We start from the raw sequence: 45,171 nt of genomic DNA, 5'->3' as shown, positions 1-45,171 counted from the left end.
CAACTATATCTTATTTTTTTTTTTCTTTGTGGTTTTGTGGGGCGGGATTGCGGCGTGGCGCCCCCCGGCCCCGGCGCGCCCGGCGGGGGGGGGGGCCGCGCCGCGCCGTTCCGGACGGCTCTGAGGTGAGGTGAGGGATCGCGGCTACTCGGCGTAGGGCTGGTCGGTTCCCTGGGCGCTGTAGCCGAGGCTCCAGATGTAGCCCTCCGGGTCGGCGAAGGTGCCGCCGTAGCCGCCCCAGGGCAGGGCGCCGGCAGGGTTGAGGATCGTGGCGCCGGCCTTGCGGGCCTCGGCCATGATCTCGTCGACTCGTGCCTCGCTGCGGACGACGTAGGTCAGGACCAGGCCGCTGAAGCCGCTGCCTTCGGGGTCGGTGCCCACCTGGCCGGCCAGACCCTCGCGGGCGTAGAAGCCGACCGGCGAGGCGCCGTCGGATGCGAAGAACACCGAGATGCCGAAGTCGTTCTCGATCTTCCAGCCGAGCCCCTCGGTGTAGAACTCCTTGGCCCGGTCCATGTCACGGACACCGAGGAGGATCGAGCTGACGTGCGCCTTCATGCCTTGCCCCTTGCATTGTGGATGTGTCGTACCCGCCGGGCGTCCGGATCCCGGCCCGGATGCCCTGCGGTTGCCATGACCATCACGCTAGGGGCCGCGCGGCGGCCGGGGCTTCTCGAATCCTGCTCGGTGTCGCGACGCCGCGCCGACGAGAAGCCAGGTCCCAGGTGTCCCGGGCCGGGCAGCTGCTTCGACCTGGTACCCGACCGCGTGGGTGGCGTGGTGCCGCAGCGTCCCGACCACCATCGGCAGTCGGTGATCTCTGGTCCAAGATCCGATCATGCCAATGTCCGTCGGTCTCGTCTCGCGCTCCCCTGGCGTGAGGGCCCAGCCTTATTCGGACGAGGGGAACCGGCCGCCGAAGGGTGCGATCAGCCCGCGGGTTTCGTCGCTCGCTCGGACGGGGCCCGGGATCGGGTGAGCACGGCGGCCGGGACGAGTCGGAGCAGGGAGTTGCGTACCGGTTTGGCGCCACCCGCCACCCGCCACCCGCCACCGAGGTCGGCACCGAAGCGGGCGATGAGCTCTGCCTGCCGGGCGATCGGGTGACACCGGGACCGGCTGGCGGCATCGAACGCCGCCATGCCCGAAGCGAGTTCCGCGGGACCGGCGACGGGGCCGCCGACGATGCGCCCCACGCACACGCCGTCGTCCAGGGTGGTCGCGGCCCCCTGGCCGTTCGTGGGCAACGCGGCGTGGGCCCCGTCCCCGATGTCCGGTGACGGTTGCGGATGCGTCCGTGTCCGCTCGCCGGCCGCTGCGCTTCCGGCCCCCGGGCGGGCCGACCGCCGTATCGAGCCGCCGACGGCGAGTGTCAGCCGCCCTGGCCGGCGCTGCCGATCGGGCCGACCTTGATCGGGGCGCCACCACTCTTGACGGGGAGCCTGCCGACGCCGGGCCAGTTCAGGGTCACGGACTTCGTCTCGTCCGGCGGGGTCACCACCAGGCCGGTGATGCGCAGGCCGGAGGCCTCGCCCATCGTCTCCAGCGGGTAGTTGATGCCGAAGGACACCGACTTGCCGCTCTCGAGAACGAACGAGACGGGCTGCGCGCCGGTGCGCTGCGCGGATATCTCGCCCGCGTCGGTCTTCAGGTTGACGCCCGCGTAGCCGGACATCGAACAGTCCGGGCCGTTGTTCTTGAATGTGACCGCGACAGTGCCGTCGGAGTCGCCGCCGATGGTGCCGTCGATCGCGGTGGCCTTCAGGTTGTCGGTCCGGCACTTGGCGGTCTTGCCGTTCCCGCCGCCGCCCGAGGTGGTTCCGGAGCCGGCGCTCGTGCCCTGGCCGCCGCCGCTGCTCTGGCCGCCGGAGGTATTCGCTCCGCCCTGGGTGCCGCTGCTCTGGGTTCCGCCCTGACTGCCTTGACCGCCCTGGCTGTTGGTGCCCTGACTACCGCCCGGGTTCGCCGTGTTGGGCGCGGCGGGCGCCTGACCGCCCGGAGTGTTGGACGAAGTGCCTTTCGCGGCGCCGGAGTCCGAGTCCTGGCAGGCGGTCATCGACAGGACACCGGCGACGAGGGTCGCGGCGGCGAGGACGGTCCGGCGGCGGGTGGCGGACATGAAAAACCCCTTGGTATCGCGTAGTTGAAGCCTCGATGGCGCATGGCTTCCCGGTGCTTGCGTGATCACCATGCCGGGGCGGCGACCCCCCTGGGAACCGACGTCGGCGTTCCACGACAGCGCTGTCACCAACCGGTGACATGGTCACAGAACGCAACAAGAGCGAGGACGGCGCCGATCGCGGAGCACCGTCTCCGCGCCCGGGTGGCTCAAGTCGTCGGCGGTGCGGGTCGCGCGGAAGAACCACGCGGCAGTGCCCGCGCTTACGACACGGCAATTGCCAGGAGCCCCCGAACGGCCTCCCGCAGATCGTCCCTGCTCTCCGGTGTCCCGGGTGCCGGGACGGTGCCGGGCGGGGCCGTCAGCCGATCGAAGATCAGCCCATCCACGCAGGCCAGATGCCGACGGGCCCGCTCCTCGGCCCGGGCCCGGGGTATGCCGGCGGCCGCCAGCAGCGCGCACATCTGCGCCCTGGCCGCGTCCCCGTGCCGAAGGATCTCCCGCAACTCCGGTTCGTGGACGGTCTCCAGGATGCAGTGGTAGCGCGCGAGGGTACGTACGCGTCCGGGCCCGAGCATGTGGTCGACGAAGGCCGCGGTGGCGTCCGCGAGTCGGTCCAGGTGCTCGGGGCCGAGCAGTCCGGCTCGCGGCGGGGCGAGCAGTGGTCCGTCGGCGGCCAGTGCGACCTGCCGCAGGTCCTCGGCATCCAACTCGACGAGGCGCTGGACCGCTTTGGTGATCAGCGCTTTCCGGGTCCGGAAGTACGCCGAGGTGGTGCCGACGGGCAGTTCGGCCCGGGCATCGACGCCGCGATGGGTGAGGGCTCGCATGCCGCCGGAGGCCAGCAGTTCGATCGCCGTGTCCGCGAGAACCGTCCGACGATCGGGTACCGCACGCACGCCTGCTCCTTCCGGCCCCCATGTCGCTTTCTACATCCGTAGTATACGGTCTTCTACAGAAGTAGAAGCGAGGGGGCGTGAACAATGCCGGAAAAGAACGCAACGAACACGGACGCGAACAGCCACGCGCACACACACGCGAACAACCACCCGACCGCCCGGTCGGCGGTGGTCGTCGGCGGTGGCATCGGCGGCCTGGCGGTCGCCGTAGGGCTACGTCGGATCGGTTGGCGGGTGACCGTCCTCGAACGCAAGGCGGTCGGCGGCGAGGTCGGGGCGGGGATCGCCCTGATGAGCAACGCGATGCGCGCGCTGGAGAGCCTGGGCCTCGGCCCCGCGGTCAAGGCCGGCGGCCGACCACAACTGTCCACCGGAGTGCGCGACGGCGACGGCCGGTGGTTGTCCCAGGTCGACGGCACGGCACTGGAGGCCAAGCTCGGTACCGGGATCTATTCACTGCACCGGGCCGAACTCCACGACATCCTGCGAGAGGCCCTCCCCGCGGACTGCGGCGTTGTCACCGGGGCCGAGGTCACCGACATCACGCAGGACCCGAACCGGGCTCTCGTCCACTACACCGGCCCGGGCGGGACGGCGACCATCGGGGCCGATCTGGCCGTCGTCGCCGACGGCGTCAACAGCCGCGTCCGCGCCCGACTGTGGCCGGACGCCCCGGTCCCCGTCTACAGCGGCTCGACCGTCTGGCGCGGAGTAACGACCGAGGCGTTCGTGCCCACGCCCGACATCGCGCAGACCCTGCACGACGGCGCCGAGATCGGCGTCATGCCCATCCGCGACGGCCGGGTGTGCTGGCACATGGTCACCAAGGCGAAGGCCGGAGTGCGCCACGACAACGAGTGGGCCGAGGTGTGGCGACGCCTCGACGGCCTGCACGACCCGATTCCGGCCCTGCTGAAGGCCACCGCCCCGGAAGCCGTCCTCCACCACGACATCCACATCCTGGGCACCCCCCTGGACACGTACGTGGCGGGCCGCGTCGCCCTGCTCGGCGACGCCGCCCACGCGATGCCCCCACACCTGGGCCAAGGCGCGTGCATGGCCATCGAGGACGCGGTCGTCCTGGCCGCGTGCCTGCACACCCACCAAAACCAGGCCACCGCGCTGGCCACATACGACAAGACCCGCCGCCCCAGAGTCGCGGCCGTAACCAAGGCCTCACACCGCATGGGCCGCATCCAAAAGGCGGAAGGCCGCCTGGCGGTGGCCATGCGCAACACCGCGATGCGCCTGACCCCACCGGCAGTGGCAATGAAGGCAATCCTCAAATTCGCCGACTGGACACCCCCGAGAATCCCACTATCCGACACCGGCACGACGGCGTAGCCACAGACGGGCGTGGGCCTCGTCGCCGGCGGGGGAGGCGTGACCGAACATCAAGGCACGTGCGTCCGCGAGGACTTCGGTCGTGCACGCCCGGCTGTTCGCCGACTCGGTGACCGGGGCGATGGAGAACCCTGTCAGTGCCGGGCGCCGGTCCGGAAGATTCCGTCGCGGGCGAGCCAGACCAGGGTCGGGGTGCCCAACTCGTCGAACCAGGCCGGGGGTCGCGCCGAGGCGAAGGCTGCGGCCATCGCCTCGAACCAGGCCGTAAATGAAGGGAAGTCGGGTACGGCGTCAGTCTGTTCGTCCCATGTGCCGTCGGCGAGGCAGCGTGCCCGCGGCTCGTCTTGATGGTGGTAGTAGACCGGGTACTCGCCGTCTGCGACGGGTTGCGCGACGTCGAAACACCACACCGCCTCGTAACCGGCTTCGGCGAACCCGACCAGGTGATTGGTCGACAGGTGCCGTCCCGGCTCGCGACCGACCCCCTCGGGCATGTGCACCAGATCGGCGTTCAATTCGATGAGCTCGTCCTCGTCCACGAGAACGAACTCACGCTCGCGATCATCCTCTTCGCGAAGGCAGCGCAGCCGATTGTGCTCCGCCAGCAGCGCACGGTAGCTCGGCGGCGCCGACCAGGCGACGGTACCGAAGTGCGGCGCCAGGAGGGTCTCCCGCGCCCGCACCGCCTCGCGCGAAGCGGGGCCGGAGCCGTCGAGTTCGAGCAGACCCGCCGTGGCGGCCCGGCGCAGGTCCAGGAGGGTGTCGAGAGGTTTGGCCATGGTGGTCCGACTCCTGAAGTCCTCGGGCGCTGCCTGCCCCCGCCGGCGGTGCCGCACCGTGGGAACCGGCGACGCCGGGCGCCCAAGGGCGCTCCGGCGTCGCGGAGTTACGGTGTTGCGGCGCTGCGATGGAGAGGAAAGCGAGAGGACTAAACAATACCCAAGTGGGTTGAGAAGGAAGCCCCCTCATGGCCTCGCCGCCGCCGACGCTACCAGTCACGCGGGGATCAGGTCGCGCAGATTTTCCGTGGTGACCACCCGCGACTCCGGGTGCAGGCCCTCGGGCCGCTCCAGGCCGATGAACGTGACCGGACCCTGCGGCAGCGGCCCTCCGTCCCATCGGGTGACCGCCTCGGCGCGCTCCGCCAGCAGATCGGTCAGGTACCGCACCGTCGACTGGTCGCGCTCGACGATGCCGCGGACCAGCGTCGCGACCGTCACCCGGTTGTCCTCGACCCGGTTCGCGGCCGGCTTGCCGCGCAGGTACAGATGCAACCACTTGGCACGCCACTTCCCATCCTTGCCGCGCAGGAATACCAGCGGCAGCGCGACCCGCCCCTGCCCGCGCAGTTCCGACTTCATGCGCACCGTCCGCGGCTCGAACGGCTGCCCCCGCTGCTCGTCCTCACGCAGCATGAACCCGAAGAACGACTCGGCGACCTCCTCGAACCCCTCGCCCGCGTAGATGTTGACCTGCGGCACGATGAAGCCCCCGCGGACGGTGCCCAACCGCAGGTTGATGAACTCCGAAGCCCCCTCGGGCGCATCGACGATGTCGCCGGAGTGCTCGCCGTCGACCGAGGACAGTGCGGTGTACGAAAGCCACGACACCGTCCGGTAGTCGACGTCCAGCATCAGCGCCGACAGGTCGAAGTCCGTCGTATGCCGGGTCTGCTTCCAGTACACGAAGAATCGCAGCAGGTCCCCGCGGATCCGCGAGACCGAGCCGCGCGGGAGCACGCCGAGACCGGCCGCGGACGCCTTGCCGCTCAGCGGCAGCGCGACGTCGAGCACGTCCGGACCGAGGACCAGGTGTCCCGGGTCCGGCAGGCGGCCGCGTATCTCCGCATCCACGGCGGCGACGACGCGGTCGCGATGCGCGGCGGACACCGGCGCACGCCGCTCGGGCGTCACCCACGCACCGCCGAGTCGGTTCACGAACACCCGGCTCTGGTCGCGCGGTTGATCCCCGGGAGCCGAATCGGGGCCCACCACCCGGCGGTTGAGGAAATGTTCGCGGACCGACAGCAGCACCCGCCCGGACACCTGCGGTGCGGCCTCGACGGCCGCGGTCATCACCATGTCCCGCACCTGCTCGGTCCGGGCGGCGCGCAGCAGCCGGTCCAGCGAGCGGAACAGTTTCCCCGGCGCGGCGGACGCCAGCAGCAGTGCCGCTCCCGCGACGTCCTCCGCAGCGAGGAGCGTGTCGACGCGGCTGTCCACCGACGGGACCACCGACTCGCCGCGGGCCACCGCGAACACCTGGGCGGCGTGCGGCCACTGCGGGTATTCGTGCGGGTGGAGCCGCTCACCGAGCCGCTTGAACGCCTCCCGGTGCACGCGCACGTCGGCGAGCTTGGCCGGCGACGCCGCGACCACCGCGTCGAGCGCGGCGAGCAGTCCCCGGCGCATCGGCCGCGGCACCGACCGGAAGCGGGTCGACTCGACCAGCGTCACATCGCCGTCCGACAGCGCGCAGGCGAGCCGCAGTACGTCGGTGACGGTGTCCACCAGCGGGCCCATCCCGGAGGTCAGCCGCGCGCGGTTCACCACGGCACGGTTCTCCCGTACCGGGATCACGTCGGGCTGCGGCCCGGCGGCGCATGCCTCGGCCAGCAACTCCAGGTCGAACAAAGCCTCTTCCCCGAGCGGCGTGGTGCTGCCGGCCAGCGCGAGGTACAGCGCCACGACCTCGTCGTCCGGGTCGCCGCCGGAGTGCAGCACGGTCATGCGGTCGCCTGCCGCGTGGATCAACTCGTCGTGCGCGAGCAGCATTTCCTCGTAGGTGTGCCGATAGCTGCCGTACGAGGGCAGGGTCAACAGGTCGATCACACCCGTGACCGGTTGCGCGAGCGTGCCGGTCCGCGAGGACGTGTCGGCGAGCGCGTCCGCGATGCACCCCATCCAGAAATCGAGCGTATCGGGCACGTTGGCCGGGAAGTCCACGAAGTACGCGTTGTGCGCCACGTGGTCGCCGACCATCTCCCGCACGGTCGCCAGCGTCCGTGCGCCGATCCCGACCACCGTCGCCTCGTCCAATCCGGACAGGCGCTCCAGCAACTCGGCCGACGCCTTGAACCCGGCCGACATCAACGCCGCGTCGAACTGCCGTGCCGCCGCGGCACCTTGCCTCGCTGCTCCGGCCCTCGTCGCTTCGGCCGTTGCCACTTCGGCCCTTGCCGCAGTGGGGACGGGAACACGGTGACGGTGCCGGACGACCAGGTATTCGAAGTCGCTGTGGGTCATTCGCGCATGCTCGCAGACCCACATTCGCACCCGCACGCGAGTTTCCGGCACCGTGCGTCACCCCCTCACGCCGAGAACCCCCACCGTCGCGCACGGTGTGGTCGGGCGTGGTCAGCCGGCGGGGAAGCGGCGTTCATCGCCGGCGTGCTCCCGTTCGGTATCCCCAGGTGGTAGAAGGTCGTTTGTCCGGGCCGGGTGAAGCCCCACCCGTAAAGGTTGGTGTCCTGCATGTACCAGTCGAGCAGGTGCCTGCCGTCGCCGTCGACGAGGCGGACGAAGAACATGCTCGCGGCACTGCTCTCCGTGTGCTCCTGGAGTCCCATCGACCACATGCCGACCCGTTGGCCGCTCCTTCCGGTGATCGAGGACACGTCGACCGTGCCCGCTTCCCGGGCGGCGACATGGTCTCGGATCGCGTTGATGAACGTGGCGTAGTTTTCGGGGGTCAGGTCGTCGACGTTCAGATCGGCCACCGGCGGCATGCGGATCTCCTGTCTCGGAACGGGGCGGGGCGGGGCGGGATCACACACGATCGATGTCACGACGGGTGGCGCGCGAGGGGCCACAAGGCGCCACGAACCGGCCCCCAAGTCCACATCCCCGACGGCCACGAACAAAAGACCGGATCCGGCCCGCCCGACACACCCGCCCCCGGCATCGACCGGCACGGGTCCACCGTCTCCGCACACGACCCTCACCTGCGACCGACGACCGGACGGGCCGTTTCGCCCGGCCCGCACGAGCAGCCCCGCGACGGTGGCCGGGAAGCGCGGTCGCCGAGCACACGACCCGATACGGGGGCGGCAGGGCGCGGTCCGGACTTCGTGAACGCCACGCGCCCCCGTCAGGAGACGAGCCCTGGTACCCGCCCTGTGGGCAACTCCTCGATGTGACATGCGGACCAGGTGCGAGCCCGTCCGGCCGGTGAGGGTGTTGGGTTCGCCGGGCGGACGGGCTTTGCCTTGTGGGAGGGGTCAGGAAGCTGCTGGGCGTAGTAGTGGGCGTTGGGTGGTTTTCGCTTGTTCGTAGTCCCGGCGGGCCTTGGTGGTTGTGGGGGTTGTGGCTACCTCGGCTACGGGGACGTCCCACCATGCTTGTGAGGTTGGGGCGCCGATCAAGGGGTCGGTGTCGATGTGTATGACCGTCGTGTGCGTGGAGGCGCGGGCGGTGGTCAGGGCGGTGCGGAAATCGGCGAGTCCGGTTGCTCGGAGTACGTCTGCGCCGAGGCTGGCTGCGTTCGCTGCCAGGTCGATCGGCAGTACATCGCCGTCGAACGTGCCGGATTGGCGGTTTCGGAAGCGGTATTGCGTGCCGAATCGTTCGGCGCCCACCGCCTCGGACAGTGCCCCGATCGAGGCGTAGCCGTGGTTTTGTACGAGCACGATGACGAGTTTGACGTCCTCGGCGACGGCCGTGACGATCTCCTGCGCCATCATCAGGTAGGAGCCGTCCCCGACCAGGACGAACACCTCGCGCTCGGGCGCTGCCATCTTCACGCCCAGGCCGCCGGCGATCTCGTAGCCCATGCAGGAGAACCCGTACTCGACGTGGTAGCCCAGCGGATCGGTCGGCCGCCACAGTTTGTGCAGGTCGCCGGGGATGGAGCCGGCCGCGGAGACCACCACGTCGTGCGGCGCCATCGCCTCGCGGACCGCGCCGATGATCTCGCTCTGGGCGGGCAGCGGGGTGTGGGCCCGGGCGAACGCGGCGTCGACCTCGGCGTCCCAGCGGCGCACCGCCTCGGCGGCGCGGCTGCGGTGTTCGGCCGGGGCGCTCCAGCCGGTCAGCGCCGCCGTCAATGCCTCCAGGCCCGCCCGCGCGTCCGCGACCATCGCGACGCCCGCGTGCTTGGCCGCGTCGAACGCGGCAATGTTGAGGTTGACGAAGCGCACGTCGGGGTCGGCGAACAGGGTCCGCGACGCGGTCGTGAAGTCCTGCCACCGGGTGCCGACGCCGAGTACCACGTCGGCGTCGTGGGCCAGCGCGTTCGCCGCGACGGAGCCCGTGTGGCCGATCCCGCCGACGGCGGCCGGGTGTTCGTGCGGCAGCGCGGCCTTGCCCGCCTGGGTGACCGCGACCGGGATGCCGGTGGCCGCGGCGAAGGCGGCGAGCGCGGCACTCGCGTCGGCGTGCACCACACCGCCGCCGGCCACGATCAGCGGCCGGCGCGCGCTCCGCAGCACCGCGACGGCGGCGGCCAGCGAGTCGGGGTCGGGCACCGGCCGGCGCACGTGCCACACCCGCTTGGCGAACAACTCCTCGGGGAAGTCCCACGCCTCGGCCTGGACGTCCTGCGGCAGCGCGAGGGTGACCGCGCCCGTCTCGGCCTGGTCGGTGAGCACCCGCATGGCCTGGATCGCGGCGTGCGCGAGCTGCTCCGGACGCTGGACGCGGTCGAAGAAACGGGACACCGGCCGGAAGGCGTCGTTGACGCTGATGTCGGCGGCGTAAGGCAGTTCCAGTTCCTGCAGGACCGGCGAGGCCACTCGGGTGGCGAAGGTGTCGCCCGGCAGCAGCAGTACCGGCAGCCGGTTGATCGTGGCCAACGCCGCGCCGGTGACCATGTTGGTCGCCCCGGGTCCCACCGATGTCGTGCACGCCAGCGTCGACAGCCTGCGCCGGGTACGGGCGTAGGCCACCGCCGCGTGCACCATCGCCTGCTCGTTGCGGGCCTGATGGTAGGTCAGGTCGCCGGGCCGCTCCAGGAGCGCCTGTCCGATCCCGGCCACGTTGCCGTGTCCGAAGATCCCGAAGCAGCCCTCGATCAGCCGGTGTTCGACCCCGTCGCGTTCGCTGTACTGGCGGGAGAGGAAGCGCACCAGCGCCTGTCCCGTGGTCATCCGCACGGTGTTCGTCGTGCGCACGGTGTTCATCGTGGTCCCTCCGCATCGCACATCGGCACCCGGGGGTCGCGTTCCACGCTCTCCCAGGACTGCCGGACCCAGTGGTGTTCGGGGTCGTCGCAACAGGCCATCGTGCGCTGCGGATGCGGGCCCGCGAGCACGTTCAGGTAGTACATCGGGTATCCCGGCGGCGCCATCGACGGGCCGTGGTAGCCGCGCGGCACCAGGACCACGTCGCCCTGGCGCACCTCCGCGAGCACGTCCACCGACTGCCCGTCGTAGACCCGCTGGTAGCCGAAGGGGCGCCCGGGGCCGCCGGAGGAGCCGAGTTCGAAGTAGTAGATCTCCTCCAACACCGCCTCCCCGGGGCGGGCCTCGTCGTGCTTGTGCGGCGGGTACGAGGACCAGTTGCCGCCGGGCGTGAGCACCTCTACCGCGACCAGGCGGTCGCAGCCGAAGCCGTCCGGCGCGGCGAAGTTGTTGACCTGCCGCGAGGCGGCGCCCGCGCCGCGCACCTCCACGGCGACGTCGGCGGCCGGCACGTACGCCGGGGCCAGGCGCCGCTCGCAGCGCGCCGCCGGCAGCGCGAAGCGGCCACCCCGCTCGGAGGTCACGCTCACCCGCGCGTCGCGCGGAGCGTAGACGAAGTCGGTCACGCGCGCGAACACATGCTCACGGCCCGCGAGTTCGTAGGTCGCATCGTCGACGGTGACCACGCACGACCCGGCCAGGGGCAGCACGATCGTCTCCGCGTCGCCCGTCTCGAACCGGCGGGTCTCGCCCGGGGCCGGCTCCAGCACGCGCAGCGAACTGTAGGCCCAGCCCGCCGACTCGGGGGTGATCGCCACCCGGAAGCCGCCCTCGGCGGTGCTCCCGTCGGGCAGGTGCAGGGGGCTCACCGCGTGGCCCCACGCACCAGGGACACGGCGGTGTCGACCGCGCCGGCCACGTCACCGTCGTGCGGGAAGAGCATGGTGCGTCCGATGATCAGGCCGCGCACGTGCGGGATCTCCAGCGCGCGCTGCCAGGAGGCGTACATCGCGTCGACGTCGCCGCCGCCCTCGCCGCCCAGGAGCAGCGTGGGCATGGTCGTCGAGGCCATCATGCGCTCCATCTCGTCGACGACGGGCACCTTGAGCCACGTGTACGCCGAGGTGCGCCCCAGTGCGGCGGAGATGTTGTTGACCTTCATCTGCGCGTCGGGGGTGAGGATGTTGCGGACCTTGCCGTTCTCCCGGACCGACAGGAACGGCTCTATCAGCGCCATGAGTTCGCGTTCGGCCAGCTCGTTGACCGCGTTCGCGGTGCCGATCAGCGTCTCGGCGGTGCCGGCGTCGGCCGGGTCCACGCGCAGCAGGATTTTGCCGCCGTCCAGGCCGCCCTCGGCGATGCCGCGCGCGTCGTAGGAGCCGAATCGGTCGTCGAGTTCGAAGCTCGCGCCGGGGATGCCGCCGCGGTTCATCGAGCCCAGAACCAGCTTGCCGTCCAGCGCGCCGAGCAGGATCAGGTCCTCGACGATGTCCGGGGTGCCCAGGAAGCCGTCCACCCCGGGACGGGCCAGCGCCTCGACGCAGCGCGCGAGCAGTTCGTGCCGGTCGCCCATCGCGGTGGGGTCGCCGCCGGCGGCGATCGCGCCGCGTGCGGCGTGGTCGGCGGCGAGGATGAACAGCGGACGGGCGAAGCCGGCGCGCTCGAACCGGGGTCGGGCAAGGGCGGCGCGGCGGATGGCGCCGGGGTCGGTCAGGCGGGTGGTGACGACCGAGGCGATGTCGGGGGCGATGCTCACAGCTGTCCTTCGGTAGGGGCGGAAACGGGGGTGGCGCTCGGGGTGGAGCCGATGACGGAGCCGGAGGCGGTACCCGAGCCGGCGTCCGGGGTGAAGCCCGAGCCGGCGTCCGGGGTGGAACCGGTGGCGGACCCCGTGACGGCCCCGCCGAAAGAGCACCCGATCAACTCGTCGATCTCGGCCGGAGTCGGCATCGCGTCGGCACACGCATGCCGCCCGGCCACAAAGGCACCGGCGGCGTTGGCGATCTCCAGCGTGCGGCGCAACGACAGCCCGCCGGCCAAGCCGGCCGCGAGCGCGCCGCCGAACGCATCGCCGGCACCGAGGCCGTTGACCACCTCCACGGGGATGGGCGCCAGCCGGATCTCCTCCGTGGCGGTGCGCGCCAGCACGCCGGCCGGCCCCTGCTTGACCACGGCCAGCCGCACACCGCGAGCCAACAGCCGATCGGCGGCCTCGTCCGGGTCGCGGGTGCCGACGGCAACCTCGACCTCGTCGCGGTTGCCCACCGCCACGGTGGCGTGCGCCAACGCCCGGGCGTACCAGGCGGGCGCCTCGCTCGGGTCGGCCCAGAACATCGGCCGCCAGTCCAGGTCGAGCACGGTGTCGCCGCCCTCGACCCGGTCGGCGACGGCGCGCAGCGTGGTGCCGCGCGAGGGTTCGGCGGACAGCCCGCTGCCGGTGATCCACACGATGCGCGCGGCGCGCAGCGCCTCGGTGTCCAGGTCCTCGACGGTCAGCGCGAGGTCGGGGGCGTTGGGCCGGTAGAAGTAGAGCGGGAAGTCGTCCGGCGGGAAGATCTCGCACAACACGACGGGCGTCTGCCGGCCGGAGACGGTGACCACGTGGCGGTCGGCGACGCCGAATCCGCGCAGCGCGCGGCGCACGAAGTCGCCCAGCGGGTCCTGGCCCACGCCGGTGACCACGCTCGTGCGCAGCCCGTGCCGGGCGCCCGCGACGGCGACGTTGGTCGCGCTGCCGCCGAGGTATTTGGCGAAGGTGCGCACGTCGGCCAGGCCGACGCCGATCTGTTCGGGGTACAGGTCCACGCTCACCCGGCCGAGGGTGATCAGGTCCAGGGCCTCGCTCATCGGGCGTCCGCCGCGGCGCGGTCCACGTACAGGGACGGGCGTTCGCAGGTGACGACCAGGGTGGCCGGCCACGCCGGGTCGTAATCGCCGGCCGCGCCCAGGCGGCGCACAGCCTCGCGCTTGTGCTCGCCGTGTACGACCATGACCGCGCGTCGCGAGCGGGAGACGATCGTCTGCACGCCGACGGTGACGCCGTGCCGGGGGACCTCGTCGAGCGAGGCGTAGTCGGGGAAGGTGCCGAGGTTGTCGCGCCGGGTGCTGTCGGGCAGTTCGACGACGCGGCTGCGGCTGTCCCGGGGCGCGCCGGGCGGGTTGAAGGCGATGTGTCCGTCGGTGGCGCCGGAGGCCAGGATGAACAGGTCGATGCCGCCCGCATCGGCGAGGCGGGTGTCGTACGCCTCGGGGTCGGCGGGGTCGGGGAACCAGACGGCGTCGGCGGGGATGCCGCGCCCGGGGCCGGCGGCGGCGTTCAGCGGGGCGACGATCTCCTCGGCGGCGAAGCGATGGCAGCTGTTGTGCGCGCCGTGGTCGATGTCGGTGTAGCCGTCGGGGCCGGCCACCACGTATTCGTCCATCATCGCGATCACCACGTGCCGCAGGTCCAGGCCGCGGGCGGCGACCTGTTCGGCCAGCGCGTCGTAGACCGGCTTGGGGCTGCGGCCACCCGGGCAGCCCAGGACGTAGCGCACACCGGCCGCGGCGGCGGCGACGATGCCGTCGGCGATCTCGCGGGCGAGCGCGTCGCCGAGGTCCGCGGGTGCGTCGAAGACCCGGAGGGGAAGGGGGGCTGGCATGGGTGTCACTCCTTGACGGCGCCCGCGAGCATTCCGCTGATCATGCGGCGCTGGAGGGCGATATAGCTGATGAGCACGGGAAGGGCGACCAGGACGGCCGCGGCGGCGGTCACGCCCGGGTCGCTGTTGCGGCGGTTGCCGGCGAAGAACGACAGGGCGAGCGGTGCGGTCTGCACCGAGCGGTCGTCGGGGACCAGGACCAGGGCGAGCAGGAACTCGTTCCAGGCGAACAGGAAGAGCAGGGTGGCCAGGGTGCCGATCGCGGGCATCGCCATCGGCAGCAGCACCGAGCGCAGGGTGCGCAGGCGGGACGCGCCGTCGACCGAGGCGGCCTCGCGCAGCGCGGGCGGCGTGGAGACGAAGAAGGTCCGCATCCAAAACACCGCGAAGGGCAGCGACAGTCCGATCTGCGGCAGGATCAACGCCCAGTAGGTGTTGACCAGTTCCCAGTCCTTGAGCTGGTAGTAAAGCGGGATGACGGTCGCCTCGTACGGCATCACGAGCCCGATCAGCAGCAGCCCGAGCATCGGGCCCTTGAGCGGGAACGGGAAGAACGCGAGGGCGTAACTCGCCAGTACCGCGAGCACGATCGTGCCGATCACCACGGCGGCGGCGACGATCAGGCTGGAGGTGAGCGCGTCCGAGAACAGACCGCGCCGCCACGCCTCGGTGAAGTTGTCGAAGCTGACCGAGTCGGGTATGGAGATTCCGCTGGTGCGCGTGCCGGGTTCGCCGAACGCGAGCAGCAGCACGGACAGGAACGGGTAGAGCGCGACGAGGGCGGCGACCGCGAGGATCGTGTGCCCGATGACGGTCTGTCGGCGACTGTTGCTCGGCATCGGTCAGCCCTCCTTGCCGCGCACGAGGCGCATGATCACGCCGGTGACGGCGAGCACCACGGCGGTCAGGCAGACGCTGATCGCGGCGGCGCTGCCCACCTCGTGGGTGAGGAACGCGCCCTGGTAGACGAACACGCTGGGCACGGTGGTGGAGGTGCCCGGGCCACCCGCGGTGGTGTTCCACACGAGGTCGAAGTTGCGCAGCGCGTAGGTAATGGTGAGTACGAGCGCGATGGCGATCTCGCCGCGCAGTGCGGGCAGGGTGACGGTGAAGAACTCCCGGATGGGGCCGCAGCCGTCGAGCCGGGCCGATTCGTACAGTTCGGTGGGGATCTTCTGCACGCCGGCGAGGAAGAGCACCATGCACAGGCCGTACATCACCCACGTGCCGACGATGCCGACCGCGGGCAGCGCGGTGTCGTAGTCGCCGAGCCAGGCCCGCGCGAGCGAGCCCAGGCCGACCGCGCGCAACCCGGCGTTCAGCGGGCCGTCGATGTCGTAGATCCACCGCCACGACACCGCGACCACCACGGTCGCCAGGATCTGCGGCAGGAACAACACCGCGCGGAAGAAGCTCAGCCCGCGCACCCTGATCCGCGACATCAGCGCGGCCAGGAACAGCCCGAGCGCGACGGGGAAGACCGCGTAGAAGACGACGAAGACGAGGGAGTGCGCGATCGCGGAGGGGATCCGGCCGTCGTCCAGGAGCGCGGTGTAGTTGTCCGCGCCGACCCAGCGGCCCTCGGTGATGCCGTCCCAGGCGAACAGGGACACCCAGGCCGTCTGGCTCAGCGGGCGCAGTACGAACAGCGTGTAGAAGACGGCGGCCGGCAGCAGGTAGAAGAAGGCGGGCCAGTACTGTCTCGCGCTCCAGGCGCGCAGGCCGCTCACGACGCGGCCTTGCGATCCGTGCGCTGTTTGGCCGCGAACGCTTCCCGGTCGTCCTGGAGCGCCTTGGCGAAACCGCTCGGCGAGGTGTGTTTGGCCAGCAGGTCCTGGGTCTTGGCGCCGATGGTGTCGTACATGGTGGTCGAGGCCCAGTCGAGGTAGAAGTTCTGGCCGTCGTCGACCAGGAGCTTCAGGCCGATCGTGTTGACCTGCTCGACCACGGCGCTGCCGGCCCTGACCTTGCCCGCGCCGGTGACCGGGGTGCGGCCGACGTCGGCGATGGTCTGCGCGAACTCGTCGCTCATCAGCAGGTCCAGGAACGCCACCGCGGCGGGCAGCTTTTTGGTCTTGGCGCCGATGTGCCAGCCCAGGCCCAGCGAGCCCACGGTCGCGCGGGTGCCGTCGGCGCGGGCGGGCAGGGTGAAGCCGACCTTGCCGTTCATGTTCTCCTGGAGCGAAGGCGCGTTCCAGGAGCCGGCGACGAGGAACGCGCCCTCGCCGGCGCCGAACTTGGCGACCGCGTCGTCGGAGCTGATGCCGTTGTAGCCGGGGCCGAAGTAGCCCTGCGCCGCCCAGTCCTGCACGGTCCGGGCGGCGTCCACGGTGCCGGGGTCGGCCACCGTGGTGCCGGGCACTCCGCTGATCCACGAACGCACGTCGCGGCTGGGCACGTTCTGGCCCTGGACCAGGCCGATGACCTGGCTCGCCGGATACTTCTCGGCGTTGCCGAGCATGATCGGCTGCTCGCCGGCGGCCTTGACCCGGTCGAGCGCGGCGGTGAACTCGGCGTAGGTCTGCGGCGGCGCGATGCCCAGCTTGGCGAGCTTGTCGGTGTTGTAGAACACGCCGACGTATTCGGTGGCGGGGCTGATGCCGTACAGGCTGCCGGAGCCGAAGATCGAGCCGTCGGGCGACCAGCGGTACTGCTTGAGCGCGCCCTCGGTGAAGGTGTTCTCCCACCCGTAGGTGCGCATCACGTCGTCGAGCGGGCGGATCAGTCCGGCCTTCACCAGTGGGCCGTCGGTGCCGTAGCCCTGGTTGCCCTGGGCGAGGTCGGGCGCGTCGGAGCCGGACATCGAGTTGACGACGGTCTTCATCAGGTCGTCGAAGCCCTTGGTGGCGACCTCGACCTTGACGTTCGGGTACTTCTTCTCGTAGAGCGGCACAAGGGCCTTGAGCGTGTTCTCCTCGCCGGCGTCGGCGAGCACGCGCAGCTTGGTGTCGCCCATGGCCTTGACGTCCTCGGCGGTGACCCGTTGGGTCACGGGACCGCCGGCGAGGTCGGAGGCGACGGTGGTGCCGCCCGCGCCGGGGACGCCACACGCGGTGGCGAGGATGCCGGTCAGGGCGATCCCCGCGACCGCGGTCCAGCGCAGAGATTTCATGGTTGCTCCCGGATCCGACCACCGTGGGTGGTCAAGAGGGACCGAGGGGCGGCCTGGCGGGGCGCCCCTCGGGATCGGGGTTGGGGTCAGACGAGTTCGGCGACCTTGGCCGCGAGCCACGCGCGGTTGGCGGCCTGTTCGGCGGCCACGGTCGGGTACAGCTCGGCGGGGGTGGGCGCGCGGTCCTGCTCGATCAGCAGCCACTCGCGGTAGCCGCCGCGCAGGAGGGCGACCAGGAATCGGTCGATGTCGACGTCGCCGCGGCCGAAGGGCACGCACACGTTCGCCCACCACGTGTCGAAGTCGGTGCGGCGCTCGGCCTTGGCCCGGGCCAGCACGCTCGTGTCGACGTCCTTGAGGTGCACGTGGTTGATCCGCTCGTGCCAGCGGTCCAGGCACTCGACCGGGTCGCCGCCCGCGAGTTGGATGTGGGCGATGTCCAGCGTCAGGCCCACCTCGGTGAGGTCGAGCAGCCGGTCCACCTCCCAGGGCGATTCGACGAAGGTGCTGATGTGCGGGTGGAAGGAGGTGCGCAGCCCGTACGAGCGGGCCAGCGCGACGGCCCGCGCGGACAACTCCGCCAGCCGCCGCCACCCGGCGTCGTCGAGCGCGAGCGAGCGGTCCTCCCAGGCGCGGGCCGGGTTGTGCAGCAGGGCCTCGCTGCCCTCGTCGGCCAGGATCGCCAGCGGCGTCTCGCCGCCGGCCTCGGCGCATGCGGCCAACTCGCGGCAGGTCTGTTCCATCCGGGCCAGGTCGTGCGCCACCACGTCGTCGCCGAGCGCGTAGTGCACGGGGATGTAGGCCCCGACGGCGGCCAGGCCGTGCCGGGTGAACAGGGCGGCGGTCTCGGCCGGGGTGCCGAAGAACCCGGGCGGGCCCAACTCGCTGCCCGCGTAGCCGGCTTCGGCCATCGAGGCGAGCAGGGCCTCGGGCGAGGTGCCGGCGCCGCCGGCGGCCTCGCCGTAGACGCCGTAGCTGACGGGGGCGTTGCCGATCCGCAGGGCGGGGCCGGAGGGTCGGGTCGTGGTCATCGGGCGTCCCCTTCCACGAGGGCGGCCTCGCCGCCGACGCGCACGTCGGCGCGGCGGGCGATCGCCGCGATCAGCGCCTGGAGGCAGCGCACGTCCTCGGCGGCCCCGCTCGCGGTCGAGCGCACCGGCGCGCCGTGCGTGATCGACGCGGCGAACTCCGCCAGTTGTACGACGAATCCGGTGTCGTAGCCGGAGCGCACGAGCGAGTCGCGGCTGGCCCCGTCGTGGGCGCGCTCGACCCGCAACGTGCTGCGCACGTCCACGAGGTAGGGCGCGGCCATGTCCAGCCGCAGCCGGCCGTCGCGGGCGAGCACGGCGACCTCCTCGCCGTATTCGGGGTGGTCGGGCAGCCAGTTCCAGTTGAGCACCAGGCGCGCGGCCCCGTCGACACCCAGCGGTGCGGACGCCAGCAGGCACGGCGGCTCGCCCTCGACGGGCCACGGCCACAGATCGGCGGTGTCGAAGGAGGTCGGCAGGGTGAAGCCGAGCGCGCGCAGCAGCGAGAGTTCGTGGATCACCGAGCCGTTGAGCACCTCGCGGTAGTAGCGGCCGAGTTCGGCCGGGACCTCGCCGAGGGCGTCGAGCGTGCGGTCGGCCTCGTAGCGGATCGCCTCGGCGATCACCGCGCCGTCCGCGTCGTCGGCCGGCGGCGGCATCCGCAGGTGTGCGACCTGGGGCTCGTCGGCCGGGTGCAGCACGGTCACGCGCACGGTGCGCGGGGTGTCGAGGGTGTTCAGCTCGGCGGCGGCGAGCGCGGTGATCGGGTCGTACATCTTCATGTAGCCGACCTGGAGCACCAGGCCGCGCTCGGCGGCCAGCGCGCCGAGCTCGTCGGCCTCGGCGACGGTCAGGCACAGCGGCTTCTCGGCGAGCACGTGCTTGCCGGCGAGCAGGGCGGCCCTGGCGTCGCGGGCGTGGGTGCCGGGGGTGGCCAGCAGTACGGCGTCCACGTCGGGATCGGCCAGGACCCGGGCGTAGTCGGTTTCGGCCCGCACGCCGGCGCCGGTCTGCGCGGCGACGGACGCCGCGCGGGAGGGCGACAGGTCGCACACGACCGCGGTGGTGACGACGTCGCCGAGGCGCCGGATCGCGGGCAGGTGCACCGACTGGGTGATCGTCCCGGCACCGACGACGGCGAGACGGACGGGTTCGCTTACCGGCATTGAGGGTTCCTTGCGCGTCGTGAGTGTGGCGGAAGCCGTCCACAGTGGACAGAACATCCATATCGGACGGGCTGTCCGTAACGGACAGGAGGGGGTCGTCGGAGTGACGGGTTCCGCTTGTCGCTTCTTCCCGGATCATGACCTACGGCAGACCAGTTAGTCCAGAGATTGGACCAGATTCGCATCTGGTCTGACTACTGGTTCTTCTGGTATGTTCTCGCGCTGTGACAGTCAGCGACGATCTCCCCGCCGCCGCGGGACCCGCCGTGCAACTCGCCTACCGGGCACTGGCCCAGGCGTTGGACCGGCGCGAATTCCCCGCGGGCAGCCGCCTGCCCGGCGAGCGCGCGCTCGCCCAACGGTTGGGGGTCAGCCGCAGCAGCCTGCGCCTGGCCCTGGCCGGTCTGGAGCGCGACGGCCGGGTGCACGCCTCCGCCCAACGCGGGTGGTACGTCTCCACCGACGTGGTCAGCGAACCGCCGAGCCTGCTGCGCAGCTTCACCGACGTCGCGCGGGACCGCGGACTCACCGCCACCGCGCGGCTGCTGACCAGGCGGGTGCGGCCGGCGAGTTACGAGGAGGCGGTGCGGTTGCGCGTCGCGCCCGCCTCCGAGGTGGTGGAGATCACCCGCGTGCGCGGCCTGGACAACGTCCCCGTCTGCCTGGACACCACCGTGCTCGTCCGCGACCGGGCGCGGGCGCTGGAGACGGCGGAGCTGGAGAATCGTTCGCTGTTCGCGCTCCTGGAGGAGACGGGCGTACACATCCTGCGCAGCCAGTACACCGCGCACGCGGACGCAGCCGACGCGTCCACCGCCGAACTGCTGCGGGTGCCCGTGGGCTCGCCGGTGCTGATCGGCGAGGAGGTCACCTTCGATCGCGGCGAGGCGCCGGTGTTGCTGGGGCGGGCGGTGTATCGCGGGGACGCGTATCGATTCGAGGCCACGCTGCATCGGGGGACCGAGTAGAGGGCCGGTGGGCCCGTGGGCTCGGGGCGGGCCCGGCCGCGCGGGCATACGAGTGCCCGCGCCGCGTACGACCGATGAGCAAGCCATCGTGGGAGAACCCTTGAGCACCTTCGTCACCGCGGCCCTGGACGTGGGCGGCACCAAGATCGCCGCCGCGCTCGTCACGCCCGACGGAACCGTCCTGCATCGCGACGAGCGCCCCACCGTCACCGCCGGGCGGCTGCGCGATCCCGGGCTCGCCGGCACCCGGGCGGCGGCGGTCGACCTGCTCGCGCAGGCACGACGCCTGGGGCTGACGGTGACCGGGCTGGGCGCCGGTTTCCCCGAATACGTGGCCGCCGACGGGCTGCTGACCAGCCGCGAGGTGTTGGCGTGGGACAAACAACCGCTCGACGTGCTGTCCGCGCTCGCACTCGACGTCCCGTGCGTGGTGGGGTCGGACGTGCGCTGCGGCGCGCTCGGCGAGGCCCGGCACGGCGCCGGTCGTGGGCTGGACGGCTTCTTCTACGTCTCGCTGGGCACCGGCCTGTCCTCGACGTTCGTGCTCGACGGTATGCCCGTGACCGGTGCGCGCGGCGAGGCGATCGCGCTCGGCGAGTTCGAGGTACCGGCTTCGGTGGACCCGAACTGGCCGGGCAACCTGGAGAGTTACGCCTCCGGGCGCGGCATCGGCGAGCGTTTCGGGGTGGCCGGGACCCGCGAGGTGCTTGCCGCGGGCGGGCCCCGGGCGGCGGCCGTGCTGGACTCCGCCGGCCGCGCGTTGGGCACGGTCCTGGCGGCGGTGGTGCGACTGCTCGATCCGGCCGCGATCGTGGTGGGCGGTGGGCTGGGCAGCGCCGCCGGACCGGTGCGCGCGGCGATGGAGCGCGCCTACGCCGAACACACCGCCGCGCGCCCCGCGGCCCCGCCGCTGCTCACGGCCACACTCGGCGCGGACGCCGGACTCGTGGGCGCCGCGGCGCTGGCCGGCTGAGTGCAGGTCCGGGGCCGCCGGCGGGGCCGGCTCAGGACGCCGTTCGGGTGAGGTCGAGACGTACCGTCGCCGGGGTCGTGGCGAACCTGCGCAGTGTCCGAGCATGGTGTGTGGGGAACGCGCCGAGGCGTGCCTGTACATCGTCGTCGGGCAGCAGCGCCGCGACGCCGGGGATCCAGCGGCCACGCAGGTGTACCCGTACGTTCGGGTCCGCCGACAGGTTGCGAACGTACGCAGCCCGGGAGCCGTGCTCCGCGACCAGCCACACCACCGAGTCGAGGTCGCGGCGTACGCCCACCACCGTCCGGCGGCGACGCCCCGTGGTCCGTCCCGTGGTCTCCAGCACCGCGTGGTGCGCAAGCACGCCCGAGCAGGCGAGCGCTCGCATCGGCGGGTTGAGCACCCATCGTTGCAGGCGGCCCATACGAAGCCGGCGACAACGGGCGTCGGCCGCGTCGAGCGCCGCCGCCTGAGCGGGCGTCGCCGGCGCGACGGTCATCGGCCCCGCCCCCAACACGCGGCGGCTGACGACGGGAGCGTCGGCCGCCGTCCCACGGACCCGACGCACCGCCGGAACGTGCAGCGCGCCCCACACCAGGAAGGCGACCCCCGCCGCGACCGTCGCCTCCGCCTCGGCCTCCTCGCGCCCCAGACCGGCGTCCGCGAGATCACCCGACAGCAGCTCCACCCACGCCGACATCAACCGCGCCCGAAAGTCTCCCGGCAACAACCCCGAAAGACGCGGTGGTATGCGGCGAGGTGCGCCGGCCCGAGGTCGGGCACCCCGGTCCCCGGTCCCCGGCCCGCGGTCGGGGCCGGGGCCGGGGGAGGGGAGGGCGGCGCCGGGGCCGGGTCAGGTGGCCTGCTTGGTGGTGAGGTATTCCTCCCAGGTCCGGACGCCCACCGCGTGCTCCCGCGTGACCAACCCCCCGGCGCGGAACCCGGCGCCCGCCTTGCCCGGGATACGCACGGGCACGACCCTTCGCCGCCTGCCCATCGCCTCCAGCCAGGAACGGGCCAGGTCCGCCGCCTCGTAGACGCGCGGCCCGCCCATGTCCGGGACCCGCCCGGCCGGCGTGCCCAGCGCCAACTCCACCAGGCGGTCGGCCACTTCACCCTGGTCCACGGGTTGGCACTCGGTCTTCGACGGGACGAGGACGACGGGTGCCTTGGCCAGCACGCCGAACGCCTTGTGCAGCAACTCGGGGAACTGCGTCGCGCGCAGGTTCGTCCACGGGATGCCCGACTCGGCCAGCAACCGCTCACCCTCGACCTTGATCCGGTAGTAGGAGTAGGGGATCCGGTCGACGCCGACGATCGAGATGTTCACGATGTGCCCGACGCCGGCCCGCCGCGCCGCGTCCAGCAGGTGCCGCCAGCCGGGGATGTCGTGCTTCGGCCGCCGCGTGTCCGACGCGCAGTGGATGATCGTCGTGACACCGTGGAACGCCGCGTCCAGGCCCGTACCCGTCTGCAGGTCGGCGGTCACCCAGGTCACCCCCGGATCGTCGGGCAGCACCGTGCGGCGGGTCATCGCCCGCACCGGCACGCCGGCACGCCGTGCCCGGTTCAGCACCTCACGCCCCAGCACACCGGTCGCGCCCGTCACCAGGATCACGTTCTCGCTCATCGGTCCTCCTCGCCACGGGGACGCCGCACCTCCGCGACGTCGCCCTCGTCAGCAAGGAACCGAACGGCTACGCGTTACGTGACAACTCTCGGCATTGTTCCTCGAGAAATTTCAGCTTCTCCGGATTCCGGACCATCCGCACGCCCGCTATGCCCTCCGCGCCGACCTCCACCACCGCGGCCGTCGTGAGCGCTCCGCCCTCCCAGCCCAACAGCGCCGTGTCGCCGTTGACCTCGGCGAAGCCGAACTCCATACCGGAGGCGAAGCGGGCCATCAGACCCAGGAGGAACCGGGCCACCTTGTCCCGACCGAAGACCGGGCGCGTGGACGCGGTGACCTTGCCGCCCCCGTCGGACCACGCCACGACATCGTCCGCGAGCAGCGCCTCCAGTTCGTCGAGCGCTCCCTCGGCCGCCGCCGCGAGGAAGCGCGCCAACAGATCGGACCGCACCGCCTCGGGAGCCTCGAAACGCGGTCGCCCGGACGCGAGGCGCAGCCTGGCCCGCCGGTGGGTCTGCCGGGAATTGGCCTCCGGCCAGTCCAGCACCTCGGCGATCTCCCGATGGCTGTACCCGAACGCGTCCCGCAGCACCACGACCGCCCGCTCCGGCGGCGACAACCGCTCCAGCATCACGAGCATCGCCATCGACACCGCGTCCCGCTGTTCGGCGGTCTCCAACGGCCCGAGCACCCCGGTGTCCGTCCGCACCGGCTCGGGCAACCACGGCCCGACGTATTCCTCGCGCCGGGCCCGCGCGGACGTCAGCCGGTTGAGGCACAGATTCGTCAGCACCTTGGCCAACCACGCCCCCGGCGCGTCGATGTGTCCCCGCTCGGCCGCGTGCCAGCGCAGATACGTATCCTGCACCGCGTCCTCGGCCTCGGCGGCCGACCCCAACATCCGATACGCGATCCCGAACAGCCGCCCCCGCTGCGCCTCGAACTCGGCGGTCGGGTCGGGAAACGGGTCGACGGTCACGAAACCCACCGTACAAGCCGCACCCCCGGCACCTTGCAACGAGCCACGCCTCGCCCGGTGTCGGCGGGTCGCCGCCTGCGGTCATGTGCGCGGTGGACGAGCCCACAGGGCCTTGTGCGAGGTGGCTTCCTGGTGCCCGTCGGCGGCTCCCGAGTCCTGGACAAGCCGTGATAGTTGGTCGCGAATGCGGTCGAGCAGGGTACTCAGGGCCGCGTACGGGACGTACCAGTACACGGCGGTGACGGTGAAAGGGCCGCCCGATGGCCGCCCCTGCTCGGTGAGCAGCAGGGCGATCTCCTCCGCGTGCGGGGGAGACACTTCGATAAAGTTGTCGAAGCACGTACGGGCGGCGATCAGACCCTCGATCTCATCGACCCCGTGTCGCAGCGGTACCCGTTCCGGCACCCAGGCGCGACACGCTTCGGGCAACCCGTAGTTGTCGACGGGCTCCCCCACGGTCATCCACCCCCTTCCCTCGGCGTTCAGCCTGAGGCCTTTGGGCAGCGTCTCGGTGAGGCGGTAGGCCGGAAGGTCGCTCAGGGGCGCGTCGTCGTATCCCCGCAATTCGTGTTGGGCCCATGTCCACACCCGCGCGAACTCCGCATCGTCTCCCGGGGTGACGTACCGACGCAGCAGGGACGCGACCGAAGGAGACTCGCCGGGGACTTCGTGGGTCGGTGCAGTCGGATCTTGCCGGTTCATCTTCATGCGGAGACATTCTCCGTGCTCACGGTGACACTCGTGGGCGCCGGGGTGGCGGCGGGCGGCGTTCGATACGAACCGGCCCGCGTCCCGCCCGCGTTGCCGCCGCCCGTGTTGCGGACCCGCTTCGCCTGGGCCGCCCTCACCATCGTCACCGGTGGTCGACTACACGGTCGGGCCCCGGGCGCACCGATCACGCGGCTGTCGTTGCCCATCCTCCGTCGAAGCGGCGCCCGGTCAAGGGTTCGACGGGCGCGTTCCGACGGGCGAGCCGGGAGAGTCGAGCGGGATCGGGGTGAACATCGGGGCCTCCTGGTCCGGGTCCAGTGCCGTCGGGCCGTACAGCCAGTCGATGAACGTGTAGTCGTAGGTGTCGCGTTCGCGCAGGATGGTGTTGCGCTGTGCGCGGGCGAGGTCGTCGAGGTGCCAGAGTTCGCCCCAGGTGCGGGCGGTGCGCTGCACGCGGCGGCAGTGCCCGGGTCGGACCGCCTGATAGCCGGCGAGGGCGGCGGTCCAGTCCACGGTTTTGTCGGCCGCGCTGTTCCGGGCGGCGTGCCGCGCCAGTACCCAGCCGTCCTCCAGCGCCATGATCGCGCCCTGCGCCAGGTATTGCAGCGGCGGATGGGCCGCGTCGCCGAGCAGGGCGATCCGGTCGAACACCCACGTGTCGATCGGTTCGCGGTCGAACATGCGCCACCACCGGTCCCGCCACATCAGGGGGATGCCCGCCCGGACCTGCTCGGTGGTGTCCGCGAACGCCTCGTCGAGTTCGTTGGGCGTACCCCAATCGTCCCTGCCGGCAAGGGCCTTCGGCGACTCGAACACGGCGACCCGGTTGAACATCTCCCCGCCGCGCAGGGCGTACTGCACGAAGTGGCAGCGCGGGCCGACGTATACGACGACGGCGTTCTCGTGCACCCGGTGATCGCGGACGTTGTCGATGGGGACCGCGCCGCGGTAGGCCACGTAGGACGAGCCGACCGGCGCGTCGCCGACGAACCGGTCGCGGGCGACCGAGTGGAGGCCGTCCGCCGCGATCACCACGTTGGCGTCCTCGACGCGGCCGTCCGCCAGGACGACCGCGGGCCGCGGACCCTCGTCGCGGAGCGGGTCGCCCAGGCCGTCAATTCGGCGCCGGTCATCGTCGCGCCACGTTCGATGCCGGCCCGGCGCTCGTCCGCGGACGCGTACATCGGGGTCGGCTCGCCGGTGGCGGCCCACCGCACCAGGTTGCCCAGAGCGTCCGCGTTGCCCGCCACGTGCGCGACCAGGTGTCGACGCGTCCAGCCGGGCAGGGGAGTTCGGGCGTCGAACGCGGCCTCGTCGAAGGCCGTGCAGGCGTCGAGGAACCGGGCGGTGCCGATCCCCGTCCAGCGCAGCGCCCGGTGCGCCGGATCGCCGGGCGCGCCGCTCACCGGGCGTCCGCGACGACGCGGTTGACCAGCCGACCGATGCCGTCGATCTCGGCGACCACGGTCGCACCCGGGCGCAGGTATCGGTGCGGGGTGCGGGCGTGGCCGACACCGCCGGGCGTGCCGGTGGCGATCACGTCGCCCGGGTTGAGGCGGATCACCGTGGAGACGTACTCGACCGGCGCGACCGGGTCGAACAGGCCCACAACCTGGGCTGGAAGCTCGCCCGCGTCCTGCGCGGCGAACTGCCCGAGGGATGATCGAGCATGCCGACGAGTTCAACCGACTGGTGACGGACTTCGTCCGCAACACCTGAGCACGCCGCCGTACCCGAGCATGCCTCAATTGGGCCCGGGGCGGGCCGTCCGAGAGCCGGACGGGCCGCTCCGGGCCCGGTCGCGTCCCAGGTCAGCTCAGCGCGTCCCGCCGGGCGAGCACGCCGCCCAGCGCGGTCGCCGCGGCTCGCAGCGCGGCCACGTGCGCCTCGGGGCGGAAACGGGCGCTGGGCCCGGCCACGCTGATCGCCGCGACCGGCTCGTCGTCCGGGCCCAGGACGGGCGCGGCCACGCACACCAGACCGAGCGCGGACTCCTCGTACTCGAACGCGACACCGTTCTCCAGCACCGCGTCCAGCCGGCGGCGCAACAACCCGGGCGCGACCACCGTGTGCGGGGTACGCCGCTCCAGCACACCGGAGAGCACCGTGCGTCGCAGTTCCTCGTCGCCGTGCGCGAGCAGCGTCTTGCCGATCGCGGTGCAGTGCATCGGCATCCGGCCGCCGACCCGGGAGGGGCTGCGGGCCTGCCGATGCCCGCCGATCTTGGCGACGTAGACCACGTCCGTGCCCTCGCGCACCCCCAGGTGCACGATCTCGTGGGTGCGTTCGTACAGGTCCTGAAGGAACGGCATGGCCAGTTCGAGCAGTCCGCGCTCGACGGACGCCCGCATGCCCAGCTCGAACAGGGCGCCGCTGAGCCGGTAACCCCCCGGCAGCCGGTCGAGCAGCCGCAGCGCCACCAGCTCCCCGGTGAGCCGGTGCACGGTGGCCTTGTGCAGGCCCGTACGGCGCACCAGCTCGGCGAGCGCGACGGTGCGGTCGTCGACCGTGAACGCCTCCAGGATAGCGGTCGCCTTGCTCAGGACACTGTTGCGGTCGGGGGCTTGGTCGGGGGTTCGGTCGGGGGAGTCGGGCACCCGACCAGCGTATCGCTGAGCGAGACGCTTTGGTTGTGGGTGATCGTCGAGGGTCGCGACGATGCCGCCATGACCAGTACTTCCCCCCACGGCGAGGACGCCGTGCGCGCCGCGGCCGAACGGCTGCTCGACGCCGCCTCGACCGGCGTCGCCTGCGCGCCGGTCCGCGACCTGATCGGTCCGGGCGACCTGGCCGCGGCGTACGCCGTCCAGCGCCGGATCGTCGACCACCGGCTGGCCCGCGGCGCCCGGGTCGTCGGCCGCAAGATCGGCCTCACCTCCACCGCCGTCCAGCGACAACTGGGCGTCGACCGGCCCGACTTCGGTGTGCTCTTCGACGACATGGGCCACGCCGACGGGGACGTGGTCCCCTACCGCGCGGTGCTGCAACCGCGCGTCGAGGCGGAGGTGGCGTTCGTACTCGGCGCCGATCTCGCCGACGGGCCGCTCGACCTCGCCCAGGTGCACGATGCCATCGACCACGCGGTCGCGGCCCTGGAGATCTGCGGCAGCCGGGTGCGTGACTGGGACATCCGCTTCGCCGACACCGTGGCCGACAACGCCTCGTCGGGCGCGTACGTCCTGGGCACCGTGCGCAGGGGTCTGGACGAATTCGTGCCGCGCGAGGTGCGGATGAGCATGACGGTCGGGGCAGAGGTGGTCTCCACCGGTACCGGCGCCGCCTGCCTGGGCGACCCGATCGAGGCGGTGGCCTGGCTGGCCCGGCAGGCCCGCGACCTCGGCGATCCGCTGCGCGCCGGGCAACTCGTGCTCTCCGGCGCGCTCGGGCCGATGTACCCCGTGGCGCCGGGGGACAGCGTCCGCGCCGACATCACCGGGCTCGGCACGGTCGCGATCGACGTCGGCCCGGACTTCGACGAGGAGGGTTCATGACCAGGACCAAGGTCGCCGTCATCGGATCGGGCAACATCGGCACCGATTTGATGATCAAGGTGCTGCGCACCGCCGAACACCTGGAGATGGGTGCGATGGTCGGCATCGACGCCGACTCCGACGGCCTGGCCCGCGCCCGCCGGCTCGGCGTCCCGACCACTCACGACGGGGTCGAGGGGCTGATCGCGATGCCCGGATTCGACGAGATCGGGATCGTCTTCGACGCCACCTCGGCCAAGGCGCACGCCCACAACGCGGCCCGGCTGCGGCCGTACGGCAAGCGGCTGATCGACCTCACGCCCGCGGCGCTGGGACCGTACGTCATCCCCGCGGTCAACCTCGAACAGCACCTCGACGCAGACAACGTCAACATGGTCACCTGCGGTGGGCAGGCCACCATTCCGGTGGTCGCGGCGATCGGCGCGGTGGCCCCGGTCGCGTACGCCGAGATCGTCGCGTCCATCGCCTCGAAGTCCGCCGGACCGGGCACCCGCGCCAACATCGACGAGTTCACCGAGACCACCTCGGCCGCGATCGTCGAGGTCGGCGGCGCCCGGCGCGGCAAGGCGATCATCGTGCTCAACCCCGCCGAGCCGCCGCTGATCATGCGCGACACCGTTTTGGCGCTGGTGCACGCGCCCGGTCCCGACTCGGTGGAGCGGATCCGGGAGGCGGTGGCGGCGATGGTCGCCGCGGTCGCCGAGTACGTGCCCGGCTACCGGCTCAAGCAGGAGGTCCAGGTGACCCCCGTCCCCGCCGACCAACCGCTGGAGACCCTGCTCGCCCCCGGCGCGGACCGGCCCACCCACCAGGTTTCGGTGTTCCTGGAGGTCGAGGGCGCCGCCCACTACCTGCCCGCCTACGCCGGAAACCTCGACATCATGACCTCGGCCGCGCTCCGCGTCGGCGAACGGATGGCGGCCCGCGACGCGGCCCCCGGCCCGGACGCCGACAACGACCGCGGCACCACCCGCCGGCACGTGGAGGCCGCCTCGTGAGCACCCCGATTTTCGTCCAGGACGTCACGTTGCGGGACGGCATGCACGCCGTGCGGCACCGGATCACCCCCGCGGACGTCGCGCGGATCGTCACCGCCCTCGATCGGGCGGGTGTGGACGCCATCGAGGTGGCGCACGGCGACGGGCTCGCGGGCGGTTCGCTCAACTACGGTCCCGGTTCGCACAGCGACTGGGCCTGGATCGAGGCCGCCGCCTCCGTCCTGGAGCGGGCCCGGCTGACCACTCTGCTGCTGCCCGGCGTCGGCACGATCCACGATCTGCGGCGCGCGTACGAGTTGGGGGTGCGCTCGGTTCGCGTCGCCACGCACTGCACCGAGGCCGACATCTCCGCGCAGCACATCGCCGCGGCGCGCGAACTGGGCATGGACGTCTCCGGATTCCTGATGCTCTCGCACATGGCCCCGCCGGAGGTACTCGCCGAGCAGGCCCGGCTGATGGAGTCGTACGGGGCGCACTGCGTCTACGTCACCGACTCGGGCGGTCGGCTCACCATGAACGACGTCGCGGCCCGGGTGCGTGCGTATCGGGACGTGTTGCGGCCGGAGACCGAGATCGGGATGCACGCGCACGAGAACCTTTCGCTCTCGGTGGCCAATTCGGTGGTCGCGGTGGACAACGGCTGCTTCCGCGTGGACGCCTCGCTGGCCGGGCACGGCGCGGGCGCCGGAAACTGTCCGCTGGAGGCGTTCATCGCGGTCGCCGACCTCTCCGGCTTCGCCCACGGCTGCGACCTGTTCGCCCTCCAGGACGCCGCCGACGACCTGGTTCGCCCGCTCCAGGACCGCCCCGTCCGGGTCGACCGGGAAACCCTCACCCTGGGCTACGCGGGCGTCTACTCGTCCTTCCTGCGCCACGCCGAAGCCGCCTCGGCGCGCTACGGGGTGGATGTGCGCGACCTCCTCATGGAATGCGGCCGGCGAGGTCTGGTCGGCGGCCAGGAGGACATGATCGTCGACATCGCGCTGACCCTGTCCGCCTGACGGGTGCCGCCGGCGCGCATGCCCGCGGGTGTTGTGCGGGTACCGGTCGTGGAGGGTCTTCCGGGAAATCGTGAGGTGACACCGTGACCACCGTGCAGGACTACAAGGAACTGTGTGGCGGAATCGCCGCGCATCACCGCGAGCGGCTGGACGCGGTGTTCGCGGGCGAGGCCGAGCCGGGCGCGCCGACAGCGCCCGCGTGGGCAAAACCGTCGGACCACGTGCCCCCGGAGGATCTGCCCCCGAACCTCGGGCCCGCGACCGACGCGTACGGACGGTGCGGAATGCGCGCCCTGGAGGGCCGGCGGGAGGACGTCGCGCGGATCCTGCGGGAGTTCCGGGAAAGGAGGATCACCCAGGAGTGCGCGGAGGAGTGGAACAGGGAGTCCGCGACGGCCCGGAAGCAGGAACAGCAAAAAGGGGACGCCGAATACCTCGAGGAGATCGTCCGGGCGATCGACGCGGCCGGTGACGACGAGGACGTCATCGCCAGGACCGTCGAGATCTACACCGCGGCGTTCGACGCACTCGTCGGAGCGTGGGCGGTCGCCGCCGAGTGTCTGCGCGATTGGCTGACGACACGCGTCGAAGACATCGACGCCTGCTTCGAACGTGCGATCGGAACCGAACCCGAGACGGAAACCCCGGGGCAGGCCCCCGCGCCCCTCCCGGCCGTGGGCTCGGGGTAGGTCTCACCTCGCCATCCCGGTCTCGGCGCCGTCGCGCAGGGCCGCCACCGCCGCCTCCGGGGTGTCGCTGAAGAACCGGATCGTGCGTGCTTCACCCCGGCGGCCGAGCGGGCGGGTGTATGTCACCGGTTCGCCGAGTTCGACGACGACGTTGGTCTGCGAGGCCACGCAGACGCCGAGTCGGTCGCCGGCCACGGCGATGGCCGACGATTCGTTGAAGCAGCGGATGAGGCGGACCGACGCGACGGTGTGCCTTGGGATGCGCAGGTCGAAGAACGCGCCCGAACGCAGCCGGAGTTCGTCCGGGGTGACGACATGCGGGCGGGTCACCCAGGTGGCGGCCACGGCGACGGCGGCGAGTATCGAGTAGACGTCCACGACCAGGAAGGCGCGCCGGAGGACCGGCGGTGCGCCGACGCCGCGCAGGACGACTTCGGTGGCGACGGCGTCCACGGCCAGGACGAAGACCCAAAGGAGCATCATGGGCATCGGCTCGCGGGCATAGGGCACCGTCACCGCGTCGGGCGGTATGCCGTGCTTGCGGCGCAGACACAGCAGCCACAGACTCTGCACACCCTTCGCGTCGAACGAGACCACGCGGCGTACCGGCGCGGGGACGATCTCGCGGACGGTGTGCCGGGCCGCGGTGCGCCGGTCGGCGTTCGCCCGCCGGGCCGCGGCGTAGATCGGTCCGGCCGCGGCCGATGCGGACAGGAGCGCGGCGGGAATCGCGACGTACATGATCCAGCGGGCCGGACGGAGCATCACGGCTCCCTTCTCAGCAGGGCCACCAGGCGGCGGAACACCTCCGTTTGGGCGGCGGACAGTTCGGTGGCGATCGCGCCGAGCCATTCCGCGTCCCGTCGGGTCGGGGTCGAGGCGGGCGCGGACTCCGGCGCGGCGGCCTCCGTCGCCCGCATGGCATCGGTCAGCCCGTCCGGAAGGAAGTCGGCGAAGTCCCGGGCCAGGCGCTCGACTCGGGGATCGTCCGGATCGGCATCGGCCAGCGCATCGAGCCGGGCGGTCAGGGCCGCGCCGCGGGCGACCATGGCGGGCTCGGCCAGCGGCCGCAGCAGGTCGGCGAACGCTTCGCGTTGCTCCGGGGTGGCCGTGGTGTCGATCAGCGCCAGGAACTCGCGGTCGAGTCGGGCGAAATGCGATTCGTGCACGGGGAATTCGCGCAGTACGTCGGCCAGGGCCGGGGACACCGTCGAGTCGGGGTCCAGGTCCGGATCCGCCAGGAGCACGGCGAGCCGGGCGCGGCGTGCGGCGATGGCCTCCTGCTGTCGCGCCAGGTCCGTGTCGAGTTCGGCGAGAACGTCGCGCAGGTCGCGCTCACGGTCCCGGTCGAGCACGGCGCGGACTTCGTCCAGCGGGAGTCCGAGGTCGGCCAGGCGCCGTGCTCGGGCAAGCAGCAACGCGTCACGCAGTCGGTACTCCCGGTACCCGTTGGGCAACCGCGGGGGCTCGGGGACGATGCCCAGATTGTGGTAATGCCGCACGGTCCGAGTCGACACCCCGGCCAGCGCGGCGATCTCGCCGATTCGCATGACTCCATGGAAAACCGTGACGTTACGTCAAGGTCAAGGGCGCGCGGAACGCGGGTGACATCTGCTGTCGACCGGCCGTCTGTGGCGCGCCGCGCCGAACGGAGCCCGCCCGCCGTCCCTCACCGCACGGCGGGCGGGCCTCGGTGCCACACCGCGCCGTCAGCGCGGAGCCTGCGGTGCGGCCCGGATGGGGGACACGTGGGCACGGGTTCGTTCGGCATCGTCGGGCGGCGGGCCGTCGGGTGCCGTGGGCCGGCCGTACCAGTCCAGGCAGACGATCAGGGCGTCGTCGTCGGGGATGGGGCGCCCGCGGTGGCCGGTGAGTTCGCGCAGCACCGCGCGGGGCATCTCGGCGGGCGGCAGCAGTCGGGTGGCGCTGATCGCCCGAGCCAGCGCGCGATCGCCGTAGGCTTCGCCGGCCGGCGAGGCGACCGCGTGGACACCGTCGCTGACGAAGACCAGCCGGTCCCCGGGACGGACCCGGAATTCCTGCGCCCTGTAGTCGGTCTCCTCGAACATGCCCAGGGGCAGCTGCGCGTCGAAGTCGATCGGACTCACCGTGCCCTCGCGCAGGAGCAGCAGGCGTGGGGAACCGGCGTCGATCACCTGCACCCGTCCGGTGGCCAGTTCGAAGTCCAGCAGCAGGACGGACAGGTAGGCGTCGCCGCGGTGCCGGGCATGGACGGCCTGGTCGGCGAGGGCCGCCTGGTCGGCGAGCGGGATGCCGGCGCGTCGGGCGTTGCGCAGGGCGTTGATCGTGAGGTTGCTGAGGAGGGCGGCGTCGATGCCCTCGCCCATGCCGTCGGTCACCGTCAGCGTGAGACGGTCGGCGGTGGCGGACCAGTCGAAGTTGTCGCCGTGGACGGCGTAGGCGGGTTCGAGCTGGGCACCGATGGCGTATTCCTCGCGTCGGCAGGCGTGACCGGGCAGGAGTTGCCACTGCATCTCGGCCGCGAGGGTCAGCCGGTCCTTGCGGCGGGCGCGGAGGTAGAGGTCGGTGTCGCGTTCGGCGACGGTGACCGCGTGGGCGAGCATCTCGGCGATGTCGACGAGTTCGGTCCGGACGGCCGGTGAACAGGCGTCGGTCGGGAGGGTGACGGAGAGGACCCCGAGACGGTCGCCGCGTACCGTCACCGGGAGGTGTACGACCGTGTCCGCTCCGCGTTGCTCGTGTGCGGGTTCCTGTGCGCCGAAGACCCGCCCCTGAGGGCTGTTGTCGATGGAGAGGTGTTCGGTGGCCGCAGCGAGCGCGGACACCGACAGCAGGACGGTCAGGCTGTAGTCGGCCATCAGCAGGTCGACGGCGCCTGCCCGGCAGTGCCGCGCGAGTACGCCGCGGATGGCGTCCAGCAGGTCGGGCGCGGGTGCGGTGCGCAGCGCACGCTCGGCTTCCTCGTATACGTTCACAGTTTGTCTTCAGCCGTTCTCTGCGGATGCGGTACGGGGCACCCTCATGGCGTGTTCGGCGAACGGCCGGACAGCCTGTCGAATCAATCGCCTTTATAGCGTCTATTGTGGTGACGGCACGGCCGTCGAAGAAGCGGCCGTATCGGGCGTCGGAGTAAGGCGGTGAGCGGGGTTACCTTCTCTCGACACGACCAGTCGGACGAGACGGCGCGCGTGGCGACCGCGGCGGCCGAGTTGCTCGAGATGTTGTTGGGGCGTGCGTCCACGGCACCCGTTTCGCCGTCACAGCTGCGCGTGCTGTTTCTGCTGGAGCGGCACGAGGGCATCAACCTGCGTACGTTGGCCGACGGTCTGCGGTCGACGCCCTCCTCGACGAGTCGCCTGTGTGACCGCCTCCAGGCGGTGGGTTTCGTCGAACGTCTGCCCAGTGCCAACAGCCGCCGTGAACTCCAGTTGCGGCTGAGTGGGCGGGGCTGCGCCTTCCTGGCGGATCTGCGGGCCCGCCGTGAGCAGGAACTGGCGGTCGTCACGGCGCGCATGTCGGGCGAGTCCCGGGCGATGCTGCTCAAGGGCCTCGAATCCCTGCGCAACGCCGCCGGGCCCGTCATGGACGAGGCGACGGGCGATGCGTCCTCCCTCTCCTCGCGTGCGCGAACCGCCTGAGGCGATCGGCCGCGTCGGGTGACGGGCGCGGTGTACCCGCTCCACCGTGTGCGGGGAGCGCGAAGTACGTGGGCCGGACACGTGCCGAGCGTATGTCGGCCGACGTCGACGTCCCATGGCGGCGCCCCCTTTCGTCGGATGAACGAGCGGTGGCGCTCGGTTGCAAGCCGGCGATGCGCGCGTCACGTCGATGTTGTTCCCTGACGTCGACGGCTTTGCCCCCGCCCCCGGCGTCCCGATGCGAAGCGTATCGAATTATTGACTGATGACAAATGTTGCGGCCGGACATGTATCCCGGGGTCGCTGTGAACGATCCGCCGTCGTGTGCCGACGTCCCGCCGACCATCAGGGGGAGGGTGCGGACCGGCCTTCGTCACCGCTTGCGGCGAAGCCGCGCCCATCCGTGTCGGTGGGCCCGGTGAGGTATCCGCCGACGCCGGTGATGTCGAGCAGGCGGGTCAGTCGCACGGGTTGACGGTGCAGATGCAGGGCGATCCCGGCGGCGTGTGTGCGGCGGCGCAGGCCGATCAGGACGGACAGCCCGCCGCAGTCGATGGCGGTCAGGGCCGCCCAGTCCAGGTGCAGATGACGCAGCGCCGGTCCGTACCGCCGCAGATGTGTGTCCAGCGCCGCGTTCACCCGCTCGGTGAACGCGGTGCCGGTGTCGTAGTCGAGGCCTCCCCGAATGGCCAGATGCAGCGACCGGGTGTCGCCGGCCAGAACGTCGACGGAGAACTCGACGGGCGTGGGGGAGCTCATGCCGTTCCGGGGCCGGAGTGGATGGGTGCGGTGGGCAGGGTGTCGGTCGCGACGCGGATGAAGCCGAGCGCGCGGGGAAAGTCGCGCAGTTGTTCGGCGAGGATGTCCAGTCCCAGGCGCAAACCGGCCGCGGGCACGTGGCGGGCGGTGAGTATGTCCCTGGTCCAGTCGACGAAGGAGGTGAACAGGTCCGCCTCGTCGACGTAGAGGGCCGTCGTGAGGAAGTCCACGATGTGGGCCAGGTCCTCGGCGGTTCGTTCCCGCTGGGCGGCGCTGTACGCGCGCATGTCGGGCCCGCGCTCGTCGAGGGCGACCAGGCACTGCCGCACCAGGGTGGTGCGGTTGGACTTGACGAACGTGTACTCCTGATCGGCCAGATGGGGCAGGTCGTCGATCTCGTGGCGCCGCTCCGCATGCCGGGCGGTGATCCCCCGGGCCAGCCGGTCCGCGGCGCCTCGCGCGTCGGGGGCCCAGGCGTCGGCGCCCAACAGACGCGCGTAGCGGCCGTCCGCGCCGAAGGCGGCGCCGCCGACCATGACCGGGATGCCCAGCGACTGCACGGCGGTCACCGCCTGATGGGCGGTGGGCAGGTGCGTGGGCAGCGAGGCCGAGAGCAGGGCCGCGGTCGGGTTGCTCTGATGCACGTGTGCGATCAGGTGCGGAGTCGGGGTGTGGGCGCCGAGGAAGTCCACCCGCCAGCCGCGCCCGGTGAGGGTCTCGGCCAGCAACCGGGCGGGCAGGGAATGCCATTCGCCATCCACACACGCGACCGTGACGTTGCCCCGTGTCGGCGACGGAGGCGGTGCGGGGTGGTGGGCGAGGACGGCGATGACCCGGTCGATGATTGCGGTGGCCGCGTGCTCCTCGGCCACTCCGATCCGGTTCGCCGCCCATTCGAGCCCGACGCGACGCTGCACGGCGGCCACGACGTCCAGCAGCAGGGTCTCACCGTCGGCCCCGGCATCGGCCGCCGCGGTGGCCAGTGCCATCGCGCCCGGCTCGTCCCGGCCGATCACGGCCGTCCACAGTCGCTCCGCGAGATCGCGGGGTGCGGGTGCGCCCGGGGCCGAGGCGTCCGCATTCCCATTGCCCGTCTTCACGGCGCCCGTCGTGACAGTGCCCGTCTTCACAGTGCTCGCCTTCAAGGTGTTCGTCATCACGGTTCCCGCCGTCGTGGCTCGTGGCCCTCGCGGTCCTCGCGGTCGTCCGCGCCAGGGAATCCGTCGACACCGCCGGCCGGATTGGTGATCGCCAGCGTGGCCATGTCGTCGTGACGACCGCCGCCCAGCCACTGGGCCGCCAGCATCTGTACCCGCTCGACCACGGCCTCCGCCGGCATGCGCGCACACTCCCGCAGAGCCTCCCGCAGCCGCTCCTCGCCGTAGAAGTCGTCACCCAGCGGCCCGCCGCGCGCCTCGGTGATCCCGTCCGTGTACAGCAGGCAGGTCTCGCCGGGTGCCAGCGCCACCTCCACGCTCCGCGTCCGGACGTCGGGCAGCGCCCCCACGAGGGTGCCGCCGGTCGCGGCCTCCTCCACCCGCCCGTCGGCGCGGACGATCAGCGGCGGCAGATGTCCGGCGCTGGTCAGCCGCAACAACACCTGCCCCGCGCTGCGCCGCACCGAGGCCAGCACCAGGGTCGCGAACCGGGTGTGGTGGGAGTTCATCAACGCGTCGTTGAGCAGGACGAGGATCCGCTGGTGATCACCGGACAGCGGCACCAGCGCGTGCAGGACACTGCGGATCTTTCCGGTCAGGACGGCGGCCTCCAGGCCCTTGCCCGCCACGTCGCCCAGTACGACGAACGTCTCCCGGGACGCGTCCGCACCGGGATGGACGTCATAGAAGTCACCGCCGACCCGCTCGTGGTCCTGCGAGGCCCGATAGACGCCGGCGTACTCCACGCCGTGCACCCGCTCCAGGCGCGGCGGTAGCAACTCGCGCAGCAGCGTGGTCGTGATCGAGGCCTGCTCCGCGTACAGCCGTGCCGCGGACAGAGCGGCGCCGGCCCGTGCGGCGAACAGCCGCGCGAACACCTCCTCGCCGTCCGTGAACGCCCGGTGCGTGCTCGCGCGCAGCAGGATCAGCACCCCGGCCGGCACTCCGTGTCCGGGCAGCGGGGTGACGATCACCGAGCCGATCGGACCGGCGAAACCGGGCGGCACGCTCCAGTCGGGAATGCCCTCCGGGTCGATCCACCGAGTCGGCACCGGTGGGAAACCCTGCAACGCCTCCGCCAGTCCGGGAACCGTACGCGGATCGATCGACGCCACCGTACGCGTGATGCCGGCGCCGGCCTGCGCGTAGGTCAGCGCGTGCCGGCGACCCTGGGCCGGGACGATGACGACCGCGGCGTCGGCCAGGTGATCCGCAGCCATCCGCGCCGTCACCTCCGCGCATCGTTCGAGGTTCAGCGACGACAGCAGCGCGCCGGAGATGTCCGCCAACAGCTCTGCCCGTTCACGCTCGTTGCGCAGTGCCTGCTCGGCTCGACGGAGATCGGTGTCCTCCACGAGCCACCACACCACATCCCCGTTCTCGATCCGCGAGGGATGCGCCGCGAATGTCCGACCCACCACGGCGCCCGACACCGCCTCCCGCGGCGTTGTGGCCGACTGCAGGTGGCGGTGGTGTGCCCGCGCGAGCCAGTGCGGCAGGCCGCCCGAGGTCAGATCTTCGCCGACCTCCTCGGCGTGCGCGAACAGCCGGCGCGCTCCTTCGTTGGATCCGATGACGTCCCCGCCGGGGTCGACGACGAGAACGGGGCAGGGGGCGCTGTCCCATATCGAGGCGACGTGAACGTCACCATCGTGCGGAGTCTTGGGTGTACCCGAAGTACGGATCACAAGCCGGGGAACGCATCGCGCGAACCCCACCACCTCTCTGTCGCTGGACAACAGTTGTCTTCGTGCAACCGTGTCCTATGCTCCAGCCATACGCAACACCAGGAGTAAAACGGGCAATTTTTCATCCAAGCCGCATAAGTGCCGCTCTGTCGGGCCTGCCCCGGCGTCGAGGAGGTCGACCATCACCGGAAAGGCCGATGCCGGCGTGTCCGGGATCACGTGGCCGTGTTCGTCGGATTTGCCGACCGCGTGTCGTCGGGTGAGCGCGTGGCAAGGGTGTGCGGGGGTTCCGCAGAATAGGGGCGAATTCCCGGAGGCCGGCGACCGAGGCGAGGGCGGATCACATGACCGATGACGCGGACACCGGGCTTGTGCCTCCCGCGCGGACGCGGCACGAGACGGACGTCGTGGGCAACGCCGAACTGCGCCGCCTGCTGGCCGGTTTGACCGCCGTACGCGACGGCGACTTCGGCGGCCGACTGCCCGACGACGGCGACGGCCTGCTCGGGGAGATCGCCGGGGTGTTCAACGGCATGGTCGACCAGCTGGCGCTGTTCACCTCCGAGGTCACCCGGGTGGCACGCGAGGTCGGGTCGGAGGGCACCCTCGGTGGTCAGGCGCTCGTGCCGGGCGTGTCCGGGACGTGGGCCGATCTGACCGACTCGGTGAACTTCATGGCCGGCAACCTCACGTCCCAGGTACGGTCCATCGCCCAGGTCGCCACGGCGGTGGCGCGCGGCGACCTGTCCCAGAAGGTCCGGGTGGACGCGCGCGGCGAGATCCTGGAGTTGAAGGAGACCATCAACACGATGGTCGACCAGCTCTCGGCGTTCGCCGACGAGGTCACCCGCGTCGCCCGGGAGGTGGGTACCGACGGGCGCCTGGGCGGACAGGCCGACGTCAAGGGCGTCTCCGGTACGTGGAAGGACCTCACCGAGTCCGTCAACGTGATGGCGGAGAACCTGACCGCGCAGGTGCGCTCCATCGCCCAGGTGACCACCGCCGTCGCGCAGGGCGACCTGTCGCAGAAGATCCGGGTGGACGCGCGCGGCGAGATCCTGGAGTTGAAGGAGACCATCAACACGATGGTCGACCAGCTCTCCGCGTTCGCCGACGAGGTCACCCGCGTCGCCCGCGAGGTCGGCACCGAGGGCAACCTCGGCGGGCAGGCGACCGTGCGTGGCGCGTCCGGCACCTGGAAGGACCTCACCGACAACGTCAACGTGATGGCGTCCAACCTCACCGGCCAGGTGCGTTCCATCGCCCAGGTCGCCACCGCCGTGGCGCGTGGCGACCTCTCCCGCAAGATCACCGTCGAGGCCAAGGGCGAGGTGGCGGCCCTCGCCGAGGTGATCAACACCATGGTCGACACCCTGTCCGCGTTCGCCGACGAGGTCACCAGGGTCGCCCGCGAGGTCGGCACCGAGGGCATCCTCGGCGGTCAGGCCCGCGTGCCCAACGTCGCCGGGACCTGGAAGGACCTGACCGACAACGTCAACTCGATGGCCAACAACCTCACCGGCCAGGTCCGCAACATCGCCCTGGTCACCACCGCGGTGGCCAACGGCGACCTGTCGAAGAAGATCGACGTGGACGCGCGCGGCGAAATCCTGGAGCTCAAGACCACCATCAACACCATGGTCGACCAACTCTCCTCCTTCGCCGCCGAGGTCACCCGGGTGGCGCGCGAAGTCGGCAGCGAGGGACGACTCGGCGGACAGGCCGAGGTCGAGGGCGTCTCGGGCACCTGGAAACGCCTGACCGAGAACGTCAACGAACTCGCCGGCAACCTCACCCGCCAGGTCCGCGCCATCGCCGAGGTCGCCAGCGCCGTCGCCGAGGGCGACCTGACCCGCTCGATCACCGTCGACGCCTCCGGCGAGGTCGCCGAACTCAAGGACAACATCAACGCGATGGTCGGCTCGCTGCGCGAGACCACCCGCGCCAACGAGGAACAGGACTGGCTCAAGTCCAACCTCGCCCGCGTGTCCGCGCTCATGCAGGGCCACCGCGACCTGGCCGTCGTCGCCGAACTCGTGATGGACGAACTCACCCCCCTGGTCGGCGCCCAGTACGGTGCCTTCTACCTCGCCGAGGACGGCGCGACCGGAACGGGGCTGCGCCTGATCGGCTCGTACGGGCTCGGTGCGGACGACGGCCACGCCACGCACATCCCGCCCGGGCGCACCCTGGTGGGCCAGGCCGCCCGCAGTCGGCGCACCATCGCCGTCGACGACGTCCCCACCGACTACGTGGTCTCCTCCGGACTCGGTCGCGCCGCGCCCACCGCGCTGATCGTGTTGCCGATCGTGGTCGAGGACCAGGTGCTCGGCGTCATCGAGCTCGCGTCGATCACCGCGTTCACCCCCGCGCATCGCGACTTCCTCGACCAGCTGATGGAAAACGTCGGCGTCAACGTCAACACCATCGTCGCCAACGCGCGCACCGACGAACTCCTGGCCGAATCCCAGCGCCTGGCCGGCGAATTGAGTGTGCGCTCCGAGGAACTGCAGCACCAGCAGGAGGAACTCCAGCACTCCAACGAGGAACTGGAGGAAAAGGCCGCGCTTCTCGCGACGCAGAACCGCGACATCGAGGCCAAGAACCTCCAGATCGAACAGGCCCGGCAGGAACTCGAGGACCGCGCCCGCCAGTTGACCCTCGCCTCGAAGTACAAGTCGGAGTTCCTGGCGAACATGAGCCACGAACTGCGCACACCCCTCAACAGCCTGCTCATCCTCGCCCAACTCCTCGCCCAGAACCCCACCCGCAACCTCAGCCCCAAACAGGTCGAATACGCCGGCATCATCCACTCCGCCGGTTCCGACCTGCTGCAACTGATCAACGACGTCCTCGATTTGTCCAAGGTCGAGGCCGGCAAGATGGACGTACACACCGAACGAGTATCGCTACGCCGACTCCTCGACTACGTCGAGGCGACGTTCCGGCCGATGACCACCCAAAAGAGTCTGACCTTCGACATCACCATCGGCCCCGGAGTACCGGCCGACCTGCTCACCGACGACTCACGCCTGCGGCAGATCCTGCGCAACCTGCTGTCGAACGCGGTCAAGTTCACCGACCGCGGCCACATCGAGCTGCGCATCGAACCGGCCACCGAGCACGAGGTCCCCGCCGGCGTACCGCGCGGTGACGCGGTCGTGGCCTTCCGCGTGCGCGACACCGGGGTGGGCATCGCCGAGCACCAACTCGAGACGATCTTCGGCGCGTTCCAACAGGCCGACGGCACCACCAGCCGCAAATACGGGGGAACCGGCCTCGGACTGTCGATCAGCCGCGAGATCGCCAACCTGCTCGGCGGCGCCATCACCGCCGACAGCACCCCCGGACAGGGCAGCGTCTTCACCCTGTACCTGCCCGCGGTACACACCGCCGCCGCCACCGACGCCGTCGGCCCGGCGTTCGTCACACACCCCCCGAGCCTCGACGCCTCCGGTACCGACGCCGATCCGCGGCCGCGCTCCCTCGAACCCGCCGCGCCACCCGCCCGGCGGCGCGTACTCGTGCTGGAGGAACGGCCACAGGGTTTGTTGAGCCTGGTCACGCAAAGCGCCGTGGCCGACATCGCGACCGGCGGACACGACGGTGCCGGCGGGCCGGGCGTCGACGTCCTGACCGTCGTGGACGCCCAGGAAGCCGCCACCACCCTCGCCGCCGCACCCTGTCACTGCGTCGTCCTCGACCTGGACATGCCCGACGGCCAGGCACTGACCCTCCTGGACGCCCTCGACGCGGACAGCGCCTCCGCGAACGTGCCCGTCCTGGCCCACAACACCCGTCGCCTGCCCCGGGAACAGACCCGCGCCCTGCAGACCCGCGCCGACACCAAACCCCTGGAACTGCTCGCGGGCCTGGACGAACTCCGCGAACGCATCACCCTGCACCTGTCCGCCGAACAGCCCGGTGACGTGCTGCCCCTGGTCCACGCCACCGAACGCACCCACCACGCGGCACCCACCCTCGACGCCGCCCTCGCCGACCGCACCGTCCTGATCGTCGACGACGACACCCGTAACCTGTACGCCCTCAGCAGCATCCTCGAACTTCACGCCGTCAACGTTCTCCACGCCGAGAACGGCCGCGAGGGCATCACCACCCTCGTCGAGCACCCCGAGGTCGACCTGGTCCTGATGGACGTGATGATGCCCGAGATGGATGGCTACGCCGCCACCGCCGAAATCCGCCGCATGCCCCGCTACACCGACCTGCCGATCATCGCCGTCACCGCCAAGGCCATGCCGGGCGATCGCGACAAGAGCCTGGCCGCCGGGGCCAGCGACTACGTCACCAAACCCGTCGACACCGACCACCTGCTCGCAGTCCTCCGCCGCCACCTGCTCCCCTCCTGAGAGCACCCCGCCGGTCGACCCCGCCCGACGTCCTCGCCTTCGGGAGTGAACCCATCGTGAGCAATACCGCACCCCCACCCGAGACATCCCATCGGCCGGACGGCGACGACCCGACGGGCCCGTACACCGTCACCGGGAACGAGACCGCCGCCGTACCACCGCGCGGCGAGAGCGCCCCGGACCACACCTCCGCCGTGGGCCGCCTCGCGGCGACCGTCGAACGCCTGCGCCACGAGATCCGCGCCGCACACGCCCAAGCGGATGGTCGTGCCCTGATCGAGACGGCCAAGGGCATCCTCATCGAACGCCTGCACTGCAGCCCCACCGAAGCCGCCCGACAACTCGCCACCCTGGCCGACCACGCGGGCGTGAGCGTGATGGAACTCGCCGCCGACATCCTCGACCGCACCGCCGCGGACCGCCTCACCGAAGCCGCCTGCGACTTCGTCACCGAAACCGCCGCCCCCGCCGCACCCCCCGACGGCAAGACCGTGAGCATGCGTCTGCGTACCGCGGAAAGCGGCGCCTGTGCCGCCGACGACACCCAGGCCGTGGCCCGATCCCTCCTCGAACACGCCCTCGCGCCCCTGGGCGCCACCGCCGTTGCCGTATGGGCCATCGCCCCCGACGCCTCCCTCACCCTCGCGGGCAGCGCCGGATTCACCGACCACGAGGCCACCCGCTGGCGACACGTCCCACCCGGAGTGGCGACCTTCGCCCGCCAGGCACTCGCCGATCTCGACTGGACCTGGACCTCCGACCTGTCCCGGACCGGAACACCCTCCATCGGCCGACACGACCTCACCGGCGCCCGAGCCGCCGCCCCGGCGGGCACCGGCGGCCGGATCCACGGCATCCTGGAGATCTGCTGGCCGAATCCGCTACCCGAACAACCCCCGCGCCTGCGCCGCCAGATCGAGGCACTGGCCGAACTGTGCGCGCACACCCTCGAAATCCACCCGGTCCCCGGCGACCCCACCGTCACACACCCCGCCACGGTCGACCTCGTCGAGATCGCCGACTGCCTCCACGACCCCGCCCTGGTGCTCGTGCCGCACGTGGACGAGCACCGGCAACTCGTCGACTTCCGGGTGCACCACGTCAACGCGCGCTTCCTCGACCCCGCCGGACGCCCGGCCAATCTGATCCACGGCGCCCTGCTCCTGGAGGCATACCCCCTCGCCGCGACCCCCGGCGGGCTGTACGACATCGTCGAGCGTGTCCATGCCACCGGCGAGTCCTACCGCGCCGAAAGCGTCACGCTCACCGCCCTCGTCGACGACGTCCGCCTCGACGCGATCGCCGACGTCGCCGTCAGCCGCCACGCCAACGCCATCCTGCTCGTCTGGCGCATCGAACACGAGGCGGCCCGCCTGGCCCGGCTGCTCCAACACGCCCAACGACTGGGCCGGATCGGCGGCTTCGAGGAAGACCTCGTCACCGGCGCCGTCACCTGGAACGACTCCCTGTTCGCGCTGCACGGCCTGCCGACCACCGCCATCCCCGTGGCTCTGGTCGACCTGCCGAACCACGCACACCCCGACGACGCCGCGGCGCTCGCCCGATTCCTGCGCACTCTGGTACACCGCCGCCGCCCCGCCACCGTGTCCTTCCGGCTGGAACGCACCGACGGTGTCACCCGACGCATCCGGATCGTCGCCGAACCGGTCCTGGACTCCGACGACCGCCTGCTGGCCATCCGCGGCGCCTACCAGGACGTCTCCGCCCAACACTGGACCGAGGTCGCCCTTGCCGCGACCCGCGACCGCCTTGCGCACAGCGAACAACAGGTGGGCGAACAAAACCGCCTCGCCCGGCAGCTCCAGCACGCGATCATGCCGCCCACGCCCACCCCGCTGAACGTCGAAGGTCTCCAGGTGGCCGTGCGCTACCGCCCCGCCGAATCCGACACCGCCGTCGGCGGCGACTGGTACGACGCCCTCGTCCTGCCGTCGAAGAAGATCCTGCTGTGCGTCGGCGACGTCGCCGGACACGGCATCCACGCCGCGACCAGCATGATCGTGCTGCGCAACGCCCTACGCGGCCTGGCCATCACCGGCGCCGGCCCCGCGCAACTGCTCACCTGGCTCAACACCGTGACGCACCATCTGACCGACCACGTCACCGCCACCGTCGTGTGCGCCCTGTACGACCCGGGCACGCGCACGATGCGCTGGGCCCGTGCCGGCCACCTGCCGCCCGTATGGATCCGCGACGACACGACGCAACGCCTGTCCCTGCTCGACGGTCCCCTCCTCGGCGCCTTCGCCGAGGCCGGCTACGCCGAGGACGAGATCCACCTCGCCCTGGGCGACACACTCCTGCTCTACACCGACGGCCTGATCGAACGCCGCGACCACTGCCTCGAAAGTTCCCTCGACCAACTCCTGGCCACCGCACGCGCCATCACCGCCACCCTGGACGAACGCCTCGACCGACTCCTCACCCACAGCCGGGCGGACACCGACGACGACACGTGCGTGGTGGGCATCCAGATCACCTGACCCGACGCGTGGGGGCCGGGGCGGTCGTGTGGAGGTGCGAATGACTCCCGCATTCTTCACGGCCGTCCCGGCTTGGTTCACTCCTACCCGGAGAGGTGGTTTTCATTTCGGACCGCGGTGGTGTTTTCGGGTTTTCCGACGGGCGAGTGCCACCTCGGATGCATAGGAAAAGGGTGGGGTGTGGGTCGACCCCGATAAATCGGGGT

Annotated in this window: 39 protein-coding genes and 1 pseudogene; 10 read left to right on the top strand and 30 right to left on the bottom strand. The window is 71.5% G+C overall.

The features are described 5' to 3' along the window. Nucleotides 1-144 precede the first annotated feature (144 nt). The 3 genes from ACWGR4_RS46000 to ACWGR4_RS45990 form a co-directional block, all read right to left on the bottom strand. The gene (locus ACWGR4_RS46000) at nucleotides 145-558 is read right to left on the bottom strand and encodes a VOC family protein (protein WP_380006475.1); all 414 of its coding nucleotides are present in this window, start codon (nucleotides 556-558) and stop codon (nucleotides 145-147) included. An 814-nt stretch (nucleotides 559-1,372) separates the two neighbouring features. Then, nucleotides 1,373-2,119 (bottom strand): DUF4232 domain-containing protein, encoded by a 747-nt coding sequence (locus tag ACWGR4_RS45995; protein WP_452134026.1) that lies wholly within the window; start codon nucleotides 2,117-2,119, stop codon nucleotides 1,373-1,375. Nucleotides 2,120-2,382: 263 nt separating this feature from the next. Beyond that, nucleotides 2,383-3,018, bottom strand: a complete 636-nt coding sequence (locus tag ACWGR4_RS45990; protein WP_380006480.1) for a TetR/AcrR family transcriptional regulator — start codon at nucleotides 3,016-3,018, stop codon at nucleotides 2,383-2,385. An 84-nt stretch (nucleotides 3,019-3,102) separates the two neighbouring features. Here ACWGR4_RS45990 and ACWGR4_RS45985 point away from each other — a divergent pair, with 84 nt between their 5' ends. Next, complete coding sequence (locus tag ACWGR4_RS45985; RefSeq protein ID WP_452134025.1) at nucleotides 3,103-4,362, top strand: FAD-dependent monooxygenase; 1,260 nt, start codon at nucleotides 3,103-3,105, stop codon at nucleotides 4,360-4,362. Nucleotides 4,363-4,496: 134 nt separating this feature from the next. On the opposite strand, the gene ACWGR4_RS45980 is transcribed toward ACWGR4_RS45985, so the two are convergent. The 13 genes from ACWGR4_RS45980 to ACWGR4_RS45920 form a co-directional block, all read right to left on the bottom strand. Next, a complete protein-coding gene (locus tag ACWGR4_RS45980) occupies nucleotides 4,497-5,141 on the bottom strand; it encodes an SMI1/KNR4 family protein (RefSeq protein WP_452134024.1) in 645 nt (214 codons plus the stop codon). A 216-nt stretch (nucleotides 5,142-5,357) separates the two neighbouring features. Next, entirely contained in the window at nucleotides 5,358-7,607 is a 2,250-nt protein-coding gene (locus ACWGR4_RS45975) for a hypothetical protein (RefSeq protein ID WP_452131246.1), read from the bottom strand. 65 nt (nucleotides 7,608-7,672) lie between these two features. Beyond that, entirely contained in the window at nucleotides 7,673-8,089 is a 417-nt protein-coding gene (locus ACWGR4_RS45970) for a ribosome-inactivating family protein (RefSeq protein WP_452131247.1), read from the bottom strand. Nucleotides 8,090-8,581: 492 nt separating this feature from the next. Next, complete coding sequence (gene iolD / locus ACWGR4_RS45965) at nucleotides 8,582-10,480, bottom strand: 3D-(3,5/4)-trihydroxycyclohexane-1,2-dione acylhydrolase (decyclizing) (protein WP_452131248.1); 1,899 nt, start codon at nucleotides 10,478-10,480, stop codon at nucleotides 8,582-8,584. Continuing rightward, nucleotides 10,477-11,349, bottom strand: a complete 873-nt coding sequence (gene iolB / locus ACWGR4_RS45960; RefSeq protein ID WP_452131249.1) for a 5-deoxy-glucuronate isomerase — start codon at nucleotides 11,347-11,349, stop codon at nucleotides 10,477-10,479. The genes iolD and iolB overlap by 4 nt, the downstream gene beginning before the upstream one ends. Continuing rightward, nucleotides 11,346-12,230 carry a Cgl0159 family (beta/alpha)8-fold protein gene (locus tag ACWGR4_RS45955; RefSeq protein WP_380006873.1) on the bottom strand — a complete coding sequence of 295 codons (885 nt, stop codon included), beginning with the start codon at nucleotides 12,228-12,230 and terminating at the stop codon, nucleotides 11,346-11,348. The genes iolB and ACWGR4_RS45955 overlap by 4 nt, the downstream gene beginning before the upstream one ends. A gap of 2 nt (nucleotides 12,231-12,232) precedes the next feature. Then, nucleotides 12,233-13,327, bottom strand: a complete 1,095-nt coding sequence (gene iolC / locus ACWGR4_RS45950) for a 5-dehydro-2-deoxygluconokinase (RefSeq protein ID WP_452131250.1) — start codon at nucleotides 13,325-13,327, stop codon at nucleotides 12,233-12,235. Next, on the bottom strand, nucleotides 13,324-14,121 hold the full coding sequence (locus ACWGR4_RS45945; protein WP_452131251.1) for a 6-phosphogluconolactonase: 798 nt from the start codon (nucleotides 14,119-14,121) through the stop codon (nucleotides 13,324-13,326). Before ACWGR4_RS45945 ends, iolC begins: the two co-directional genes overlap by 4 nt. 5 nt (nucleotides 14,122-14,126) lie before the next feature. Then, the gene (locus ACWGR4_RS45940) at nucleotides 14,127-14,960 is read right to left on the bottom strand and encodes a carbohydrate ABC transporter permease (protein ID WP_380006508.1); all 834 of its coding nucleotides are present in this window, start codon (nucleotides 14,958-14,960) and stop codon (nucleotides 14,127-14,129) included. A gap of 3 nt (nucleotides 14,961-14,963) precedes the next feature. Continuing rightward, nucleotides 14,964-15,851, bottom strand: coding sequence for a carbohydrate ABC transporter permease (locus tag ACWGR4_RS45935; protein WP_452131252.1), 888 nt, complete (start codon nucleotides 15,849-15,851; stop codon nucleotides 14,964-14,966). Further along, entirely contained in the window at nucleotides 15,848-17,233 is a 1,386-nt protein-coding gene (locus ACWGR4_RS45930; protein ID WP_452131253.1) for an ABC transporter substrate-binding protein, read from the bottom strand. The genes ACWGR4_RS45935 and ACWGR4_RS45930 overlap by 4 nt, the downstream gene beginning before the upstream one ends. Nucleotides 17,234-17,319: 86 nt before the next feature. Further along, nucleotides 17,320-18,264 carry a sugar phosphate isomerase/epimerase family protein gene (locus ACWGR4_RS45925; RefSeq protein WP_452131254.1) on the bottom strand — a complete coding sequence of 315 codons (945 nt, stop codon included), beginning with the start codon at nucleotides 18,262-18,264 and terminating at the stop codon, nucleotides 17,320-17,322. Next, nucleotides 18,261-19,427 (bottom strand): Gfo/Idh/MocA family protein, encoded by a 1,167-nt coding sequence (locus ACWGR4_RS45920; protein ID WP_452131255.1) that lies wholly within the window; start codon nucleotides 19,425-19,427, stop codon nucleotides 18,261-18,263. Before ACWGR4_RS45920 ends, ACWGR4_RS45925 begins: the two co-directional genes overlap by 4 nt. A gap of 224 nt (nucleotides 19,428-19,651) precedes the next feature. Here ACWGR4_RS45920 and ACWGR4_RS45915 point away from each other — a divergent pair, with 224 nt between their 5' ends. Both ACWGR4_RS45915 and ACWGR4_RS45910 read left to right on the top strand, forming a co-directional pair. After that, on the top strand, nucleotides 19,652-20,395 hold the full coding sequence (locus ACWGR4_RS45915) for a GntR family transcriptional regulator (RefSeq protein WP_452131256.1): 744 nt from the start codon (nucleotides 19,652-19,654) through the stop codon (nucleotides 20,393-20,395). Nucleotides 20,396-20,495: 100 nt separating this feature from the next. Continuing rightward, nucleotides 20,496-21,368 (top strand): ROK family protein, encoded by an 873-nt coding sequence (locus ACWGR4_RS45910; RefSeq protein ID WP_452131257.1) that lies wholly within the window; start codon nucleotides 20,496-20,498, stop codon nucleotides 21,366-21,368. 31 nt (nucleotides 21,369-21,399) lie between these two features. On the opposite strand, the gene ACWGR4_RS45905 is transcribed toward ACWGR4_RS45910, so the two are convergent. The 8 genes and pseudogenes from ACWGR4_RS45905 to ACWGR4_RS45870 all read right to left on the bottom strand — a co-directional run bounded on the left by ACWGR4_RS45905 (nucleotide 21,400) and on the right by ACWGR4_RS45870 (nucleotide 27,285). Further along, entirely contained in the window at nucleotides 21,400-22,068 is a 669-nt protein-coding gene (locus ACWGR4_RS45905) for a nitroreductase/quinone reductase family protein (protein WP_452131258.1), read from the bottom strand. Between the two features lie 153 nt (nucleotides 22,069-22,221). Further along, nucleotides 22,222-22,998, bottom strand: coding sequence for an SDR family oxidoreductase (locus ACWGR4_RS45900; protein ID WP_452131259.1), 777 nt, complete (start codon nucleotides 22,996-22,998; stop codon nucleotides 22,222-22,224). Nucleotides 22,999-23,065: 67 nt separating this feature from the next. Beyond that, nucleotides 23,066-23,977, bottom strand: coding sequence for an RNA polymerase sigma-70 factor (locus ACWGR4_RS45895; RefSeq protein ID WP_452131260.1), 912 nt, complete (start codon nucleotides 23,975-23,977; stop codon nucleotides 23,066-23,068). An 81-nt stretch (nucleotides 23,978-24,058) separates the two neighbouring features. Next, entirely contained in the window at nucleotides 24,059-24,685 is a 627-nt protein-coding gene (locus tag ACWGR4_RS45890; protein WP_452131261.1) for an AbiTii domain-containing protein, read from the bottom strand. Nucleotides 24,686-24,916: 231 nt separating this feature from the next. Then, nucleotides 24,917-25,723 carry an FAD-dependent monooxygenase gene (locus tag ACWGR4_RS45885; RefSeq protein ID WP_452131262.1) on the bottom strand — a complete coding sequence of 269 codons (807 nt, stop codon included), beginning with the start codon at nucleotides 25,721-25,723 and terminating at the stop codon, nucleotides 24,917-24,919. After that, entirely contained in the window at nucleotides 25,717-26,094 is a 378-nt protein-coding gene (locus tag ACWGR4_RS45880; protein ID WP_452131263.1) for a maleylpyruvate isomerase N-terminal domain-containing protein, read from the bottom strand. The genes ACWGR4_RS45885 and ACWGR4_RS45880 overlap by 7 nt, the downstream gene beginning before the upstream one ends. Next, nucleotides 26,091-26,291 (bottom strand): annotated as a pseudogene (locus ACWGR4_RS45875) (fumarylacetoacetate hydrolase family protein); the annotation flags it as partial. The gene ACWGR4_RS45880 and the pseudogene ACWGR4_RS45875, both read right to left, overlap by 4 nt. Before the next feature lie 208 nt (nucleotides 26,292-26,499). Then, nucleotides 26,500-27,285 (bottom strand): IclR family transcriptional regulator, encoded by a 786-nt coding sequence (locus ACWGR4_RS45870; protein ID WP_452131264.1) that lies wholly within the window; start codon nucleotides 27,283-27,285, stop codon nucleotides 26,500-26,502. A gap of 69 nt (nucleotides 27,286-27,354) precedes the next feature. Here ACWGR4_RS45870 and ACWGR4_RS45865 point away from each other — a divergent pair, with 69 nt between their 5' ends. The 4 genes from ACWGR4_RS45865 to ACWGR4_RS45850 all read left to right on the top strand — a co-directional run bounded on the left by ACWGR4_RS45865 (nucleotide 27,355) and on the right by ACWGR4_RS45850 (nucleotide 30,867). Then, nucleotides 27,355-28,179 (top strand): 2-keto-4-pentenoate hydratase, encoded by an 825-nt coding sequence (locus ACWGR4_RS45865; RefSeq protein ID WP_452131265.1) that lies wholly within the window; start codon nucleotides 27,355-27,357, stop codon nucleotides 28,177-28,179. Further along, nucleotides 28,176-29,177, top strand: a complete 1,002-nt coding sequence (locus tag ACWGR4_RS45860) for an acetaldehyde dehydrogenase (acetylating) (RefSeq protein ID WP_380006577.1) — start codon at nucleotides 28,176-28,178, stop codon at nucleotides 29,175-29,177. Before ACWGR4_RS45865 ends, ACWGR4_RS45860 begins: the two co-directional genes overlap by 4 nt. Further along, a complete protein-coding gene (gene dmpG / locus ACWGR4_RS45855; protein WP_452131266.1) occupies nucleotides 29,174-30,178 on the top strand; it encodes a 4-hydroxy-2-oxovalerate aldolase in 1,005 nt (334 codons plus the stop codon). Before ACWGR4_RS45860 ends, dmpG begins: the two co-directional genes overlap by 4 nt. An 83-nt stretch (nucleotides 30,179-30,261) precedes the next feature. Further along, nucleotides 30,262-30,867 carry a hypothetical protein gene (locus ACWGR4_RS45850; protein WP_452131267.1) on the top strand — a complete coding sequence of 202 codons (606 nt, stop codon included), beginning with the start codon at nucleotides 30,262-30,264 and terminating at the stop codon, nucleotides 30,865-30,867. Between the two features lie 3 nt (nucleotides 30,868-30,870). Here ACWGR4_RS45850 and ACWGR4_RS45845 read toward each other — a convergent pair whose 3' ends face one another. The 3 genes from ACWGR4_RS45845 to ACWGR4_RS45835 all read right to left on the bottom strand — a co-directional run bounded on the left by ACWGR4_RS45845 (nucleotide 30,871) and on the right by ACWGR4_RS45835 (nucleotide 33,824). Then, nucleotides 30,871-31,632, bottom strand: a complete 762-nt coding sequence (locus tag ACWGR4_RS45845) for a hypothetical protein (RefSeq protein WP_452131268.1) — start codon at nucleotides 31,630-31,632, stop codon at nucleotides 30,871-30,873. Next, on the bottom strand, nucleotides 31,632-32,417 hold the full coding sequence (locus ACWGR4_RS45840) for a MerR family transcriptional regulator (RefSeq protein ID WP_452131269.1): 786 nt from the start codon (nucleotides 32,415-32,417) through the stop codon (nucleotides 31,632-31,634). The genes ACWGR4_RS45845 and ACWGR4_RS45840 overlap by 1 nt, the downstream gene beginning before the upstream one ends. A 159-nt stretch (nucleotides 32,418-32,576) precedes the next feature. Then, complete coding sequence (locus tag ACWGR4_RS45835; RefSeq protein ID WP_452131270.1) at nucleotides 32,577-33,824, bottom strand: PP2C family protein-serine/threonine phosphatase; 1,248 nt, start codon at nucleotides 33,822-33,824, stop codon at nucleotides 32,577-32,579. 213 nt (nucleotides 33,825-34,037) lie between these two features. Between ACWGR4_RS45835 and ACWGR4_RS45830 the strand changes: the two genes are divergently transcribed. Continuing rightward, nucleotides 34,038-34,487, top strand: coding sequence for a MarR family winged helix-turn-helix transcriptional regulator (locus ACWGR4_RS45830; RefSeq protein ID WP_380006597.1), 450 nt, complete (start codon nucleotides 34,038-34,040; stop codon nucleotides 34,485-34,487). A gap of 345 nt (nucleotides 34,488-34,832) precedes the next feature. Here the strand turns inward: ACWGR4_RS45830 and ACWGR4_RS45825 are convergent, their stop codons facing one another. Genes ACWGR4_RS45825 through ACWGR4_RS45815 form a run of 3 tightly spaced genes read right to left on the bottom strand, consistent with a single transcriptional unit; the run spans nucleotide 34,833 to nucleotide 38,031 of the window. Then, on the bottom strand, nucleotides 34,833-35,246 hold the full coding sequence (locus ACWGR4_RS45825; RefSeq protein WP_380006600.1) for an STAS domain-containing protein: 414 nt from the start codon (nucleotides 35,244-35,246) through the stop codon (nucleotides 34,833-34,835). Beyond that, a complete protein-coding gene (locus ACWGR4_RS45820; RefSeq protein ID WP_452131271.1) occupies nucleotides 35,243-36,403 on the bottom strand; it encodes a cobalamin B12-binding domain-containing protein in 1,161 nt (386 codons plus the stop codon). The genes ACWGR4_RS45825 and ACWGR4_RS45820 overlap by 4 nt, the downstream gene beginning before the upstream one ends. Beyond that, nucleotides 36,403-38,031: a SpoIIE family protein phosphatase gene (locus tag ACWGR4_RS45815; RefSeq protein WP_452131275.1), complete on the bottom strand. Its 1,629-nt coding sequence runs from the start codon at nucleotides 38,029-38,031 to the stop codon at nucleotides 36,403-36,405. Before ACWGR4_RS45815 ends, ACWGR4_RS45820 begins: the two co-directional genes overlap by 1 nt. Before the next feature lie 404 nt (nucleotides 38,032-38,435). Between ACWGR4_RS45815 and ACWGR4_RS45810 the strand changes: the two genes are divergently transcribed. Together ACWGR4_RS45810 and ACWGR4_RS45805 are read left to right on the top strand one after the other, a co-directional pair. Next, entirely contained in the window at nucleotides 38,436-42,461 is a 4,026-nt protein-coding gene (locus ACWGR4_RS45810) for a HAMP domain-containing protein (RefSeq protein WP_452131272.1), read from the top strand. 56 nt (nucleotides 42,462-42,517) lie between these two features. Further along, nucleotides 42,518-44,965: a SpoIIE family protein phosphatase gene (locus ACWGR4_RS45805; protein WP_452131273.1), complete on the top strand. Its 2,448-nt coding sequence runs from the start codon at nucleotides 42,518-42,520 to the stop codon at nucleotides 44,963-44,965. Nucleotides 44,966-45,171 lie beyond the last annotated feature (206 nt).

The organism is Embleya sp. NPDC055664 (assembly GCF_053618075.1).
Note: the sequence above shows the minus strand (reverse complement) of the source record. Positions and strands in the feature narration are given on the sequence as shown.

Excerpts from the sequence above, each read along its gene's own strand:
- ACWGR4_RS46000 (WP_380006475.1), bottom strand. The coding sequence starts at position 558 with ATGAAGGCGCACGTCAGCTCGATCCTCCTCGGTGTCCGTGACATGGAC.
- ACWGR4_RS45995 (WP_452134026.1), bottom strand. The coding sequence starts at position 2,119 with ATGTCCGCCACCCGCCGCCGGACCGTCCTCGCCGCCGCGACCCTCGTC.
- ACWGR4_RS45985 (WP_452134025.1), top strand. The coding sequence starts at position 3,103 with ATGCCGGAAAAGAACGCAACGAACACGGACGCGAACAGCCACGCGCAC.
- ACWGR4_RS45980 (WP_452134024.1), bottom strand. The coding sequence starts at position 5,141 with ATGGCCAAACCTCTCGACACCCTCCTGGACCTGCGCCGGGCCGCCACG.
- ACWGR4_RS45975 (WP_452131246.1), bottom strand. The coding sequence starts at position 7,607 with ATGACCCACAGCGACTTCGAATACCTGGTCGTCCGGCACCGTCACCGT.
- ACWGR4_RS45970 (WP_452131247.1), bottom strand. The coding sequence starts at position 8,089 with ATGCCGCCGGTGGCCGATCTGAACGTCGACGACCTGACCCCCGAAAAC.
- iolD (WP_452131248.1), bottom strand. The coding sequence starts at position 10,480 with ATGAACACCGTGCGCACGACGAACACCGTGCGGATGACCACGGGACAG.
- iolC (WP_452131250.1), bottom strand. The coding sequence starts at position 13,327 with ATGAGCGAGGCCCTGGACCTGATCACCCTCGGCCGGGTGAGCGTGGAC.
- ACWGR4_RS45945 (WP_452131251.1), bottom strand. The coding sequence starts at position 14,121 with ATGCCAGCCCCCCTTCCCCTCCGGGTCTTCGACGCACCCGCGGACCTC.
- ACWGR4_RS45940 (WP_380006508.1), bottom strand. The coding sequence starts at position 14,960 with ATGCCGAGCAACAGTCGCCGACAGACCGTCATCGGGCACACGATCCTC.
- ACWGR4_RS45930 (WP_452131253.1), bottom strand. The coding sequence starts at position 17,233 with ATGAAATCTCTGCGCTGGACCGCGGTCGCGGGGATCGCCCTGACCGGC.
- ACWGR4_RS45925 (WP_452131254.1), bottom strand. The coding sequence starts at position 18,264 with ATGACCACGACCCGACCCTCCGGCCCCGCCCTGCGGATCGGCAACGCC.
- ACWGR4_RS45920 (WP_452131255.1), bottom strand. The coding sequence starts at position 19,427 with ATGCCGGTAAGCGAACCCGTCCGTCTCGCCGTCGTCGGTGCCGGGACG.
- ACWGR4_RS45905 (WP_452131258.1), bottom strand. The coding sequence starts at position 22,068 with ATGTCGGCGTGGGTGGAGCTGCTGTCGGGTGATCTCGCGGACGCCGGT.
- ACWGR4_RS45900 (WP_452131259.1), bottom strand. The coding sequence starts at position 22,998 with ATGAGCGAGAACGTGATCCTGGTGACGGGCGCGACCGGTGTGCTGGGG.
- ACWGR4_RS45890 (WP_452131261.1), bottom strand. The coding sequence starts at position 24,685 with ATGAAGATGAACCGGCAAGATCCGACTGCACCGACCCACGAAGTCCCC.
- ACWGR4_RS45865 (WP_452131265.1), top strand. The coding sequence starts at position 27,355 with ATGACCAGTACTTCCCCCCACGGCGAGGACGCCGTGCGCGCCGCGGCC.
- ACWGR4_RS45860 (WP_380006577.1), top strand. The coding sequence starts at position 28,176 with ATGACCAGGACCAAGGTCGCCGTCATCGGATCGGGCAACATCGGCACC.
- ACWGR4_RS45845 (WP_452131268.1), bottom strand. The coding sequence starts at position 31,632 with ATGCTCCGTCCGGCCCGCTGGATCATGTACGTCGCGATTCCCGCCGCG.
- ACWGR4_RS45840 (WP_452131269.1), bottom strand. The coding sequence starts at position 32,417 with ATGCGAATCGGCGAGATCGCCGCGCTGGCCGGGGTGTCGACTCGGACC.
- ACWGR4_RS45825 (WP_380006600.1), bottom strand. The coding sequence starts at position 35,246 with ATGAGCTCCCCCACGCCCGTCGAGTTCTCCGTCGACGTTCTGGCCGGC.
- ACWGR4_RS45820 (WP_452131271.1), bottom strand. The coding sequence starts at position 36,403 with ATGACGAACACCTTGAAGGCGAGCACTGTGAAGACGGGCACTGTCACG.
- ACWGR4_RS45810 (WP_452131272.1), top strand. The coding sequence starts at position 38,436 with ATGACCGATGACGCGGACACCGGGCTTGTGCCTCCCGCGCGGACGCGG.